The organism is Roseomonas rosulenta (genome assembly GCF_016106005.1).
Lineage (GTDB): Bacteria > Pseudomonadota > Alphaproteobacteria > Acetobacterales > Acetobacteraceae > Neoroseomonas > Neoroseomonas rosulenta.
On record NZ_JACADR010000005.1, the window covers coordinates 1 to 54,470 of the forward strand.

The 54,470-nt window shown below is 71.1% G+C and carries 60 protein-coding genes (1 of these 60 running past the window's edge); 26 read left to right on the forward strand and 34 right to left on the reverse strand.

What is annotated here, in order from left to right:
* Window positions 1–294, reverse strand: a 294-nt coding sequence (locus tag HW578_RS01785; RefSeq protein ID WP_304621625.1) for an NAD(P)H-hydrate epimerase, incomplete at its 3' end; no start/stop codon positions are given.
* A 51-nt stretch (window positions 295–345) separates the two neighbouring features.
* Here HW578_RS01785 and HW578_RS01790 point away from each other — a divergent pair.
* From HW578_RS01790 to HW578_RS01815, 6 genes are all read left to right on the forward strand, one after another.
* A complete protein-coding gene (locus HW578_RS01790) occupies window positions 346–1,647 on the forward strand; it encodes a sulfite oxidase (RefSeq protein ID WP_198368814.1) in 1,302 nt (433 codons plus the stop codon).
* Window positions 1,647–2,024 (forward strand): hypothetical protein, encoded by a 378-nt coding sequence (locus tag HW578_RS01795; protein WP_198368815.1) that lies wholly within the window; start codon window positions 1,647–1,649, stop codon window positions 2,022–2,024. The genes HW578_RS01790 and HW578_RS01795 overlap by 1 nt, the downstream gene beginning before the upstream one ends.
* A 94-nt stretch (window positions 2,025–2,118) precedes the next feature.
* Window positions 2,119–2,565 carry a hypothetical protein gene (locus HW578_RS01800; RefSeq protein ID WP_198368816.1) on the forward strand — a complete coding sequence of 149 codons (447 nt, stop codon included), beginning with the start codon at window positions 2,119–2,121 and terminating at the stop codon, window positions 2,563–2,565.
* A gap of 66 nt (window positions 2,566–2,631) precedes the next feature.
* Entirely contained in the window at window positions 2,632–3,264 is a 633-nt protein-coding gene (gene parA, locus HW578_RS01805; RefSeq protein WP_198368817.1) for a ParA family partition ATPase, read from the forward strand.
* 2 nt (window positions 3,265–3,266) lie between these two features.
* Window positions 3,267–3,728, forward strand: a complete 462-nt coding sequence (locus HW578_RS01810) for a CopD family protein (protein ID WP_198368818.1) — start codon at window positions 3,267–3,269, stop codon at window positions 3,726–3,728.
* A 2-nt stretch (window positions 3,729–3,730) separates the two neighbouring features.
* The gene (locus HW578_RS01815) at window positions 3,731–4,162 is read left to right on the forward strand and encodes a GNAT family N-acetyltransferase (RefSeq protein ID WP_198368819.1); all 432 of its coding nucleotides are present in this window, start codon (window positions 3,731–3,733) and stop codon (window positions 4,160–4,162) included.
* On the opposite strand, the gene HW578_RS01820 is transcribed toward HW578_RS01815, so the two are convergent.
* Window positions 4,157–5,233 carry an AraC family transcriptional regulator gene (locus tag HW578_RS01820; protein WP_198368820.1) on the reverse strand — a complete coding sequence of 359 codons (1,077 nt, stop codon included), beginning with the start codon at window positions 5,231–5,233 and terminating at the stop codon, window positions 4,157–4,159. The two genes, HW578_RS01815 and HW578_RS01820, sit on opposite strands and share 6 nt — an antisense overlap.
* A 118-nt stretch (window positions 5,234–5,351) precedes the next feature.
* On the reverse strand, window positions 5,352–6,269 hold the full coding sequence (locus HW578_RS01825; protein WP_198368821.1) for a DMT family transporter: 918 nt from the start codon (window positions 6,267–6,269) through the stop codon (window positions 5,352–5,354).
* Between the two features lie 37 nt (window positions 6,270–6,306).
* Between HW578_RS01825 and HW578_RS01830 the strand changes: the two genes are divergently transcribed.
* From HW578_RS01830 to metC, 4 genes are read left to right on the forward strand one after another with little or no spacing between them, the layout of a single operon-like run.
* Complete coding sequence (locus HW578_RS01830; RefSeq protein WP_198368822.1) at window positions 6,307–6,948, forward strand: NUDIX domain-containing protein; 642 nt, start codon at window positions 6,307–6,309, stop codon at window positions 6,946–6,948.
* A complete protein-coding gene (locus tag HW578_RS01835) occupies window positions 6,949–7,671 on the forward strand; it encodes an alanyl-tRNA editing protein (RefSeq protein ID WP_198368823.1) in 723 nt (240 codons plus the stop codon). It abuts the gene before it with no gap.
* A 5-nt stretch (window positions 7,672–7,676) separates the two neighbouring features.
* The gene (locus tag HW578_RS01840) at window positions 7,677–8,519 is read left to right on the forward strand and encodes a sulfurtransferase (protein WP_198368824.1); all 843 of its coding nucleotides are present in this window, start codon (window positions 7,677–7,679) and stop codon (window positions 8,517–8,519) included.
* A 2-nt stretch (window positions 8,520–8,521) separates the two neighbouring features.
* Window positions 8,522–9,724 carry a cystathionine beta-lyase gene (gene metC / locus HW578_RS01845; RefSeq protein ID WP_198368825.1) on the forward strand — a complete coding sequence of 401 codons (1,203 nt, stop codon included), beginning with the start codon at window positions 8,522–8,524 and terminating at the stop codon, window positions 9,722–9,724.
* A gap of 43 nt (window positions 9,725–9,767) precedes the next feature.
* On the opposite strand, the gene HW578_RS01850 is transcribed toward metC, so the two are convergent.
* The 5 genes from HW578_RS01850 to HW578_RS01870 form a co-directional block, all read right to left on the reverse strand.
* Window positions 9,768–10,100, reverse strand: a complete 333-nt coding sequence (locus HW578_RS01850; protein ID WP_232478441.1) for a glycine zipper domain-containing protein — start codon at window positions 10,098–10,100, stop codon at window positions 9,768–9,770.
* A gap of 14 nt (window positions 10,101–10,114) precedes the next feature.
* Complete coding sequence (locus tag HW578_RS01855) at window positions 10,115–10,522, reverse strand: Rap1a/Tai family immunity protein (protein WP_198368826.1); 408 nt, start codon at window positions 10,520–10,522, stop codon at window positions 10,115–10,117.
* Window positions 10,523–10,829: 307 nt separating this feature from the next.
* Window positions 10,830–11,060, reverse strand: coding sequence for a glycine zipper family protein (locus HW578_RS01860; RefSeq protein WP_198368827.1), 231 nt, complete (start codon window positions 11,058–11,060; stop codon window positions 10,830–10,832).
* Between the two features lie 16 nt (window positions 11,061–11,076).
* A complete protein-coding gene (locus HW578_RS01865; protein ID WP_198368828.1) occupies window positions 11,077–11,499 on the reverse strand; it encodes a Rap1a/Tai family immunity protein in 423 nt (140 codons plus the stop codon).
* 138 nt (window positions 11,500–11,637) lie between these two features.
* A complete protein-coding gene (locus HW578_RS01870) occupies window positions 11,638–12,105 on the reverse strand; it encodes a Fur family transcriptional regulator (RefSeq protein ID WP_232478443.1) in 468 nt (155 codons plus the stop codon).
* 45 nt (window positions 12,106–12,150) lie between these two features.
* Between HW578_RS01870 and hisI the strand changes: the two genes are divergently transcribed.
* The 6 genes from hisI (at window position 12,151) to lpxB (ending at window position 16,575) form a co-directional block, all read left to right on the forward strand.
* Window positions 12,151–12,552 carry a phosphoribosyl-AMP cyclohydrolase gene (hisI, locus tag HW578_RS01875; RefSeq protein WP_456308257.1) on the forward strand — a complete coding sequence of 134 codons (402 nt, stop codon included), beginning with the start codon at window positions 12,151–12,153 and terminating at the stop codon, window positions 12,550–12,552.
* A 59-nt stretch (window positions 12,553–12,611) separates the two neighbouring features.
* Window positions 12,612–12,863, forward strand: coding sequence for a hypothetical protein (locus tag HW578_RS01880; RefSeq protein WP_198368830.1), 252 nt, complete (start codon window positions 12,612–12,614; stop codon window positions 12,861–12,863).
* 65 nt (window positions 12,864–12,928) lie between these two features.
* Window positions 12,929–13,900, forward strand: a complete 972-nt coding sequence (locus HW578_RS01885) for a formylglycine-generating enzyme family protein (RefSeq protein WP_198368831.1) — start codon at window positions 12,929–12,931, stop codon at window positions 13,898–13,900.
* 43 nt (window positions 13,901–13,943) lie between these two features.
* On the forward strand, window positions 13,944–14,543 hold the full coding sequence (locus HW578_RS01890) for a GNAT family N-acetyltransferase (protein WP_198368832.1): 600 nt from the start codon (window positions 13,944–13,946) through the stop codon (window positions 14,541–14,543).
* Window positions 14,540–15,427, forward strand: a complete 888-nt coding sequence (locus HW578_RS01895) for a carbon-nitrogen hydrolase family protein (protein WP_198368833.1) — start codon at window positions 14,540–14,542, stop codon at window positions 15,425–15,427. The genes HW578_RS01890 and HW578_RS01895 overlap by 4 nt, the downstream gene beginning before the upstream one ends.
* Window positions 15,424–16,575 carry a lipid-A-disaccharide synthase gene (gene lpxB, locus HW578_RS01900; protein WP_198368834.1) on the forward strand — a complete coding sequence of 384 codons (1,152 nt, stop codon included), beginning with the start codon at window positions 15,424–15,426 and terminating at the stop codon, window positions 16,573–16,575. Before HW578_RS01895 ends, lpxB begins: the two co-directional genes overlap by 4 nt.
* Window positions 16,576–16,579: 4 nt before the next feature.
* Here lpxB and HW578_RS01905 read toward each other — a convergent pair whose 3' ends face one another.
* Genes HW578_RS01905 through HW578_RS01935 form a run of 7 tightly spaced genes read right to left on the reverse strand, consistent with a single transcriptional unit; the run spans window position 16,580 to window position 23,173 of the window.
* On the reverse strand, window positions 16,580–17,590 hold the full coding sequence (locus tag HW578_RS01905) for a dimethylarginine dimethylaminohydrolase family protein (protein WP_198368835.1): 1,011 nt from the start codon (window positions 17,588–17,590) through the stop codon (window positions 16,580–16,582).
* 4 nt (window positions 17,591–17,594) lie between these two features.
* Window positions 17,595–18,386 (reverse strand): ABC transporter permease, encoded by a 792-nt coding sequence (locus tag HW578_RS01910; protein ID WP_198368836.1) that lies wholly within the window; start codon window positions 18,384–18,386, stop codon window positions 17,595–17,597.
* Between the two features lie 4 nt (window positions 18,387–18,390).
* Window positions 18,391–19,236, reverse strand: coding sequence for an ABC transporter permease (locus HW578_RS01915; protein WP_198368837.1), 846 nt, complete (start codon window positions 19,234–19,236; stop codon window positions 18,391–18,393).
* Window positions 19,233–20,321, reverse strand: coding sequence for an ABC transporter ATP-binding protein (locus tag HW578_RS01920; RefSeq protein WP_232478444.1), 1,089 nt, complete (start codon window positions 20,319–20,321; stop codon window positions 19,233–19,235). Before HW578_RS01920 ends, HW578_RS01915 begins: the two co-directional genes overlap by 4 nt.
* Window positions 20,318–21,088, reverse strand: a complete 771-nt coding sequence (locus HW578_RS01925) for a class II aldolase/adducin family protein (RefSeq protein WP_198368838.1) — start codon at window positions 21,086–21,088, stop codon at window positions 20,318–20,320. The genes HW578_RS01920 and HW578_RS01925 overlap by 4 nt, the downstream gene beginning before the upstream one ends.
* Window positions 21,088–22,026: a 2-hydroxyacid dehydrogenase gene (locus tag HW578_RS01930; RefSeq protein ID WP_369407791.1), complete on the reverse strand. Its 939-nt coding sequence runs from the start codon at window positions 22,024–22,026 to the stop codon at window positions 21,088–21,090. The genes HW578_RS01925 and HW578_RS01930 overlap by 1 nt, the downstream gene beginning before the upstream one ends.
* 40 nt (window positions 22,027–22,066) lie before the next feature.
* Window positions 22,067–23,173: an extracellular solute-binding protein gene (locus HW578_RS01935; protein ID WP_198368839.1), complete on the reverse strand. Its 1,107-nt coding sequence runs from the start codon at window positions 23,171–23,173 to the stop codon at window positions 22,067–22,069.
* A 156-nt stretch (window positions 23,174–23,329) separates the two neighbouring features.
* Between HW578_RS01935 and HW578_RS01940 the strand changes: the two genes are divergently transcribed.
* The 3 genes from HW578_RS01940 (at window position 23,330) to HW578_RS01950 (ending at window position 26,830) form a co-directional block, all read left to right on the forward strand.
* Complete coding sequence (locus HW578_RS01940) at window positions 23,330–24,658, forward strand: NAD(P)/FAD-dependent oxidoreductase (protein WP_198368840.1); 1,329 nt, start codon at window positions 23,330–23,332, stop codon at window positions 24,656–24,658.
* Window positions 24,655–26,274, forward strand: coding sequence for an amidohydrolase (locus tag HW578_RS01945; protein WP_198368841.1), 1,620 nt, complete (start codon window positions 24,655–24,657; stop codon window positions 26,272–26,274). The genes HW578_RS01940 and HW578_RS01945 overlap by 4 nt, the downstream gene beginning before the upstream one ends.
* Window positions 26,275–26,344: 70 nt before the next feature.
* Window positions 26,345–26,830 (forward strand): GlcG/HbpS family heme-binding protein, encoded by a 486-nt coding sequence (locus HW578_RS01950; RefSeq protein WP_198368842.1) that lies wholly within the window; start codon window positions 26,345–26,347, stop codon window positions 26,828–26,830.
* Window positions 26,831–26,993: 163 nt separating this feature from the next.
* Here the strand turns inward: HW578_RS01950 and HW578_RS01955 are convergent, their stop codons facing one another.
* The 5 genes from HW578_RS01955 to HW578_RS01975 form a co-directional block, all read right to left on the reverse strand.
* Window positions 26,994–28,733 carry a thiamine pyrophosphate-dependent enzyme gene (locus HW578_RS01955; RefSeq protein WP_232478445.1) on the reverse strand — a complete coding sequence of 580 codons (1,740 nt, stop codon included), beginning with the start codon at window positions 28,731–28,733 and terminating at the stop codon, window positions 26,994–26,996.
* 76 nt (window positions 28,734–28,809) lie between these two features.
* Entirely contained in the window at window positions 28,810–31,935 is a 3,126-nt protein-coding gene (locus HW578_RS01960) for an efflux RND transporter permease subunit (RefSeq protein WP_198368844.1), read from the reverse strand.
* A gap of 6 nt (window positions 31,936–31,941) precedes the next feature.
* Entirely contained in the window at window positions 31,942–33,060 is a 1,119-nt protein-coding gene (locus HW578_RS01965) for an efflux RND transporter periplasmic adaptor subunit (protein WP_198368845.1), read from the reverse strand.
* Window positions 33,061–33,131: 71 nt separating this feature from the next.
* Complete coding sequence (locus HW578_RS01970) at window positions 33,132–34,124, reverse strand: ABC transporter ATP-binding protein (RefSeq protein ID WP_198368846.1); 993 nt, start codon at window positions 34,122–34,124, stop codon at window positions 33,132–33,134.
* A complete protein-coding gene (locus HW578_RS01975) occupies window positions 34,121–35,197 on the reverse strand; it encodes an ABC transporter ATP-binding protein (RefSeq protein WP_255528932.1) in 1,077 nt (358 codons plus the stop codon). The genes HW578_RS01970 and HW578_RS01975 overlap by 4 nt, the downstream gene beginning before the upstream one ends.
* Before the next feature lie 269 nt (window positions 35,198–35,466).
* Between HW578_RS01975 and HW578_RS01980 the strand changes: the two genes are divergently transcribed.
* Window positions 35,467–35,721 (forward strand): Lrp/AsnC ligand binding domain-containing protein, encoded by a 255-nt coding sequence (locus HW578_RS01980; protein WP_198368847.1) that lies wholly within the window; start codon window positions 35,467–35,469, stop codon window positions 35,719–35,721.
* Window positions 35,722–35,815: 94 nt separating this feature from the next.
* Window positions 35,816–36,070, forward strand: coding sequence for a hypothetical protein (locus tag HW578_RS01985; protein WP_198368848.1), 255 nt, complete (start codon window positions 35,816–35,818; stop codon window positions 36,068–36,070).
* Window positions 36,071–36,122: 52 nt separating this feature from the next.
* On the opposite strand, the gene HW578_RS01990 is transcribed toward HW578_RS01985, so the two are convergent.
* The 5 genes from HW578_RS01990 to HW578_RS02010 all read right to left on the reverse strand — a co-directional run bounded on the left by HW578_RS01990 (window position 36,123) and on the right by HW578_RS02010 (window position 40,653).
* Complete coding sequence (locus HW578_RS01990) at window positions 36,123–37,619, reverse strand: amidase (protein ID WP_198368849.1); 1,497 nt, start codon at window positions 37,617–37,619, stop codon at window positions 36,123–36,125.
* Entirely contained in the window at window positions 37,616–38,119 is a 504-nt protein-coding gene (locus HW578_RS01995) for a macro domain-containing protein (protein ID WP_232478467.1), read from the reverse strand. The genes HW578_RS01990 and HW578_RS01995 overlap by 4 nt, the downstream gene beginning before the upstream one ends.
* A 16-nt stretch (window positions 38,120–38,135) precedes the next feature.
* Entirely contained in the window at window positions 38,136–39,740 is a 1,605-nt protein-coding gene (gene ggt / locus HW578_RS02000; RefSeq protein ID WP_198368850.1) for a gamma-glutamyltransferase, read from the reverse strand.
* Window positions 39,741–39,913: 173 nt separating this feature from the next.
* Window positions 39,914–40,363, reverse strand: a complete 450-nt coding sequence (locus HW578_RS02005; RefSeq protein WP_198368851.1) for a hypothetical protein — start codon at window positions 40,361–40,363, stop codon at window positions 39,914–39,916.
* 104 nt (window positions 40,364–40,467) lie between these two features.
* Complete coding sequence (locus HW578_RS02010) at window positions 40,468–40,653, reverse strand: hypothetical protein (protein WP_198368852.1); 186 nt, start codon at window positions 40,651–40,653, stop codon at window positions 40,468–40,470.
* A gap of 296 nt (window positions 40,654–40,949) precedes the next feature.
* On the opposite strand from HW578_RS02010, the gene HW578_RS02015 reads away from it, so the two are divergent.
* Together HW578_RS02015 and gpt are read left to right on the forward strand one after the other, a co-directional pair.
* The gene (locus HW578_RS02015; protein ID WP_198368853.1) at window positions 40,950–41,291 is read left to right on the forward strand and encodes a tRNA-binding protein; all 342 of its coding nucleotides are present in this window, start codon (window positions 40,950–40,952) and stop codon (window positions 41,289–41,291) included.
* Window positions 41,291–41,770 carry a xanthine phosphoribosyltransferase gene (gpt, locus tag HW578_RS02020; protein ID WP_198368854.1) on the forward strand — a complete coding sequence of 160 codons (480 nt, stop codon included), beginning with the start codon at window positions 41,291–41,293 and terminating at the stop codon, window positions 41,768–41,770. Before HW578_RS02015 ends, gpt begins: the two co-directional genes overlap by 1 nt.
* Here gpt and HW578_RS02025 read toward each other — a convergent pair whose 3' ends face one another.
* Entirely contained in the window at window positions 41,771–43,069 is a 1,299-nt protein-coding gene (locus tag HW578_RS02025; protein ID WP_198368855.1) for a hemolysin family protein, read from the reverse strand.
* 357 nt (window positions 43,070–43,426) lie between these two features.
* Here HW578_RS02025 and HW578_RS02030 point away from each other — a divergent pair, with 357 nt between their 5' ends.
* From HW578_RS02030 to HW578_RS02040, 3 genes are all read left to right on the forward strand, one after another.
* Window positions 43,427–43,756, forward strand: a complete 330-nt coding sequence (locus tag HW578_RS02030) for a hypothetical protein (protein ID WP_198368856.1) — start codon at window positions 43,427–43,429, stop codon at window positions 43,754–43,756.
* A 67-nt stretch (window positions 43,757–43,823) separates the two neighbouring features.
* Window positions 43,824–44,450, forward strand: a complete 627-nt coding sequence (locus HW578_RS02035; RefSeq protein ID WP_198368857.1) for a bifunctional 4-hydroxy-2-oxoglutarate aldolase/2-dehydro-3-deoxy-phosphogluconate aldolase — start codon at window positions 43,824–43,826, stop codon at window positions 44,448–44,450.
* Between the two features lie 2 nt (window positions 44,451–44,452).
* Window positions 44,453–45,373: a sugar kinase gene (locus tag HW578_RS02040; RefSeq protein ID WP_198368858.1), complete on the forward strand. Its 921-nt coding sequence runs from the start codon at window positions 44,453–44,455 to the stop codon at window positions 45,371–45,373.
* A gap of 9 nt (window positions 45,374–45,382) precedes the next feature.
* On the opposite strand, the gene HW578_RS02045 is transcribed toward HW578_RS02040, so the two are convergent.
* The 8 genes in view from HW578_RS02045 to HW578_RS02080 are tightly spaced (at most 30 nt apart) and all read right to left on the reverse strand, a layout consistent with a single transcriptional unit that may run on beyond the window.
* Window positions 45,383–46,879, reverse strand: a complete 1,497-nt coding sequence (locus HW578_RS02045) for a M81 family metallopeptidase (protein WP_198368859.1) — start codon at window positions 46,877–46,879, stop codon at window positions 45,383–45,385.
* Window positions 46,880–46,883: 4 nt separating this feature from the next.
* Window positions 46,884–48,140: a Zn-dependent hydrolase gene (locus tag HW578_RS02050; protein ID WP_198368860.1), complete on the reverse strand. Its 1,257-nt coding sequence runs from the start codon at window positions 48,138–48,140 to the stop codon at window positions 46,884–46,886.
* Entirely contained in the window at window positions 48,137–49,372 is a 1,236-nt protein-coding gene (locus HW578_RS02055; protein WP_198368861.1) for a Zn-dependent hydrolase, read from the reverse strand. Before HW578_RS02055 ends, HW578_RS02050 begins: the two co-directional genes overlap by 4 nt.
* Window positions 49,369–50,664 (reverse strand): ArgE/DapE family deacylase, encoded by a 1,296-nt coding sequence (locus HW578_RS02060; protein ID WP_198368862.1) that lies wholly within the window; start codon window positions 50,662–50,664, stop codon window positions 49,369–49,371. The genes HW578_RS02055 and HW578_RS02060 overlap by 4 nt, the downstream gene beginning before the upstream one ends.
* 10 nt (window positions 50,665–50,674) lie before the next feature.
* A complete protein-coding gene (locus HW578_RS02065) occupies window positions 50,675–52,285 on the reverse strand; it encodes an ABC transporter ATP-binding protein (RefSeq protein ID WP_198368863.1) in 1,611 nt (536 codons plus the stop codon).
* Window positions 52,282–53,127, reverse strand: coding sequence for an ABC transporter permease (locus HW578_RS02070; RefSeq protein WP_198368864.1), 846 nt, complete (start codon window positions 53,125–53,127; stop codon window positions 52,282–52,284). Before HW578_RS02070 ends, HW578_RS02065 begins: the two co-directional genes overlap by 4 nt.
* A 30-nt stretch (window positions 53,128–53,157) precedes the next feature.
* A complete protein-coding gene (locus tag HW578_RS02075) occupies window positions 53,158–54,144 on the reverse strand; it encodes an ABC transporter permease (protein ID WP_198368865.1) in 987 nt (328 codons plus the stop codon).
* Window positions 54,144–54,470, reverse strand: the 3' end of a protein-coding gene (locus HW578_RS02080; RefSeq protein ID WP_232478470.1) for an ABC transporter substrate-binding protein. It continues 1,263 nt past the right edge of the window; the window shows 327 of its 1,590 coding nt (coding positions 1,264–1,590); its start codon lies off the right edge, out of view — the gene reads right to left on this strand; its stop codon occupies window positions 54,144–54,146. Before HW578_RS02080 ends, HW578_RS02075 begins: the two co-directional genes overlap by 1 nt.

Genomic DNA, 54,470 nt, shown 5'->3' on the forward strand with positions numbered 1-54,470 from the left:
GGCCTGCGCGGCGGCGCTGCCCGCGCCCGGCGGCGCCAGGGCGGCCACCACCACCGGCCATCCGGCCTGCTCCAGCAGCCGGGCCGCCACGTAGCCATCGCCGCCATTGTTGCCGGGCCCCGCGAGAACCAGCGTGCGGGTGGGACGGAAGCGGCGGATGGCCGACCGTGCCACGGCGCGCCCGGCGGCCTCCATCAGGCGTTCGACCGGAATGCCCGCGGCGATGGCCAGCGCATCGGCCCGCGCCATCTCGGCCGGCGTCAGGATCTCGACCGGGCTTGCCGGGTGGGCCATGGATGGGTCATCCTTACATGCACAAGAGCGCAAACAAAGCGGGAGGAACACATGCCGGGACACAAGATGACCGAACGCTCGGTCGCGGAACTCTACCGCGACGACCCCGAGCGCGCCGATGCGCTGGTCTGGGGGCGGCGCGGGACGCTGAAGGGCGCGGCGCTCGCAGCCATGGGCATGGCGCTGGGCGGCGCCATCCCCTTCGCGCGCAACCTGCCCGGCGGCCTGCTCCCGGCTGCCCTCGCGCAGGGCAATGCGCCGCAATTCCTGCAGATGGAGGGCAAGGCGCGCCTCATCCTGCAGGGCGAGCGCCCGCTCAATGCCGAGACGCCCGAGCACCTGCTGGATGACGACATCACCCCGGCGGACAAGTTCTTCATCCGCAACAACGGGAGCGTCCCCGAGCCTGCGGCCGATCCGCGCGCCTGGAAGATCGCCGTCGATGGCGAGGTGAACACGCCGCTCGAACTGACCGTGGGCGAGCTCGAATCCCGCTTCCCACTGGTGACCCTGCGGCTGCAGATGGAATGCGGCGGCAACGGGCGCTCGGGCTTCGCGCCGCAGGCGGCGGGCAACCAATGGGGCAATGGCGCGGTCTCCTGCGCGGAATGGACCGGGGTGCGGCTGCGCGACGTGCTGCGCGCGGCCGGGCTGAAGGACGGCGCGCGCTTCACCGGGCATCACGGCGCGGACAGCCATCTCTCGGCGCAGGGCCCGGCGATCAGCCGCGGCATGCGCATCGACAAGGCGATGGACGAGGACACGATCATCGCCATCCGCATGAACGGCGCCCCCATCCCGCAGATGCACGGCGCCCCGGCGCGGCTGCTGGTGCCGGGCTGGCCGGGCTCGCTGAGCCAGAAGTGGTTCACGCGGATCGAGCTGCGCACCACGCCGCACAACGGCCGCGGCATGGGCGGCACCTCCTACCGCGTGCCGGCGCAGCCCATCGTGCCCGGCAGCCGCAACAACGGCGCGGATTTCGTGGACATGGAAAGCATGCCGGTGCGCTCGGTGCTGACCAGCCACGCGCATGGCACGCGCCTGCCCGCGGGCACGCGCGCGCTCGACATCCGAGGCCAGGCCTGGGCCGGCGACCTCAGCGTGCGCGCGGTCGATGTCTCGGTGGATTTTGGCCAGTCCTGGCAGGCGATGAGCGTCGCGGCCCCCGCCAACCGCCACGCCTGGCAGCGCTGGACTGGTCGGATCGCCTTCCCCTCCGACGGGTATTTCGAGATCTGGTACCGCGCGACCGACAGCAACGGCCGGATGCAGCCGCATGTCGCGGCGAACTGGAACCCGCAGGGCTATGGCGCCAACCCGATCAGCCGCGCCGCGGTGCTGGTGGGCTGATGCGGGCCTGGATGCTGCCGGCGGTGGGCGCGCTGCTCATCGCCAGCCTTGCCCTGGCGCAGGATGCCGACCTGGCGCGCCGCCAGGCCGAGGCGGCGGCCGAGATCTCCGCCCGCGCCGAGGAGGAGACGGTCCTCGCCGAGGGCGAGGGTCGCGCCGAGGTGTTCGGCTACTGCACCGCCTGCCACAATACCGCGCTGATCCGTCGCTCGGCCTTCACCCGCGACCGCTGGGACGAGCTGATGGACTGGATGGCGGAGAAGCACGGCATGAACCCGATCGAGGGCGAGTTCCGCGCCACAATCGTGGACTACCTGGCGCAGCACTACGGGCCGCGCGCGCGCGGGCCGCGCGGGGGCAATCCGTTTCTCAATTAATTGATGTGATTTCAGGTTCGCTTTTCGCCGCTTGGTGGAAGCGCGGGCTCCGGACAGCTTAGTCTGCGCGCATCCTCGGGAGGGACATCGCGCGATGAGCGAAACGCGTCTTGGTGCCATGGTGCAGAGGGCCTCGATCGCGACCAAATGGACGGCGGTCGGGTCGTCGATCATCGCCGCGACGCAGAACATCGCGGGCAAGAGCAAGCACGACAATGCCACCGTGGAGGACGTGCTGGACTTCGTCAGCAACTTGCGTGGCGTCTCCCTGATCCGTGTCTACAGCGGGGTCCATGGCACCCCCAGCGGACTGATCCAGGTCGACGATCCCGACTTCACCGTCGATGATGCGGCCGACTTCGAACAGGACGAAGACGACCTGACGATCGAGGTCCGCGGCATGCGCGCCCCTGCCGAAATGGGGGGCCGCATCCCGGACGACCTGCTGGCTGACCTGAACGATCCGGACGTCTTCGTCATCCTCGGCTGGTGCTACAGCGCGGAATATCTCAAGTTTCACAACTTCAAGCCATCCAGCTGACGCGCCCACCCGCTCCGTCGCGGCGCGGCGTTCTGCTATGCTGCGCCGCCACACACGGAGTCGCGCATGGCCTTCGTCATCGCCGTCGCGCAGCGCAAGGGCGGCGCGGGGAAATCCACCATCGCCGCCAACCTCGCCGCAGCCTATGCCGAGGAAGGCGCGCGCGTCGCGCTGCTCGACATCGACCCGCAGCGCACCCTCGCGCGCTGGGACGAGCTGCGCGGGCGCTCGGCCAAGGCCCGCCCGCTGCATTTCGAGGCGCCGACGGGCTGGCGCCTGCCCTCGGTCCTCGACCGGCTGCGGCGCGAGAGCGACGTGGTGCTGCTCGACACCGCCCCGCATGACGACAGCGACGCCCGCACCGCCGTGCGCGCCGCAGACCTGGTGCTCGTGCCGCTGCAGCCCTCCCCGGCCGATCTGTGGTCGATGGATGCCACGCTCGACCTCGCGAAGAAGGAAGGGCGGACGCTCGCGCTGGTGCTGAACCGCGCCCCCGCCTCGGGCCGGCTGCTCGACCAGGTGACGGCACAGATCGCGCAGCGCGGACTGCCCCTGGCCGGGGCGGCGCTCGGCAACCGCACCGCTTTCGCGCAGGCCTTCATGTCGGGGCTCGGCGCCGTGGAGGCCGCGCCCAAGGGGGTCGCGGCGGCCGAGGCGCGCGCTCTCGCCGCCGCGCTGCGCGCGTTGCAGGGGCGCTGAGCATGGCGACGCTCCTGTTCATCCTGCACGTCCTGGGCGCGGTGGTCTGGGTGGGCGGCATGGCCTTCGCCATCCTCGCGCTCCGCCCGGCGGCGCATGAGGTACTCGACCCGCCGCAGCGCCTCGCGCTGATGGGCGGCGTGTTCCGCCGCTTCTTCCGCATCCTGTGGCATGTCGTGCCGATCGTGATCCTGACCGGCTGGGCGATGTGGCTCGGCTGGTACTGGGGCTTCGGACGCAGCGTCTGGCATGTGCACCTGATGCACCTGACCGGGCTCGTGATGGCGGGCATCTTCGCCGCGGTGGCGCTGGGGCCGGGGCGGGCGATGCGGGCCGCGCTGGCGGCGGGCGATGCGCCGGGGGCAGCCGCGGCGCTGGACAGGATCCGCAAAGGCGTCAGTGTCAATCTCGCGCTTGGACTGGTCACGGTGGCGGTCGCGGCATGGGGACGGTTCGGCGGATGAGCATGGCTGAGACGCGCGGCTTCGAGATCGTCGAGGACGCGGCGCCAGAGTTCGAGGCGGTGGGCGCCATCCAGCGCGGGCTGCATGCGTTCAACCAGGAGATGGGCGGCGACTACGACCGGGAGCCCGTGACGCTCCTGGTGCATGATGCCGAGGGCAAGACGCTGGGCGGGTTGCTCGGCCTCACCTTCTGGGGCTGGCTGTTTGTCGACTGGCTCTGGCTGAGCCCCGAGATGCGCGGCAAGGGCGTAGGCGGGGAGTTGCTGGCGCGCGCCGAAGCCATCGCCCGCGAACGTGGCTGCACCAATGCCTATACCGACACCTTCAGTTTCCAGGCGCCAGGCTTCTGGCAGCGCAACGGCTATGCCGAGTTCGGGCGCCTTGAGGGCATGCCGGCGGGGCATGCGCGGGTGTGGTTCCGCAAGGCGCTATAGCGCGCGCAGCAGCGCGGGCAGGCCGACGCCGCATGGCGGCTCCTGCCCGCCGGGCGCGCCCGACAATGCCGCCAGCCGGTGTTCGCGCGGGGTGCAGCCGAATTCGCGGCGGAAGGCGCGGCTGAACGAGGACGGGTCGAAGAACCCCGCCGCCTCGGCCAGGGTGGCGATGTCGCGTCGCTCCTCCGGGTCGCCCAGCAGGCGCCGCGCCTGGCGCAGCCGCTCGCGCTGGATGAACTGCGCGACGCCGCCATGCGGTTCGAACAGACGGTAGAGCTGCGAGCGCGACATGCCGACCATGCCCGCGAGGCGCCCGGGGCGCAGCGTCGCCTGGCCGATATTGTCGCGGATCAGGCGCTTCACCCGCGCGAGTTGCAGTCGCTCGATCCCCGGCGCGAAGGCGATGCTCGCGCCAGCGCGCAGCGAGGCCGCCAGCAGCGCCTCGGCGGCGGTGGCGAGATACGGCAGGTCGGCAGGGACCAGCGTATCGAGCCGGTCGGCGATGCCGCCGAGGAAATCGGTCAGCAGGCCGCCCGGCGCGCCCGCGAGCGGCTGGTTGAGCATCGCTTCAAATCCGGGCTCGAGCGTGGGCAGGGCATCGCGCGGGAGGTGGAGCGCGATCCACTCGACCTGCTCGCCGGCGCGGCGGGCCTCGAAGGGCTGCGCCATGCTGAGCACATGCGGCACGCCCGGGCGGAAGTCGAGGACGGTGTCGCCGCTGCGCTGGCGCTGCGTGCCGCGCCGGCAGAAGCCGATCATCCAGTGGTCGAGGCTGTCGCGGCGGATGCGCTGGGCGCTGCGGGCGTAGTCATAGGCCGGCAGGCGCGCGGCATAGAGCAGGAAGGGGCCGAAGCGCAGCGTCGTGGCCTCGGCGTCGAAGCCTGCCGTGTGCTGCGGCGCCTCGATGTCGAGGAAGGGCACCACCTGCTCGCGCCAGGCATCGAATTGCTGTCCCTCGGGCAGGCCGGCGGTGGTGGCCAGGCTTCGCGGGGATGGTGTGCTCTGCGTCGCCGCGGCAGAAGCAAGGACCGGCGCGGCGGCGACACGGCCGGGTGGAACCGCAGTGTTCATGCAGGATTGGTGTCCGGTCGGCCCAAAATATGAGCAGTTTGTAACTTTATGCCGCAACAGCTACGCGGCCCGGGGGCTGTAAAGCTACTGTAAATCTCTGTAAAGTTCGTGTCCGATGCTATCGCCGTACGCCAAGCGTCACCTCGCGATGCCAGATGTAAAGCCCGGCCCCCACCAGCACCGCGATGCCGGCGAAGTCCCATCCGTCGGGCAGTTCCGCCCAGATGAAGGCGCCGAGCGCCGTGGTCCAGACGATGCCGGCATATTCGAAGGGGGCGAGCAGCGTCGTCTCGCCTGAGCGGTAGGCGTCGGTCATGAGCACCTGGGCCAGGGCGGAGATCAGCCCGATGCCGGCCAGCAGCGCCCAGTGCCAGGCGCTTGGCCAGACCCAGACCGGGATGGCGGCGATGCCCGCCAGCACCGCCGAGCCCACGGCAAACCAGAAGACGATCGCGACCGCGCTCTCGCCCGCCTCGCCCATGCGGCGGATTGTGATCATCGCCAGCGCCCAGCCGACCGAGCCCAGCAGGCAGAGCGTGACAGCAAGCCCCTCCCCGCGCATGCCCTCCCCGCCCGGGCGGACCATCATCAGCACGCCCATGAAGCCGACCAGCACCGCGAGGCCGCGCCGCCAGCCGACCCGCTCATTCAGCAGCGGCACCGACAGCACGGTGAGGAACAGCGGCATGGTGAAGCCGAGCGCGGTCACCGTGGTCAGCGGCAGGTGCACGTAGCCGTAGAAGGCGCCGATCATGCCCATCATGCCGAACAGCGTGCGCGCGGCATGGCTCATGGGGTTGCGGGTGGCGAGCGCGGCCCAGCCGCCGGCCGCCAGCACCACCGGCAGCAGGGCCGGGATGGCAAAGAGGTTGCGGAACAGGATCACCTCCGCGACCGGGATGGCCGGGCCGATCGCCTTGGCGCAGGCGGCCGAGAGCGCGAAGGTGAAGGTCGCGATCACCACGAGGATGATGCCCCGCCGCCGGGCGCGCGCGGTCGCGGCCGGGTCAGGGGTCGCAGGGGTATCGGGGGTCATGGACGGTTCCTGGCACGGAGGGTAGTTTCCGCGCCGCATGAACGCCAGACCGCCCAAGGCGAAGCCCATTCCCGCGCATCCCGGCCTGACGGTGCTCTCGGACGAGGTGGTCTGGGACGGGCGCTTTCCCTTGCAGCGCATCCGCTTCCGCCGCACGCGCTTCGACGGCGCCGAGGGCGGCTTGCAGACCTGGGAATTGTGGCGTCGCGGCCCGGCGGTAGCGGTGCTGCCCTGGGACCCCTGGTCGGACCGCGTCGCGCTGATCGAGCAGTTCCGCCTGCCCGCGCTGGCCGCGGGCTTCGCCCCCGTGATGGTGGAATGCCCCGCGGGCCTGATGGAGGAGCACGAGGACCCGGCCGAGGCGGCACGGCGCGAGCTGGCCGAGGAGACAGGCCTGGTCGCCGACCGCCTGCTGCCGATGGGTCGCTACATCCTGAACCAGGGTGGGTCCGACGAGAACATCACCCTGTTCCTCGCGCGCACGCGCCTGCCCGAACCGGGCCATGCGGGCACGCACGGCCTCGACCACGAGCACGAGGACATCCGACTGATGGTGCTGGACGCCGCGGAGGCCATCGCCATGCTGGACGACAACCGGATGGCCAACGCCACCGGCGCGCTGTGCCTGGCGGGCTTCGCGCGCCGGCGCGCTGGCCTTCTCAACGACTGGACCACCTGAATGCCGACCGAACTGCTCTATCGCGAGGATGCCTATGCGCGCGAGGTCAGCGCGCGCGTGGTGGCAGCAACGCCCGAAGGCGTGGTGCTGGAGCGCACGAATTTCTACGCACGCGCCGGCGGCCAGCCTGGCGATGCCGGCGTGCTGCGCTGGGCCGGCAGTGACTGCGCCATCACCGAGGCGGTGAAGGGCCCGGACGACACCGTGCTGCACCTGCCCGCCCCCGGTGCCGCGCTGCCGGATGTGGGCACGGAGGTGACCGCGCTGCTCGACTGGGACCGCCGGCACCGCTTCATGCGCCTGCACACCAGCATGCACCTGCTGTGCAGCCTGATCCCCGGCGCCGGCGTGACCGGCGGGCAGATCGCGGTGGAGAAGGCGCGGCTCGACTTCGACCTGCCGGAACCGCCGACCAAGGAAGCGCTGACCGCCGCACTGAACGCGCTGGTCGCGGCCGACCATGCCATCAGCGAGACCTGGATCACCGAGGCGGAGCTCGACGCCAATCCCGGCCTGGTGCGCACGCTCTCGGTGCAGCCGCCGCGCGGGTCGGGGCGCATCCGCCTGGTGCGCATCGGCGATCCCGCGGCACCGGTCGACCTGCAGCCCTGCGGCGGCACGCATGTGCGCAGCACGGGCGAGATCGGCCGCGTCGAGGTCACGAAGATCGAGAACAAGGGCAAGGCCAACCGGCGCGTGACGCTGGTGCTGGCGGGGGAGTGACGCCGATGGAGATGCTGGTCTCGACCGACTGGCTGGCGGGGGAACTGGGCAAGCCGGACCTGGTGGTCTTCGACTGCTCGACCTTCCTGCCGAATGAGCCTGGCAACAAGTACGACGCCTTCCGCGCGGCGCGCATTCCGGGAGCGCGGCTGTTCGACATCGACAGGATCGCGGATGACGAGACCGACCTGCCGCACATGGTGCCCACGCCGGCGAAGTTCGCGCGGATGGTCGGCGCGCTCGGGGTCTCGAACGACACGCGCGTGGTGTTCTACGACCAGCACGGGCTGCGCGGTTCCCCGCGCGGCTGGTGGATGATGCGGCTGTTCGGGCACGACAAGGTGGCGGTGCTGGATGGCGGGCTGCCCGCCTGGGTGAAGGAAGGCCGGCCTGTCGAGAGCGGCGAGGCCCCTGCCCCCCTACCCGCGACCTTCGTGGCGGACTTCCGCGCGTCCATGCTGGCCGGCATCGGCGACGTGAAGCGGATCGTGCAGGATGGCTCGGCGCTGATCCTCGATGCCCGCGCCAAGGGGCGCTTCGACGGCACCGCGCCGGAACCGCGCGCCGGCCTGCCCTCGGGCCACATGCCGGGCGCGGCCAACGTCCCGGTCAGCGAGATGGCCGGCCCCGACGGCAAGGCCCGCGACCCCGCCACGCTGCGCGCCATCTTCGCCGCGGCGGGGGCCACCGGCGGCAGGCCCGTCGTCACCTCCTGCGGATCGGGTGTGACCGCCTGCGTGCTGGCCTTCGGCATGGTGCGCGCGGGGCTTCCCGAACCCGCCGTCTACGACGGATCCTGGACCGAATGGGCGTCCCGCCCCGAAACCATCAAGCAGACGAGCGCCTGACCATGCCCGACGACCTCTCCCCGCCGCACAAGGCCCAAGGCTTCGCCACGCGCATGTCCCATGCCGGGCGCGCCGGCACGCGCGCGCATGGCTTCGTGAACCCGCCGGTGCATCGCGGGTCGACCGTGCTGATGCCCTCCGCCCAGGCGCGGCGCGACTTCGCCAAGGACCGCTTCAACCGCGTGATGACCTACGGCACCGCAGGCGGGCCCACGCACTACGCGCTCGAGGACGTGATCTGCGAGATCGAGGGCGGCACCCGCTGCGTGCTGGTCGGCACCGGCCTCGCCGCCGTGACGGTGCCGCTGATGGCCTACCTCAAGACCGGCGACCATTGCCTGATGCCGGACAGCGTCTATGGCCCGGCGCGCAACATCGCCAACGGGCTGCTCGCGAACTACGGCATCGCGACGACCTTCTACGACCCCACCATCGGCGAGGCCGAGATCGCCGCGCTGATCCAGCCCAACACCAAGGTGGTCTATACCGAGAGCCCGGGCAGCCACACCTTCGAACTGCAGGACATCCCGGCCATCGCGCGCGCGGCGCATGCGCGCGGCTGCACGGTGATGATGGACAACACCTGGGGCATCCACAACTTCATGCCCTTCCAGCACGGCGTCGATGTCTCGATCCAGGCGCTGACCAAGTATGTCGGCGGGCATTCCGACGTGCTGCTCGGTTCGATCACGACGAACACCGAGGAAGACTACCTCAAGGTCCGCACCGCAGCCTCGCAGATGGGGCATTTCGCCGCGCCCGACGATTGCTGGCTGGCGCTGCGCGGCGCGCGCACCATGCCGGTGCGCCTGAAGCACCAGGAGCAGAGCGGCCTCGCCGTCGCGCGCTGGTTCGAATCCCGGCCGGAAGTGCAGCGCGTGCTGCATCCGGGCCTGCCCTCGCACCCCCAGCACGCGCTGTTCCAGCGGGATTTCCGCGGGTCCTGCAGCCTGTTCGGCGTGGTGCTGCAGCCGCGCTACTCGGAGGCCGATTTGTTCCGACTAATCGACAGCCTGAAGCTGTTCGGCATCGGCGCCTCCTGGGGCGGCTACGAGAGCCTCGCGCTGCCGACCACCGGCTTCATCACGCGCACCGCGACCAGCGACGACCTGGGCGGGCAGACCATGCGCATCCATATCGGGCTCGAGGACGTGGCCGACCTGATCGCCGACCTCGAGCAGGGGCTGGCCACGCTGCCGCGCTGAGGCAGGAGCGGGCGGCCCTGCTGGGCCGCCCGCCCTCAGCGCGTCACTGCGTGGTCGAACTGCGGCGCTGCCGCTCGCCCTGCTGCACGCCGCGCTGATAGGCCTGATTGAGCTGCGCCTGTCGGCGTTCGGCCGCCTGGCGTTCGGCGATCTCGTGCTGGTGCCAGAGGTAGCCGCCGACCACCCCGACACCGGCGCCGATCAGGGCACCGACCCCGGCCTGCGCGGTGAAGGAACCGATCGCCGCGCCAGCCAGCGCACCACCCGCGCCACCCAGCAGCACGTCGCGCCCGCCGGCGGTCATCTGGTCGTTGCCGGCGCAGCCGCCGAGGCCGAGCGCCAGCGCCGCGGCTGGGAGAATCATGAACCTGCGCATCTGCGCCCTCCGTCTCAGCGCGCCGCCGGCCGGCGCGCGGGCGCCGCCGGGCAGGGATAGGTGGCGATGAACCAGCGCGCGAGGCCGTCCACGGCCAACTCGTTCGCCGTCTGCGGATTGCCGCGCGCCCAGGCGGCGAAGGCCGCGGCAGCCTGTTCGCTGCTGGGCGCGGGGTCCGGCACGCAGAACAGCGGGCGGTGGCGCGTGCCGGGCTGCGTCATGGCCGCGTGGTACTGCGCAAAGCCGGCGATGAAGCCGCGGCACAGGCCATTGGCATGGGCGAAGGACGGGTCGCCCGCCGGCACGGCGCAGAGCGTGGCGAGTTCCCCCACCGTTGCGGTATGCGAGCCCCCCGTGGGCGCCTGGGCCGCTGCGGGCCCGGCGGCAACCGCCACGAGGGCGAGCATCAAGGGCAACCTCATGCGGGCGTGTCTCCTTCCGCGCCGGAACCGTGCCGACGCCGTTGTGGCGGCGGGCAGCGCGACTCGCCTGCCATAGAATGAGGATCGGCGAGGGCGGGATGCGCCGCAAGCAAAGCGAAGGCGCGCTGGCGGTTGCTCCGCCCGCGCGCCCCGGTTGGCTCGCGCCTGATGCGGGCGGGGACAAGGCCCCGCGCGCCGAGAGCCGTTTCCGCTCGCCTCGGCTCGCTGCAACGCCTCTCGCCTGTTGTTTCGGCGGGCATCCTCACCCGATCAGGTGAGTCCACCTGATCGGGATCTGCTCGACGGCTCAGCGGCGGCCGCGGTCGATCGCGTAGCCGCTGACGCCGCCGACGCCGGCGCCGATCAGCGCACCCCAGCCGGCATTGCCGGAGAGCGAGCCGATCGCGGCACCGCCCAGCGCGCCGATGCCCGCCCCGGTGGCGGTGGCGCGCTGGCTGTCGGACATGCCCTCGCAGCCGGCGAGGCCGATCCCCGCGACGAGCAGGGCGGCGAGGCGAAGGGACTTGATGGTGGTCATGGCGTTCTCCTTCGGCTCAGCGGCGGCGGGCGGGGGCGGCGGGGGCGGCGCAGGGATAGCTGGCGGCGGCGAAGCGCAGCACGCCTTCGGCCGCGCGCACCCCGGCATATTGCTGGTTCGCCGCGACCCACGCGACATAGGCCGCCGAGACGGTCTCGAGCGAGGGCGACGGATCGGGCAGGCAGAAGACCGGCCGCGCCGCCTGGCGGCCCGAGGTATAGATCGCATGCACCTGCCCGATCGACACCAGCGTGGCGTAGCAGGCGGCGCGCGAGGCGGGCGCATTGGCGTCGTTGGCCGAAGGACCGCAGGCGCGCGCGAGGTCGGCGGCGGTGAAGCCGCCCGGCACGGCCGGGACGGTCGCGGTCTGCGCGAAGGCCGGCGCTGCGGCGAGCGCGGCGGCGAGCGCCAGCGCAGCTGTGATGGAGCGGGAGAACATGTCGGGCCTTTCCCTCCTGGGCCTTGCCGTCATGGCGGGCCTTGTCGGAAGGCTAGACCATGCCCCCGCGCGATCAAGCGAAAGAGCATCGCGCGGCGCGATGCGACGCGCGCCATGCCGGTGGGACGGGGCGCCAAGTCAGGCGGCGGCGCAGCGCGCGCAGGTGCCCTCGATCTCGACCGTCGCCTCGGCGAGCGTGAAGCCGGCGCGCCGCGCCGCGGAGTCGATGGCGTGGGCGACCGCGTGGTCGGCGATCTCGGCGGTGGCGCCGCAGGTCCGGCAGATCAGGAACTGGTGCGGGTGGCCGTGGTCATGCCCGTGGCCATGCCCGGCATCGGTGCAGCCGATGAAGGCGTTGAGGCGCTCGACCTTATGGATCAGCCCGTGCTCGAGCAGGAAATCCAGCGCGCGATAGACGGTGGGCGGCGCCGCGCCGGGCCGGCTCGCCTTCAGCCGGTCGAGCAGCGCATAGGCGCCGACCGGGGCCTCGGCCTGCAGCACGAGGTCGAGCACCTGGCGGCGCAGCGGCGTGAGCTGCGCGCCGCGGCGCAGGCAGGCCTGCTCGGCCTCCTGCAGGGCCCTTTCGCGTGCCGACACATCCGGCATGGGTGATCCTCGCCTCCGCTGCGGGTGATACTGTATCATCTGGCGATGACCAGTGCCGATGCCACCACCCGCTTCCTCGCCGCGCTGCGCTTCGACGCCGCTGGCCTCGTGCCCTGCATCGCACAGCAGCACGATACCGGCGAGGTGCTGATGATGGCCTGGATGAATGCCGCGGCGGTGGCCGAGACGCTCGCCACGGGCCGGGTCTGCTACTGGTCGCGCTCGCGCAACGCGCTGTGGCGCAAGGGCGAGAGTTCGGGCCAGGTGCAGCGCCTGGTGGACCTGCGCATCGACTGCGACGGGGATACGCTGCTGGCGCTGGTGGACCAGACCGGCGTCGCCTGCCACACCGGGCGGCGCAACTGCTTCTTCCAGGCGCTGCGCGACGATGCGCTGGTCGAGATAAGCCAGCCGCTGGTGGACCCCAAGGCGCTCTACGGGGCCTGAGAGACCGTTTGAGAATGTGCCGCAAGGCGCATCCTCAAGTGCGGCACGGGCCTTCTCAAATGCTCTCTGAGGACGCCGCAGGGGAAGTGCTGCGCCATGGCCGCGGTGCGGCGGCCCGGGCATGGGTCATCGTGCGCGGCGTGCAGCGCCCGGCCTGCCCACCCGCAATGATGGCAGCCCCTTCCCCGCACCACGACCACAAGTCACGCCTGGTCGTCGTGCCGCGCAACCTGACGCGAAAGGCCTTTGTCCAGAGCCGCGCGGCATGCGTCGCGGAAGCACAGAAAAAAGCGACGATTGCCGCGTGCTGAACATTGCGCCGCTACCATTCCCTCGTCCGCTTGCGTTACGCTCCGGGCACTTTCGGGAGGTCGTAATGCTCGCAGCCAAGGTCGTCCGCATCCTGTCTGTGCTGGCGGGCGTCTTGCTGGCGGGGCTGGTGGCGGCGGCGCCGGCCTTCGCGCAGCCAGCCTCGCGCACGCCCTTCCGCGACTGCCCCGAATGCCCCGAGATGGTCATGCTGCCCGGCGGGTCCTTCACCATGGGCGTGCCCGCCCTCGAGGAGGAACGCGAAGGGGTGCCGGCGGATGTACGCGGCCGCTCCACGCCGCAGGTGCGCGTGGTGATCGCGCCCGGGCTCGCGATGGGTCAGCGCGCCGTCTCCCGCGGCGAGTTCGCCGCCTATGTCGCCGAGACCGGCTTCGAGCCCGCCACCGGATGCTGGACCTTCGTGAACAATGGCGCGAGCTACGAGTACCTCGAGCGGCCCGGCATCTCCTGGCGCGACCCGGGCTTCCCGCAGACCGACGACCACCCCGTGGTCTGCGTCAACTGGGAGGATGCCAACAACTACGCCGCCTGGCTGACGCGCAAGACCGGCCGGCGCTACCGCCTGCCGAGCGAGGCCGAGTGGGAATACGCCGCGCGCGCGGGCACCACCACCGCGCGCTTCTGGGGCGAGAGCGTCACCCTTGCGTGCCAGTACGCCAATGTCGCGGATCTGACCTTGGCCGATGCGCTGAACCTCGACCGGCGGCCGGCCTTCACCTTCCGCTGCACCGACAACCACATCTACACCGCGCCGGGCGGCAGCTTCCGCCCGAACGCCTTCGGGCTCTACGACATGCTGGGCAATGTGTGGCAATGGGCGCAGGACTGCCTGAACCCCACGCTCGAAGGCCAGCCGCCAAACGGCAATGCGCGCCAGTCGGGGGACTGCGCCACGCGCGCCATGCGCGGCGGCTCCTGGAGCCACCTGCCCTGGTATGTGCGCGCCGGCAACCGGGTGCGCGGGGGGACCACGGACCGCTTCGCCTTCGGCGGCTTCCGGGTGGTGCGCGAACGCTGAAGGCCCCTTCCCCGCCGCGGCGCGCGCCCCTATGGATCGCGCCATGACGACGGACGGACTTCGCTTCGAGACGCTCCAGGGCGACGCGCTGCGCGCCTGGCTGCCGCGGCTTGCCGGGCTGCGCATCGCGGTGTTCCGCGACTGGCCCTATCTCTATGACGGGGAGGCCGGCTACGAGGAACGCTACCTCGCCGCCTATGCCGCGAGCCCCGGTGCCGCGGTGATCGCCGCCATCGACGGCGAGCGCGCGGTGGGCTGCGCCACCTGCCAGCCCATGGCCGAGGCGGGCGCGCGCGTGCAGGCGGCCTTCCGCGGGCGCGGCCTGGACCCGGCCCGCTTCTGCTACTTCGGCGAGAGCGTGCTGCTGCCCGAATTCCGCGGGCGCGGCGCGGGCGTGCGCTTCTTCGCCGAGCGCGAGGCGCATGTACGCCGCCTCGGCCTCACCGCCGCGGCCTTCTGCGCCGTGGTGCGCAACGACAACGACCCGCGCCGGCCGAAGGACTACGTGCCGCTCGACGCCTTCTGGACGAAGCGCGGCTATGTGCGGCGGCCCGACATCTCGGTCGTGTTCGACTGGAAGGAAGTGGGCGACGACCGCGAGACGCCGCATGCGCTCGGCTTCTGGGTGAAGGACCCGCTGTGAGCGCGCCGCTGCGCCTCGGCCTGCTGCAATACGGCGTGGGGCGGCCGGCCTCGGTCGCCGACTTCGCCCGCGCGCTCGAGGCGCGGCTCGAGGCCGGGCGCGCGGCGGCCGAGCTGCTGGTGCTGCCGGAATACGCCTGCGTCGAACTCGGCGCCGCGATGGCCGGCGGCGAGGCGACGGACGAGGCGCGCGAACTCGCGGCGATGGTGGATGCCGCGCCGGACATACTGGAGGCGATGCGCGACGCAGCGCGGCGGCTCGGGGTCTGGCTGCTGCCCGGCACGCTGCCGATGCGCCGAGGCGATGGCGCGGTGGTCAACCGCGCGCCGCTGATCGCACCAGATGGCCGCCTGGCCTTCCAGGAGAAGCGCGCCATGACGCGCTTCGAGACGGAACGCTGGGGTGTGTCGCAGGGCGCCGACCCGAAGGTCTTCGACACGCCCTGGGGGCGCATCGGCATCTCGGTCTGCTACGACGTGGAATTCCCGAAGCATGTCCGCACCCAGGTCGAGGCCGGGGCGTGGCTGGTGCTCGCACCCTCCTGCACGGACACGCTGCATGGCTTCAACCGTGTCGCGATCGGCGCGGCGGCGCGGGCCATGGAGAACCAGTGCTACGTCGCCATCACGCCGACGGTCGGCGAGGCACCCTGGTCGGCGGCACTCGATGTGAACCGTGGCCAAGCGGCGGTGTTCGGGCCGGTCGATCGCGGCTTCCCGGAGGATGGCGTGCTGGCGCGTGGCGAACCCGATGTCGAGCATTGGGTGTTCTGCACGCTCGATCCCGCACGGATCGAGCGCGTGCGGGAGGACGGCCAGGTGCGCAACCATCGCGACTGGCCGCGCGCGCCCTTCGCACGCCCGACCGCGGCGGTCTTCGCATGACGCTGGTCTATGTGGTGGCGGGCGAGGCCTCCGGCGACGTGCTCGGCGCGCGGCTGGTGGCGGCGCTGCGTGCGAGGCGCCCGGATCTCGACTTCGCCGGCATCGGCGGGCCGCGCATGGCGGAACAGGGCGTGGCGAGCCTGTTCGACTATCGCGACCTGGCGCTGATGGGTCTGCTCGAAGTGCTGCCCAAGATCTTCCGGCTGAAGCGGTTGCTGGCCGATGCCGCGGCGGATGTGGCGACGCGCCGCCCGGCGGTGATCGTCACCATCGACAGCCCGGGCTTCACGCTGCGCCTCGCCGAGATGGTGCGCCCGATCGGCCAGCCCATCGTGCACTACGTGGCGCCGCAGGTCTGGGCATGGCGGCCTGGGCGCGTGGCGAAGCTACGACGCAAGGTGGACCGCATCCTCTGCCTGCTGCCCTTCGAGCCGATCTTCTTCGAGGCGGCGGGCATCCCCGTGACCTTCGTGGGGCATCCGGTACTCGAGAGCGGCGCGGATGGCGGCGATGCGGCGCGCTTCCGCGCCCGGCACGCGCTGGCGGAGGGCGATCGCCCCATCATCGTCATGCCCGGCAGCCGGCGGATGGAGGTGCAGCGCCTGCTGCCGGTGTTCGGCGCGGCGCTGCGACTGGCGGATCAACGCCTGCCCGGCCTGCGCCCGGTCGTGGCGGTGGGCCCCATCGTGGCCGAGGCGGTGCGCGCCGGCGTGGCCGACTGGCCGGGCCGCCCGATCCTGGTCGAGACGCTGGAGGACAAGCACGACGCCTTCGCCGCCGTGGCGCAGTCGGGCGGCGCGGGGCTCATCAAGTCCGGCACCTCGTCGCTCGAGATGGCGGTGGCGGGCATCCCGCATGTGGTGGCGTACCGGCTCAACGCGATCACGGTGGCGATCGTGCGCCGCCTGGTAAAGGTGCCGCATGCCTCCCTGGTGAACTTGCTGGCGGAGCGCGAGGTGGTGCCTGAGCGCCTGCAGGAATTCTGCACGCCGGAGTCCCTGGCGGAGGCGCTGCTGCGCCCGATGATCGATCCGGCCGTCGCCGCGGCGCAGCGCGCCGGCTTCGCGGAATCGCTGGCGAAGCTGCGCGCGCCGGAGGGACTGCCATCGGTGGCGGCGGCCGAGGCGGTACTGGCGGCGCTGCCCTGAGCGGTCAGACCGGGTCGCGCACCAGCGGCGCGGTGGAGCAATGGATGCCCCCGCCGCCCAGGTACACCTTGTCGTAGGCGACGAGCCGCACGCTGATGCCGGCGCGGTCCAGCGCCTCCTGCGTGCGGGGGCCGACCTGGTCGCTCATCAGCACGCGGCCCGGCGCCACGGCCAGGCAGTTGATCGCCCAGGACGGGTCCTGGTGGTTCAGCGGGATCATCTTCACGCCCAGGCGCTTCAGTTCCTCCATGAAGACGAAGGGCAACGTGGAGGGATTCACCAGCGCGACGTCGTGATGGATCATCACGAAGGCGCCGTCGATGTGCAGGCGGTAGCCGGGGATCTGCACGCGGATCAGGCGCGTGCCCTGCACGGCCAGCACCTCCTCCATCTGCCTGGCACCTTCCTCGTTGACGCGGGAGGAGACGCCGATCACCGCGACATCGGGGCGGATATAGGCGAAGGAGCCGCCCTCCATCAGGCCGGTGCCGTGGATGGTGCGCAGGATCGGCATGCCGAGGGCGGCCAGCGTCTGCGTGACGGGCCGTTCCTCGCCGCGGCGGATGCGCGGGCCCATGCGGGTGACGATCGCGCCACCATCGACGGCGATGCAGGAATCGCGCGTGTAGATGGATTTGTGGCGCCCGGGGGCGGCGGCGTCGAGCATCACCACCTCCACGCCTTCCTCGCGCAGCGCCGCGGCCAGCGCATCGTGCTGGGCCTGCTGTTCGGCCAGCGTCGGGATCACTTCACCGCGCCAATAAGCGCCGGTCGCGGGGTCGCCATGGGCGCCGAGCTCGGGGATCAGCGGCAGGGTGTCGAGGATGGCCATCTCGGGTCCCGGGCGGTGCATCAGCACCATGCGCAGGCGGCCGACATCGGAATTGCAGCCCCAGCGGCGGCCCCAGCCGGCGGTTTGCTCGGCCGCGCTGTTGAAGGGCGGCTCGGGCTCGGAGGCGAAGCGCTCGATCAGCATGTTGTAGCGGTGGTCGAATTCGCTCATGGCGCTCGACATGGCGTCAGCCTCCTTCGCTGCGGCGCCGCAGCGCGCGGTCGGCCATGAGCAGCCCCGTGGTGAACAGGATCAGCAGCACGGCGACCGCCGCCATGGCGGGGTCGAGATTCTCGTTGATGCCATCCCAGATGCGGCGCGGCAGGGTGAAGACGTTGCGCGAGGCGATGAACAGCACCATCACCAGCTCATCCCAGGAATGGATGAAGGCGAAGATCGCGCCCGAGACGATGCCGGGTGCGATGCGCGGCAGGATGACCCAGCGCAGCGTCTGCGACAGCGATGCCCCCATGCCGCGCGCCGCCTGTTCGAGCCGCGGGTCGAAGGCCGCGAGCGCGGTCGAGACGGTGATCACCACATAGGGAATGCCGGTCACGCCATGCGCGATCACCACGCCGGCGAAGCGGTCGAGCAGCCCGAGCGGCCCGAAGTAGCGATACAGCCCGATCGCATAGACGATGGAGGGAATGATCAGCGGCAGCAGCATCAGCACGCGCACGAGTTCCGTCGCGCGACGCGAGATGCGCCAGCAGCCGATGGCGCACAGCGTCCCCGCGACCACCGACAGCACCGTCGCCGCCACCGCGATTGTGAAGGACTGCCAGATCGACCCCAGCCATTCCGGCGAGGTCAGGACCGTCTCGAAGTGGCGGAACGAAACGCCGTCCTGCGGCAGGGACAGGAACCGCTGGTCAGTCAGCGCCACCGGCAGCACGATCAGGATCGGCAGGACCAGGTACAGCGCCGTCGCCCAGGCGAGCCCCCGGGCGGCCGGTCCGGGCGGGTGGATGCCGTCCATCGCCTCAGGCCCCCGAGCCGAAGATGCGCCGCAGGTCAACCAGGCGCGAGAAGACCGCAAGCGTGACCAGGATCGCGACGATCAGCATCGTCGCCATCATGGTGCCCAGCCCCCAGCGGATCAGGTCGAGGATCTGCAGGCTGATCCACTCCGCCACCATCAGCGTCTTGCCGCCGCCCAGGATGGCGGGCGTGATGTAGAAGCCGAGCGAGAAGATGAAGACCAGCACCGCGGCGGCGATCACGCCGGGCATGGACAGCGGCAGGAAGACCTGGCGGAACACCTGCCCGCGCGATGCGCCGAGGCCACGCGCGGCGGCGAGCAGGCGCGGGTCGATCTCCCGCATCGAGGCCAGCATCGGCAGCACGGCGAAGGGCACCATGTAGTGCACCATGCCGACGACGATGCCGAACTCGTTCCAGACCAGCGGCAGGGGTTCGCTGATCATCCCGGCATTGATCAGCGTGTTGTTCACGAGCCCCTGGCGGCGTAGCAGCGTCACCCAGGCGAAGGCGCGCACCAGCACGCTGATCCACAGCGGCACGAGCACCGCCAGGATCCACCACCCCCGCGCGCGCGGCGTGGCGAGCGTGATGGCATAGGCGATGGCATAGCCCAGCAGCAGCGCCAGCACGGTCGTGATCAGGCAGATGCGCAGCGTGGTGAGGATGACGCGCTGCACGGATTCGGATGTGAAGATGCGTTCGTAGTTGCCCAGGCCCGGCTCGGGCTCCGTCACGCTGATCGCGAGCACCTGCAGGATGGGCGCGACGTAGAAGACCAGCAGCAGCACGAGCGCGGGCAGGATCAGCAGCCACCAGCCGATCCCGGGACGCCCTGCGGCGGTCATGGGGCATCCTCCTCGACCGGCACGGCGGCCTCCGCCGACCAGCCGAGGCGCACCGGCAGGCCCTCGGCGGGCGCGAAGGCGGCCTGCCAGGCGGGCAGCGTGGCGCGCAATTCGCCGAGCGAGGCGGTCTCGACGCGCAGCGCGAAGCCGGACCCGAGGTAGGACCACGCGAGAATGCGGCCCTCCACCACGTTGTCGGCGGCCTCTTCCCCGGCCAGCAGCGCGATCTTTTCCGGCCGCAGCGAGAGCAGGCGGCGCGTGCCCTCGGGCGCGGCAGGGGCGCGCACCGCGATGCGCGCGGTGCCTGCGGCCAGCACGAAGCCGGCGGCATCGGCGGTTGCCACCGCTCCCTCGATGAAGTTCGACTTGCCGAGGAAATCCGCGACGAAGCGCGTGCGCGGGCGTTCGTACAACTCCCCCGGCGCGCCGGCCTGGATCAGCCGCCCGTGGTTGAGGATGGCGATACGGTCGGACAGGGACAGCGCCTCCTCCTGGTCGTGCGTGACGTTGACGAAGGTACGCCCGACGCGGCGGTGTAGCGCCTTCAGTTCTTCCTGCAACTCGGCGCGCAGCTTCTTGTCGAGCGCGGAGAGCGGTTCGTCCAGCAGAAGCAGGTTCGGCTCGAAGACCAGCGCACGCGCCAGCGCGACGCGCTGCTGCTGCCCGCCTGAGAGCTGCTTCGGCAGGCGCTCCGCGAAGGCGCCGAGCTGCACGAGGTCCAGTGCTGCGCGCACCTTGGCCTCGCGATCCGCGCGCGACAGGCCGCGCACGCGCAGCGGGAAGGCGACGTTCTCGGCCACGCTCATGTGCGGGAACAGCGCATAGCCCTGGAAGACCATGCCGAAGTTGCGCTTCTCCGGCGGCAGGGGCGTGATCTCGCGCCCATCGAGCAGGATCGACCCGGCCGTCGGCGCGACGAAGCCCGCCACCGCCATCAGGATGGTGGTCTTGCCCGAACCCGAGGGGCCGAGCAGCGTCAGGAACTCCCCCTGCCCCACATCGAGCGAGACATCGTCCACCGCGGTGAAGCTGCCATAGCGCTTGGTCAGCCCGAGGATGCCGAGCGCGTGGCCGGCGGCGCTCAAGAAACGTAGTCCGGCTGCTCGCGATCCAGCTTGCGGCGCAGCGCCTGCCAGGGCAGCCAGCCCTTGGTGGGCCCGGTGCCGAACTGCTCGCGCGCGCGGCGCACCACCGGGGCGGGCGGCACGCTGAGCGGCACGCCGGAGGATTGCGCGGCGAGCTGGATGCGGCAGGCCTGCTCCAGATAGTACATCCAGTAGAAGGCCTCGGACACGCTGCGCCCGACCGTGAGCAACCCGTGGTGGCGCAGGATCATGCAGGGCCTGTCGCCCAGGTCCTGCACCAGGCGGTCGCGCTCGCTCAGGTTGTCGTCCGCCGCGATGCCCTCGTAGTCGTGCAGCGCGACGCGGCCGTCGAACTCCATGCTCATCTGGTTGAGCGGCAGCAGCGCGCCGGTCTGCGCGGCCACGGCCATGCCGGCCAGGGTGTGGGTGTGCATGACGCACATCGCGTCATCGCGCGCACGGTGCACGGCGGAATGGATGACGAAGCCGGCGGGATTGACCGGCCATTCGGTGGGCTGGGCCGGTTCGCCATCGGCATCCACCACCACCAGGCTGCTCGCCGTGATCTCCTCGAACAGTAGGCCATAGGGGTTGACCAGGAAGCGGTGCCCCTCGCCCGGCAGCCGCGCCGAGAGATGGGTGAAGACCAGGTCGGTCATGCCGAACAGCGCGACCAGGCGATAGGCGGCGGCGAGATCCTCCCGGACTTCGCGCTCGGTCGGAACGCGGTCGGGGTCGGGCTTCACGGGCGGGGGCGGCAGGGGCATCAGTAGCCTCGCTCGGGGTCGTAGACATGGGCCAGCGCCTCGCCGCGCTCGAGCCGCGCGATGCAGTCCGCGACGTAGCGCGCGCGTTCGAGGCGGCTCGGCAGGCTCGCCACATGCGGCGTGACGGTGATGCGCGGATGCGACCAGGCCGGGCTGTCGGGCGGCAGCGGCTCGGGGTCGAAGACGTCGAGCACGGCGCCCGACAATTGTCCGCTGTCCAGCGCCGCGACGATGTCGGGCAGCACCTGCTGCACGCCGCGCCCGACCTGCACCAGGCCGGCACCGCACGGCAATTGCGCCAGCAGCGGGGCGGCGATCAGCCCGCGCGTCTCCTCCGTCGCGGGCAGCAGGCAGACCAGCACCTCGCTGCGCGCAAGGAAGGCCGGCAGCCCCGCACCGCCGGCGAAGGTCTCGACGCCGGGCAGGTCCTTGCGCGTGCGCGACCAGCCCACGACCGGAATCCCCAGCGCGCGCAGCATCGTCGCACCGCGCAGGCCCATCGCCCCCAGCCCCATGATGCCGACGGTGCGCGCCGCGGCAGCGAAGGGCGGTTCGAAGTAATCCCAGGTGCTGCGCGCCTGCGCGATCGCCATGCGCCGCGCATCCTTGTTGAGCGAGAGCACCGCCCAGGCGACGTACTCTCCCATCCGCTGCGTGGCTTCCGGCGGCACGCAGCGCACCAGCGGCACGCCGCGCGGCAGATGCGGGTCGGCGATGATGGCATCGACCCCCGCGCCGGACCCGAAGATCGCGCGCAGCCGCGGCAGGCGCGCGAGCCGCCCGGGTTCGGGGTCCCAGACCAGCGCATAGTCCACGTTGGCGGGGTCGAGAGAGGGGTCGTCCCACCAGTGCAGCGTCAGGTGCGGCGCGACTTCGGCGAAGCACGCCTGCCAGTCCGGCAGGGCGCGCTCGCCGCCCGACTTCACCACCAGGATCACGCCGCCTCCTGCCGCTTGTTGCGCCGCAACAAGCCTGCGCTCAGCCGGTCACCATGTCGATATAGTCGGCGTTCACGCGGGCGTAGTTCTCGCCCCACCAGCGCCCGTTCTGCGCCACCTGCACCGCGGCATTGGCCGGTTCGGTCGGGTTGAAGCGCTTGAACTCCTCGGGCACCAGGGCGGCCGCGCGCGGGTTGGTCGGGCCGTTGCCGAGGAACTTCAGCAGCTCCACCTGCGGCTCCGGGTTCGCCAGCATGGAGGCCAGCAGCCGCTGCGCCATCTCCCCGCCCGGATTGCCGCGCGGGATGACGAAGATGCCCGGCTGCAGGATCGCCTGGTTCCAGATGAACTTGAAGCGTCCGTTGCTCTCCTGCTCCAGCACCTTCGCGCGCGTGTGCCAGATCTGGCCCATCACCGCCTCGCCGGTGCGGATGAACTGCTCGGATTCCGCCCCACCCGTCCAGAAGACCAGGTTGCGGAGGATCTCCCGCACCCGCGCGAGGGACGCGCGCACATCGAGCGGATAGAGGTTCGCCATGTCGCGGCCGAGCGACATCTGCGCGGCATCGAGGGTGCCGGCCGCGTCGCGGCGCAGCAGGCGCGTGCCCGGGAATTTCTGCAGGTCCCAGAAATCCGCCCAGCCGGTCGGCGCGGTGGGGAACTTGCTGCTGTCATAGACCAGCACGTTGGAGAAGGAATACGGCGCGGCGCCGTGCTCGAGCGCGAAGGTCGGGCCGATCACGTTCTCGCGGTTGACGATGTTGTAGTCGATCCGGCTGAGCAGGTTCAGCCCGCCGAGCAGGTAGGACGACGTCGCCGAGGAATCGCACAGGTCCCAGGTGACCCGCCCGCTTTCCACCATGGAACGGATGCGCCCAGCCGAGGGCCCCGTGCTGTCCTGCGCCACCGTCCAACCGGGATTGGCCGCGACGAAGGGCGCGCCGTAGAAATTGCCGAAGCCCTGGTTGGCGATGCCGCCCCAGTTCACCATGACCAGCTGCCGCGCCGCCTGCGCCTGCGCCGCGTCGCCGGTGAAGACCCCGGCGCCGAGCGCGGCGAGGCCCGCAAGGAGCGTGCGGCGATCGACCTCCCCGCGCCGGAACTTGCGAATGGCCAGGTCCACGCAATCCTGCTGGAAGCTTTGCATCACCGTCTCTCCTCGCTCCGTGGCGGGTCGTATCGCTTGCGCATGAATCGAACGACACTCGGGTGCAGAGGTGCCACGCGGCACCACTTGCGGTTGCCGCCGTGCCGGCGTGAACTCTCCCGGACGAAATCTCACCATGGGCAGGCTGATCCGGCAATGACCTCTGCGCAGGCCCTTTTCGCGCCAGGCTTCAAGACGACACCCTGGTGGTGGGAGGCCGCCGAGCCGCCCAAGCGCGACAGCGTACTGCCCGCCGAGGTCAGCGTGGCGGTGGTGGGCGGCGGCTATGCCGGGCTCTCGGCCGCGCTCACGCTGCGCCGGCTGGGCCATGACGTGGCGGTGCTCGATGCGGAGCGCATCGGCTGGGGGGCCTCCTCGCGCAACGGGGGCATGGTCTCGGGCGGGCTGAAGGTGGCTTCCGGCGCGCTCGAGAAGGCGCATGGCGCCACGGGCGCGAAGGCGATCGCGCAGGCCGCGGCCGCGTCCTTCCCCTTCATCGAGGAGACCATCGCGCGCGAGGGGATCGACTGCGACTACGTGCGCTGCGGCCGCTTCGTCCCAGCCTGGACGCGCAGGCACTACAATGCGCTCGCCGCGCGCGCCGACTTCATCGCCGAGGTCACCGGCCTGCCGACGGCCATGGTGCCGAAGGAACGCCAGCACGAGGCGCTGGGCAGCGACCACTACCATGGCGGGATGATCGCCGAGGCCTCGGGCAGCCTGCACCCGGGCAAGTATGCGCGCGGCCTTGCGCGGGCGGCGGACCACGCCGGCGCGCGGCTGGTCGATGGCGTGCGCGTCAATGCGATCCGCCGCGAAGGGTCGGGCTTCCGCCTCGCGACGGATCGGGGCTCGCTGCGCGCCGGCGCGGTGCTGGTCGCGACCAACGGCTATTCGCGCGACGGGAAGGGGCGATCCGCCATGCCCTGGCTCGCGCGGCGGATGATCCCGGTGGGCTCCTACATCATCGCCACCGAGGAACTGCCGCACTACGCCATCGACAAGTTCTTCCCCGGCCGGCGCATGATCAGCGACACGAAGCGGGTGCTGAACTACTTCCGCCCCTCGCCCTATGGCAACCGCATCCTGTGGGGCGGGCGCGCGAGCTTCGGCCCGACCGACCCGGCCACCGCCGCACCGGTGCTGCACCGCTACATGTGCGCGGTGTTCCCCGACCTGAAGGAGGTGCAGATCACCCATGTCTGGACCGGCAACGTGGCCTTCACCTTCGACTTCCTGCCGCATATCGGTGTGCAGGGCGGCATCCACTACGCGGCCGGCTGCCAGGGATCGGGTGTCGCGATGGCGACCTGGCTCGGCCATCGCGCCGCGCTGAAGATCGCGGGGGCGGAGAACGAGCCCTTCGCGCTGGACGGGCTGCGCTTCCCGACGCTGCCGCTCTACAACGGCAATCCGAACTGGTTCCTGCCCCTCATCGGTGGCTGGTACCGGCTGCGCGACCATATCGACAGGGTGGCGGCATGAACGCGGATTTCGTCCTGCTCGATGGCCGCATCGCGACGATGGATGCGGCGGGCAGCGAGGTGGAGGCGCTGGCGGCCTTCGGCGGGCGCATCGTGGCACTCGGCCGCAGCGATGCCATGCGCGATCACATCGGCCCCGGCACGCGCGTGCTGAACGCCGAAGGCCGGCGCGTCATCCCCGGCATCGTGGACAGCCATGCGCACCCCGATGCCTATGCGGTGCGGCTGCGCGCCTGGACGCTGCTCTCGCCGGACCGGGTGCGTTCGCGCGCAGAGGTGCTCGCCACCATTCATCGCATATGTGCCGCGCTGCCGCCGGGGCGCTGGGGCGCCTTCTACCGGCTGAACGAGCGCGCCTGCGGCGGCTATCCGACGCTGGATGAGCTGGATGCCGCGAGTGCGGGGCATCCCGTGTTCATCCTGCGCACCGACGGGCATTTGGGCCTGGCGAACCGCGCCGCCTTCGCCGCCTGCGGCGTCGCGCCCGACGCGCCCGACCCGCCCTTCGGCGCCTTCGACCGCGACCCCGCGACCGGCGCCTTCACCGGCCTGGTGCGCGAGACGGCGGCGCATGTCTTCCTCAACGCCGTGCACGGCGCCGACAGCGAGGCGGACATCGCCGAGGGCATGGAGATGGTGCAGGACGAATGCCTGCGCCACGGCATCACCTCGGTGGCGAATTCGCTGACGCCGTCCAAGGCCATCCGCGCCTACCAGCAGATGCGCCGTGACGGGCGCTGGCGGATGCGCATGGGGATCATCGCCTCGGGCCGCGACGAGCCGCTGATCCCGCATCTGATCGGCGCGGGCATCCGCTCGGGCTTCGGCGACGAATGGCTGCGCCTGATCGGCGTGGAATGGTGCCCGGACTGCTCAACCTCCGGGCGCACCGCGGCCTATTGGGAGCCCTATCGCGGCACGCCGGTGCCGGGCGAGCCCACCCCCAACACCGGCATGCTGCTCTACGACAAGGACGACCTGACCGCGCGCGCCACCGACGCGCACAAGGCCGGGCTGCAGGTGATGATCGAGGGCGTCGGCGACCGCGGCATCGACTTCGCGCTCGATGTCATGGAGGCGGCGCTCGCCGCGCATCCCGTGGCCGATCACCGCATGCGGGTGGAGCACTGCTGCTACGTCACGCCGCCCATCCTCGCGCGGCTGAAGCGCGGCGGCTTCGTCGATTCCTCCGCGACCGGCTTCATGGACGAGCTGGGCGAGGCCTATGTCGCCAATCGCGGGCAGGAGGCGATGCGCCACATGTGGCCGCATCGCAGCCTGATCGCCGCCGGCATTCCGGCGCCGGGCCATTCCGACTTCGCGGTGTGCCGCGTGAATCCCTTCACCGCCATCGGCGCCATGGTCACGCGCCGCAGCCAGACCGGCGCCGACCTCGATGCCGCCGAGGCCGTCACGCCGCGCCAGGCGCTCGCGGCCTACACCACGCTCGGCGCCTGGGCGCAGCGCGAGGAGCATGAGAAGGGCAGCCTCGAGCTCGGCAAGCTGGCGGACCTGGCGGTGCTCGACACCGACATCTTCGGCTGTGATCCGGCGGCGATACGGCAGGCGCAGGTAACCGCCACCGTGGTCGGCGGCGAGTTGCGCCACGGCGGCTGATGCCCCCTTCCCCGCCACGCAGGCGGGATGCAACATCCCGCCCATCACCGCGCGCCGAAAGGGTGCCCCGATGCGTCATCTCCTGTTGCTTGCCGGCCTGGTCCTCGCCCCTCTGCCGGGCATCGCGCAGGGGGTCGTCACCGAGCGCAACATCGGCGCGACGCTGGCCGCCGAGGCGGTTGCCGCGGCGGTGGAATCCTGCGCCGGGCGCGGCTTCCGCGTGAGCGCGGCTGTGGTGGACCGGGCCGGCGTTCTGCGCGCGCTGCTGCGCGCCGACGGCGCCGGGCCGCACACCGTCCCCTCCGCGCGCGCCAAGGCCTACACGGCGGCCAGCATGCGCACGAACACCACGCAGATCCTGGAGACGGTGCGCACCAACCCCGCCGCCGCGCGCCTGCCGGACATCGAGGGCTTCCTGGTGGTGGGCGGGGGCATTCCCATCCGCGCCGGCGAGGAGGTGGTGGGCGCGATCGGCGTGGCCGGCGCACCCGGCGGGCACCTCGACGACCAATGCGCCGAGGCGGGCATCGCGCGGATCCGCGACCGTCTGGGCTAGCTGCAACTCCTGTCCGGCCGGCGGAACCGCGCGGCGGTTCCACGCGACCCGGCACTGATCCAGAGCAGATCCCGATCAGGTGGAATCACCTGATCGGCTGGAGATGCTCGTCAACGCAAAGTGCGAGAGGCTTAGCCGCGAGCCGAGGCGCGCGGAGATTCCTCTAGCGCGGCCGCGGCCCGGTCCGCCGCGGGGCTGGCGTGCGCGCCGCCTGCGCGGGCACCGGCGCCGCAACCCCCGCTGCCTTCTGCGCCTGCGCGCGCAGGTCCGCGATGGTCGCGCGGTTGGTCACCTGCTCGGGGTTGGTGCGCACCTCCACCACCGCGGGCTTGCCCGAGGCCAGCGCGCGCTTCACTGCCGGCACCAGCTGTTCGGTCGTCTCCACGATCTCGCCATGGCCGCCGAAGGCCTCGATGAACTTGGCGAAGTCCGGGTTGGTCAGCGCGGTGCCCGAGACGCGCGCCGGATAGGTGCGCTCCTGGTACATGCGGATGGTGCCGTACATCTGGTTGTTGAAGACCAGGATCACCGGGTTCACCGCATGGTGGAAGGCGGTCGCGATCTCCTGCCCCGTCATCAGGAAGCCGCCATCGCCCACGAAGCCGATCACAGCACGGTCTGGATAGGTGATCTTGGCGCCGATCGCGGCCGGCACCGCGTAGCCCATCGCGCCATTGGTCGGCCCGAGGAAATCCTGCTTCTCGCCGAAATGCATGAAGCGGTTGGGCCAGGTCGCGAAGTTGCCGGCATCGGTGGTGAAGATGGTGTCGGCCGGCAGCTCCTTCTCGAGCGCCTGCAGCGCCACCGCGAGGTTGAGCGGGCCTTCGTAGTCCGGCGGTGTCGCCTGCGCCACGCGCAGCGCGCGCAGTTCCTTCGTCCAGGCGCTCCAGGCCGGCTTCTTCACCGCGCCCGCCGCCTTGGCCGCTGCGGCGAAGGCATTGAGCTCGCTCACGATGCCAAGCGCGGGGCGATAGACGCGCCCGATCTCCGCCTGGTCCGGATAGACATGCACGATCGGTGTCGCACCGGCCATGTCGAGCAGCGTGTAGCCCTGGCTCACCGGCTCGCCGATGCGCGTGCCGATCGCGAGGATCAGGTCGCTCTCCTTCGCCTTCGCCACCAGCCCGCCATCGGCGCCGACGCCAAGGTCGCCCACGTAGTTAGGCGAGGTGCCGTCGAACAGCCCCATGCGGCGGAACGCCACGCTCACCGGCAGGTCGTTCGCCAGCAGCCAGTCGCGAATGTCGGCCTTGCCCTGCGCGCTCCAGCGCGACCCGCCCAGCACCACGAGCGGACGCTCGGCCTCCGCCAGCATCTTCATCACGCGCGGCAGCGCATCGGGCGCGGGGTGCGGCGGCAGCACCTCGGCTGGGCCGATATCGGGCACCGAGGCCAGGCGCTTCTGCATCTCCTCGCTGATCGCCACCACCACCGGGCCAGGCCGGCCGGAGGTCGCGACATCGAAGGCATGCGCCATGAGCTCCGGGATGCGCTTCTCGTCGTCGATCTGCGTGACCCACTTGGCGAGCGGGCCGAACATCTTGCGGTAGTCGACCTCCTGGAAGGATTCGCGGTCGGTCTCCTCGACCGGGATCTGGCCGACCAGCAGCACCAGCGGCGTCGAATCCTGGAAGGCCACATGCACGCCGATCGCGGCATGGCAGGCGCCCGGCCCGCGCGTGACGATGGCAACGCCGGGCTTGCCGGTCAGCTTGCCATAGGCTTCCGCCATATGGACCGCACCGGCCTCGAAGCGGCAGGTCACCAGCTGAAGCCGGTTGCGCACCGCATAGAGCCCATCGAGCAGGTCAAGATAGGATTCGCCCGGCACGCAGAAGGCGTGCGTCACACCCTGCGCCACCAGCGCATCGGCCAGCAGCTTGCCCCCCGTGCGCCCGGGCATGGCGCGACGTCCTTCAGTCATCCGGCGATTCCCCTGTCGGCATGGCGCGGGAGGCTAACCCGTCCCGCGCGGCGCGTCACTCCGCAGGCTGCGGCCCGTGCCCCTTGCCGCGGGTCGATTCCAGCGCGGCGAGCTTCGCCGCGATCGCGCCGATCGGCTTGGTGTAGGGTGCCAGCAGCAGGTAGAGCGCCGGCACCGCATAGAGCGTGACGAAGGTGGACAGGGTGATGCCGCCCACGATCACCACGCCCAGGGCCTCTCGGCTTTCCGCCCCCGCGCCGGTCGCCATCGCCAGCGGCACCGCGCCGAGCACCGTCGCGATCGAGGTCATCAGGATCGGCCGCAGCCGCACGACCGAGGCCTCGAGCACCGCCTCGCGCACGCTCATGCCGCGGTCACGCAGCTGGTTGGCGAATTCCACCACCAGGATGCCGTTCTTCGCCATCAGCCCGATCAGCAGGATCATGCCGATCTGGCTGAACACATTGAGCGACTGCCCGGTCCACCACAGCGCCAGCAGCCCGCCGGTGATCGCGAGCGGCGTCGAGAGCAGGATCACGAAGGGGTGGATGAAGCTCTCGAACTGCGCGGCCAGCACCAGGAACACCACCAGCAGCGCCATCGCGAAGGTGATGTACAGCGCACCGGAGGATTCGCGGAACTCGAGCGACTGCCCACGATAGGAGATGCGCGCATCGCCGGGCAGCACCTCCCGCGCCACGCCATCGAGGTAGGCGAGCGCGTCGCCCAGCGAATAGCCTGGCGCGAGCGAGGCCGTGATGGTGATGGCGCGCACCCGGTCCTCGCGCGACAGCGTCTGGGCGCGGGCGCGCTCCGACATGGTCACGATGTTCGACAGCGGCACCAGCCCGCCCGAGGCGGTGCGCACGAAGACGTTCTGCAGATCGTAGGGCGAGATGCGCTGGTCTTCCGGCGCCTGCAGCAGCACCTTGTACTCCTGCCCGCCCACCACGTAGGTGGTGACCTCGCGCGAGCCCATCATCGTCTCGATGGTGCGCCCCACCGCGGCGATGGACACGCCGAGGTCGGCGGCCTTGCGGCGGTCGATCTCGACCCGCACCTCGGGCTTCGTCTCCTTGAAGTTGTGGTCGAGGTTGAGCAGCCGAGGGTTCTCGCGTGCGCGGGCCAGGAAGCGGTCGCGCCAGTTGATCAGCGTGTCGTAGTCCGGCCCGCCGATCACGAATTGCACCGGCGGCTGGAAGCCGCGTGCGCCCAGCGAAGGCGGGTTCAGCGCGAAGCCGCGCACGCCGGGGATCTGCGCGATCTGCGGGAAGACCTCGGCGGCGATCTGCTGCTGTTTGCGGCTGCGCTCCGCCCAGGGCGCGAGGCGGATGAAGATGTTCGCCACATTCCCCACGGCCGGGCGCTGGAACCCGCCGACCGTCGCGAAGACCGCCGCCGCCTCGCCATTGTCGACATAGCGCTGCAGCAGGCGCTCGATCTGCGTCACGTGTTCCATGGTGTAGCCGAAAGATGCCCCTTCCGGCCCCGTGGTCGGGATGATGACCACGCCACGGTCCTCGGTCGGCGCGAATTCCTTGGGCAGCGCGGCATAGAGCACCACCGCGAAGGCCGAGAGCAGCGCCGATCCGCCCAGCACCAGCAGCGGCGCGCGCAGCGCGCGGTCGAGCGTCCAGCGCAGCCCGCCGTTGAGCGCCAGGAAGAAGGGCTCGGTCAGCCGTATCAGCAGCGTCTCGCCCTGGTGCGGCTTCAGCAGCTTCGAGCACATCATGGGCGTGAGCGTCAGCGCGATCAGCCCCGAGAACAGCACCGAGGCCGCCAGCGCCAGGCCAAACTCGGTGAAGAGCCGCCCGGTATTGCCCCCCATGAAGGACAGCGGCACGAAGACTGCGACCAGCACCAGCGTGGTGGCGATGACCGCAAACGCGATCTCCCGCGCCCCGAGCAGCGAGGCCAGCAGCGGGTCCTCGCCTTCCTCGATGCGGCGGTGGATGTTCTCCAGCACCACGATGGCGTCATCGACCACGAGGCCGATAGCCAGCACCAGCCCCAGCAGCGTCAGCACATTCACCGAGAAGCCGAGTGCCGCGGTCGCGATGAAGGACGCGATGATGGAGACCGGAATCGCCACCGCCGGGATGATCGTGGCCCGCACCGATCGCAGGAACAGGAAGATCACGCCGACCACCAGCGCGAGCGCGATCATCAGGGCGTGCTCGACCTCGTAGATCGACTGGCTGATGAACAGGCTCTCGTCGTAGCCGATAATGGTGTCGATGCCCTCGGGCAGGGAGGGGCGGATGCGCTCCATCTCCGCCTTCACACCATTCGCGACCGACAGCGTATTGGCGGTGGATTGCCGCAGGATGCCGAGGCCGATCGCCGGGCGGCCGTTGATGCGGTAGGCGCCGCGCGTGTCCTCGGCGGCCACCTCGACGCGCGCCACCTCGCCCAGCAGCACCTGCGCGCCGGTCGCCGCGCGCGTCACCACGATCTCGCGGAACTGCTCGGGCCGGCTCATGCGGCTGTCGGTGCGCACGGTGAGTTCGCGCTGCGTGCTCTCGATCCGCCCGCCGGGCAGCTCGACATTCTCGCGCCGGATCGCGTCCTCGATGTCCTGCACCGTCAGGTTCCGCGCCGCCAACGCCTGGCGGTCGATCCACACGCGCATGGCGAAGCGCCGCTCGCCCTGGATGATCACCTGCGCGACACCCTCGACGATCGCGAGACGATCCACGATCCGCCGCCGCGCGATATCCGTGAGGTCGAGCGGCGTCAGCCGGTCCGAGGCAAGCGCGATCCAAAGGATCGGCCGACTGTCGCCATCCACCTTCGCCACCACCGGCGTGTCCGCCTGCTCCGGCAGCCGCGCCAGGGCGCGGGCCACGCGGTCGCGCACGTCGTTCGCCGCGCTGTCCACGTTGCGCGTCAGCAGGAACTCCATGGTGATCTGGCTGCGTTCGTCGCGCGACTGCGACGACATGACCTTGATCCCCTCGATCCCCGCGACCGCACCTTCCAGAATCTCAGTGATCTGGCTGTCCACCACGGGGGCCGAGGCGCCACGATAGGTCGTGGTGATCTGGATGATCGGCGGGTCGATCGCCGGGTATTCGCGGATCGGCATGCGCATCAGCGCGAAGATGCCGAGCACGGTCAGCAGCAGCGAGATGACCGTCGCGAAGACCGGCCGCTTGATCGAGACGTCGGAAAGGACCATCGCCTGTCAGCTCGTCGGTCGTGTCAGGGTTTCGACCACGCGCACGGGCAGGTCGTTGCGCAGCCGCTGGATGCCCCGCACCACCACGGGTTCGCCGGCGTTCAGCCCCTCGCGGATCTCGACCTCGCCGGGCAGGCGCAGGCCGAGCTTCACTTCCTGGCGCCGTGCACGACCGTCGCGCACCACGAAGACGAAGGCGCGGTCGCCCACCGGGTCGATCGCCTCCTCGGCCACCAGCAGCGCGCGGTCGCGTTCCTCCAACACCAGTTCCACCGTCAGGAACAGGCCGGGGCGCAGCGCCTCGTCGCTGTTGTCGAATTCGCTGATGACGCGCACCGATCGCGTTGCGGGGTCGATGCGCGTGTCGATCACCGCGACCACGCCGCGGAAGCGACGCTCGCCATACGCGATGGAGCGCGCCGTCACCGCACTGCCCACGCGGATGCGCGCGAGATGCACCTCGGGCACCGAGAATTCCACCCGCACCTGCGCGGTGTCGTCCAGCGTGGTGATCACCGTGCCCGGCTGGATCAGCGCGCCGGGGCTCACCTGGCGCAGGCCGACGCGCCCGGCGAAGGGCGCGTTGACGCGCAGTTCCTCGAGCCGCGCATCGGCCTGGCGCACGCGCCCCTCGGCCTGGCGGGCCAGCGCCTCCAGCGTCTCGAGCCGCTGCGCCGCGATGGTTTGCCCCGCCTGCAGCTGCCGTGCGCGCACCAGCTGGTTGCGCGCATCGTCCATCAGCGCACGCGCCTGGTCGAGCTCGGCGCGCAGCGCCGCGGCATCGAGCTGCACCAGCGTCGCCCCCGCCTCGACGCGCTGGCCTTCCGTGAAGCCGATCGTCTCGACGATGCCGGCGACTTTCGAGGTGATTGTGACCGCCTCCCGCGCGCGGACCGTGCCGACGCTCTCGACCTTGTCCACCACCTGCGCCACGCGCACCGGCTGCACGATCACGCCGACCGGCCCGCCTGGACCGCTGCCGCGCCCGCCGCCCTGCACCGGCGGTGCCTGCAGTCCGAGCATCTCCAGCGGCGGCTTCAGCCCGACCGTCTCACCGTAGAACTGCCATCCCGCCCCGGCAGCGCCGACCAGGGCCAGGACAGCCAACTGCGTCATCGTCCGCATGGGGTATCCGCTTCGGCGTCACACCTATGTGACCACGCCTGCCGTAAACGGCAAGGCCGAAGGGGCTTACCTCACGCGGCGGTCACCTTGATGCAGCGGGTCATGCGGCCCGGCCCGGCCGGCACCGCGGGCGGCACGCCAGCGAGGCAGGCGGGCTCCGCCAGCGCGCAGCGCGGCGAGAAGGCGCAGGTGGTCGGCGCCGTCTCCAGCCCCGGCGGCGCGCCGGGAATCGTGGTCAGCCGCTTGCCGCGCATGCCCGGATGCACCGTCGCGCCCAGCAGCCCCTGCGCATAGGGGTGCAGCGGCCCGGCCATGAAGGGCCCCACGCCGCCTTCCTCGACCACGCGCCCGGCATACATGACGGCGACGCGGTCGGCGATCTCGCCCGCGACGCCGAGGTCGTGCGTCACGAAGATGACGCCCATGCCGAGCTTCTCCTGCAACTCGCGCAGCAGCAGCAGAACCTGGATCTGCACGGTGGCATCGAGCGCGGTGGTCGGTTCGTCCGCCAGCAGCAGCTTCGGCTTGCAGGCGAGTGCGACGGCAATCATGGCGCGCTGGCGCAGCCCGCCGGACAACTCATGCGGGTAGGCTGCCAAGCGCCGCTTGGCCGAGGGGATCTGCACCAGCTCGAGCAGTTCCAGCGCGCGCGCATCGGCCGTCGCGCGCGACACGCCCTCGTGCCGCTGCACCGCTTCGGCGATCTGCCGGCCGATGGTGAAGACCGGGTCGAGCGCGGTCATCGGCTCCTGGAAGATCATGGCCACGTCGCCGCCGCGGAAGTCCGACAGCTGGCTCTCGCTCATGGCCTGCACGTCGCGCCCGGCGACCTCGATCGACCCGCCGACCTTGGCCTGCTTCGGCAGCAGCTTCATCAGCGCGCGCAGCGTGACCGACTTGCCCGATCCGGATTCGCCGAGCAGGCAGAGCACCTCCCCCTGCGCGAGGTCGAGATCGACGCCGTTCACGGCATGCACGGTGCGGTCGCGGGTCTTGAACAGCACCGTGAGGTCGCGCGCACGCACCAGCGGCTGGGCGGCAGCCGGCTTCAGGACGGCGCTCATGCGGCCACCTTCGGCGCCGCGCTGTGGCCGCTGCCCGGGATCACGGCGTGGCAGGCCGCCTCGTGCCCGGCGGTGAGGCCGGAGACCGGCGGCTCGCGCTCGGCGCAGATGCCTTCGGCCATCACGCAGCGCGTGCGGAAGCGGCAGCCGGAGGGCGGGTTCACCGGGTTGGGCGGGTCGCCGGTGAGCGGCGGCTCGGTGCGCCGCCGCGCCGGGTCCATCGAGGGGCGCGAGGCCAGCAGCGCGCGGGTGTAGGGATGCGCGGGGCGGTCGTAGATCTCGTCCACCGGCCCCTGCTCCGCCACCTTGCCCAGGTACATCACCAGCACGCGGTCGGAGATGTACTGCACCACGTTGAGGTCGTGGCTGATGAAGGCGTAGGTCAGCCCGAACTTGTCCTTGAGGTCCACCAGCAGATTCAGCACCTGCGCCTCGACCGACTTGTCGAGCGCGCTGACGGGTTCGTCCAGGATCACCAGGCGCGGCTGGAGTGCCAGCGCGCGCGCGATGTTGATGCGCTGGCGCTGCCCGCCCGAGAGCTCATGCGGGTAGCGCCGCGCGAACTGCCCCGGCGCGAGGCCGACCGCGGCCAGCAGGTCATGCGCGCGCTCACGCGCCTCATGGCCCGGCACGCCATGCACCTTCGGCGCAAAGGCGATGGTCTCCTCGATGGTCAGGCGCGGGTTCAGCGAGGCATAGGAATCCTGGAACACCATCTGCACCTGGCGGCGGTAGTCGCGGATCGGCAGGCCGCCCGTCTGGTCGTTGGCGCCGACCTTCTCGCCATCGAACACCATCTCCCCCGCATCGGGGTCGAGCAGGCGCATCAGCAGCCGCGCGGTGGTGGATTTCCCGCAGCCGGATTCACCCACGATGCCGAGCGTCTCGCCCTTCTTGATGGCGAGGCTGACGCCGTCCACCGCCCGCACCACCGCCACCTGGCGGCCGAGCAGCCCGCCGCGGATGGGAAAATGCTTCACGAGGCCCGAGACCTCGAGCAGCGGCTGGGCGGGTCCGCCGCGATCGGGCGCCTGGATGAATTCGGTCATGCCATTGGGGCTAGCAACTGTCATGCCGGTCCTCCCGGGGTTGCGACTCCGGGCGCCGCCACAACGCTGCCCAAGGCTTGTGCAATAGCCCGGTATCGAGGCCGCGCCGAGGCATGAAATGTTTCATCAAGCAACCCGGCAAGGGCGCGCCAGATGGGCGATCGCCGGGGGACGGGCTGCGCAGCGGCCCCCCGCGCTGCGGACGGATGCGGCGGCATGCTGTACAACACGCCTACCTGATCCGCGCCCGGCCGCGCTGCCCCGTGGCGCGGGCGTCCAACCGGAGGGCCGCGATGCGCGCCATATTCGTGATGATCAAATGCGAGATGGGCCAGGCCTACCGCGTGGCCCGCGAGATGGCCGACGGCATCGAGGAATTGTCAGAGATGCATTCCGTCTCCGGCCAGTACGACCTGCTGGGCAAGTTCTACCTCGAGGCCGATCGCGACATCGGGCTGTTCGTGGTGGAGAAGATCCAGACGGTGCCCGGCGTGAAGGACACCTACACGATCCAGACCTTCAACGCCTTCTCCGGCGCCCAGGGGTGATCGAAGCGCGCTGATTGTGGCGTGGCGCCGCAATGGCGCCGCAACCCCAACATGGACGGCGTGCAATCTCCTGGATGTCAGGAGGACCTGCCCCATGCGCCTGTTCCCCGCCATCGCCCTCTCCGCCAGCCTCGCGCTCGGCGCCTGCACCTATCCGGACGGCTCGCCGGACTACGGGAGCACCGCGGCGCTGGGCATCGGCGCGGCGGCGCTGGTCGGCATCGCCGCCCTCGCCGCCAGCAGCAACAACAACCACAATGACGGCTATTATCAGCGCGACTACCGGCGCTACGGCGGCTACCGGCAGGACCGCTACGCCTATCGCGACCGCGGCTACCGCCGCTGGTAGCGCCGGCGCGGCCGGGGGCATCGACGCCCCCGGCGCGATCCCACCGCGGCGTTCAGTCCCAACCCACCGCGCCGGGCACCTCGCGGATCGGCGGCGCGGCGCGCAGCGCCGCAAGGTCAGGCACCGGGCGGCGCAACGCGGCGTCGTGGGCGAAGGCCTCCTCGATCGCCGCCGCCACGCGCAGCACCAGCGCATCGCCCCCGCGCGGCCCCACGATCTGCAATCCGAAGGGCATGCCGAGCGCGTCCACGCCCATCGGCAGCGATATCGCCGGATGCCCGCACAGCGTCACGTAGTAGGCGCAGGCAAGCCAATGGAAGTAGGTGCGCGTGGGCGTGCCGTCGATCTCAGCCGGGTACAGTTCCTTCCACGGGCGGGGGCTCAGCGTGATGGCCGGCGTGATCAGCACGTCGTGCCGCGCGAAGAAATGCTGCCAGGCACGATAGATGCGCGTCTGCGCCTGTGCGGCACCGGCGGCGTCCGCGAGGGTGTAGCGCAGCCCTTCCTCGACATTGGCGCGCACGTTCGGGCCGACATCCTGCGGGCGCTCGCGCACCTTCTGCGCATGGGCACTCAGGAAGCCCATGGCGCGCAGCACCTCGAAGGCCTCGTCGCCGCCGCGGCAATCGGGGTCGGCTTCCTCCGCCGCGCCGAACAGCGGCGCGATGGCGCGGGCGCGCACCGCAAACGCCTCGCGGATCAGCTTCTCGACCGGCGCCTGGCCGAAATCGACGCTGATGGCGAGCCGCAGCGAGGACAGGTCCACCGGCGCCAGCGGGTGGTAGCGCGAAGCCACCCCGCGCACCGGCTCGCCCGGCAGGGTATAGGCCAGCGGGTCCATCGCATCGTCGGAGGCCATCGCACTCAGCAGCAGCGCCGTGTCCGGCACCGTCCGCGCCATCGGCCCCAGCACCGGCAGCCCCGACCAGCCATGCCCGCGCTTCTCGGACGGCACCAGCCCCGGCGAGGGCCGATACCCCACGATCCCGTTGAACGCCGCCGGGTTGCGCAGCGAGCCCCCGGTGTCGGACCCCGAGCAGATCGGCGCCATCCCGCAGGCCAGCGCGACACCCGACCCGCCGGACGACCCCGCCGCCGACTTCATCGGATCGAAGGGATTGCCCGTGACGCCATAGACGGCGTTGCGCGTGTTCGCCCCCGCGCCGAATTCCGGCGTGTTGGTCTTGCCCATCACGACGGCGCCGGCGCGGCGCAGGTTGGCGACCATCCCGCAATCCGCCTCGGGCACGAAGTCGGCGAAGATCGGGCTGCCATAGGTGGTGCGCAGGCCCTTCGTCTCCTCGAGGTCCTTGATGCCGACCGGCAGGCCGTGCAGCGGACCGAGGGGCTCGCCCTTCATCACCGCCTGCTCGGCGACCTTGGCGGCGGCACGCGCGGCGGGCTCGTCGATCGCGACCATGGCGTTGACCGCGTGGTTCACCTCCGCCACGCGCTTCAGGCAGGACTCCAGCAGTTCCACCGGGGAGAGCGCCCGGCGCCCGATCAGGGCGCGCGCTTCGAGCGCGGAGAGATCGCAGGGTTCGGTCATGAGGCGAGTTCCTTCTCGTACAGCGCCAGGATGGCGCGCCCGAAGCAGGCGAAGACGACCTCGAGGTCGCCGTGCCGCGCCAGGTCGTCGCGCACCGTCGCCACGGCGACCCGCGTCGCCGCATCGGCGGGGTAGCCGTAGATTCCGGTGGAAATGGCAGGGAATGCGATCGACCGGCCGCCGGCCTCGCGCAGCAGCGCGAGGCTGGCGCGGTAGCACCCGGCGAGCAACGCGGCCTCGCCCGCCGCCCCGCCGCGCCAGACCGGCCCGACGGCATGGATGACGTGGCGTGCCTTCAGGCCGAAGCCCGGGGTGATGCGGGCCTCGCCCGTCGGGCAGGGCGCGAGCGGGCGGCAGGCCTCGGCCAGCGCCGCGTCGCCCGCCGCGCGGAAGATGGCGCCGCAGACGCCGCCCCCCTCCACGAGGTCCTCATTCGCCGCATTCACCACCGCGTCGACATCAAGGCCGGTGATGTCCAGCGGCACCGCGCGCATCGGCATGGCGGGCCTCCGCCGTTCAGTATCCCAGTGCACACCCATCCTTGCGCGGGTCGGACCCGCCCACCAGGCAGCCCTTCTCGCGGTCGATGAAGATCGCCTGACCGCCGCCATGCGGCTTGTCCACCAGCACGCACTCGTGCCCGAGGCGGTTCAGCCGGTCCACCACCTGGCCGGAGATGCCGGTCTCGACCTGGACCTTCCCGTCCTGCGGCATCAGCCGCGGATGGTCGATCGCCTCCTGCACGTCGAGACCGAACTCGAAATGGTTGGTCAGGAACAGCGACTGGCCCATCGGCTGGAAGCGCCCGCCCATCACGCCGTAGGGCATGATGGCCTGCCCGTCCTTCATCACCATGCCGGGGATGATGGTGTGCAGCGGCCGCTTGTTGGGCGCGATGCAGTTCGGGTGGCCTTCCTGCAGCCGGAAGCCGAAGCCGCGGTTCTGCAGCATGACGCCCGACTTCTCGGCCAGGATGCCTGTGCCGAAGCCCTCGAACAGCGAGTTGATGAAGGAACAGGCGTTGCCGTCCTTGTCGACCACGCAGAGGTAGACGGTGTCCTTGTGCTTCGCGAGGTCGCTCTCGCCGGCGGGCGGGAGTTCCGGCATCGCCGCCTCGTCGCGGATGATGCCCGCGAGGCGCTTCAGGTAGTCGGCCGAGAGCAGCCGCTCGACCGGCACATCGACCTGCGAGGGGTCGGCCAGGAAGGCGTCGCGGTCACGGTAGACCAGGCGCGCGGCCTCGATGTGGCGGTGGAAGCGCTCGGCGCTGAAGGGCCCCTGCTCCGGCGTGTCGAGGTTGCCGAGGATGCCCAGGATCTGCAGCACATGCATGCCAACGCCGTTCGGCGGGCACTGGAAGACCTGCATGCCGCGCCAGTCGATCGAGATCGGCTCGACGAATTCCGCGACATCGGCGCCGCGCGCGAAGTCTTCCTCCGTGTGCAGCCCGCCGGCGGCGCGCAGGGTCGCGACGATGTCGGCCGCGACCTCGCCCTCGTAGAAGGCCTTCTTGCCGCGCGCGGCGATGGCGCGCAGCGTGCGCGCCAGCTCCGGCTGCACGAAGCGTGTGCCCAGCTTCGGCGCCTCGCCATCGCGCAGGAAGCGCCGGGCCGAGGCCTCGTGCTTCATCAGCTTGCCCACGCTGCCGACCCAGTCCCAGGCCACGCGCGGCGAGATCGCGAAGCCTTCCTCCGCATAGCGGATCGCCGGCTGCAGGATGGCATCGAGGCCGAGCCGCCCATGCGTCCGGTTCAGCAGTTCCCAGGCGCTGATGGCGCCCGGCACGGTCACCGAATGGGCCGAAGTATTGACCATGGCGGTCATGCCCGCCGTGCGCAGCGCCTCGGGCGTGGCGGCCGCCGGCGCGCGGCCCGAGCCGTTGAGCGTCACGACCTTCGAGGTCCCGGCCGGCACGTACAGGCAGAAGCAGTCGCCGCCGATCCCGGTGGAGGCCGGCTCGATCACGCACTGCACCGCGCAGGCGGCGATGGCGGCATCGAGGGCATTGCCCCCCGCCCGCAGGATATCCAGTGCGGCAAGGGTCGCCTGCGGCATGGAGGTGGCGGCCATGCCGTTCACGCCATAGGCGGGGCTGCGGCCGGGCAGGTGGAAATCGCGCATCGGGGGTCCGTTTCCGTGAGGTCTTGGCCCCTCCATGCAACGTCACGCGCGTTGGGGAAAGCCCCCCGCCCCGCCCGGCAGCGATGCGCGCGCGCCATGGCGGGCGCCCCCGGACGCGGCCACGGGGGCGCTCGGCAGGGCTTCTGCCGGCGCCGGGTTGCGCGCCCGCCGGGTCAGCCCGTGGTCAGCGCCAGGTCGATCTGGCGGATCGCCTCGGCGCCGTCGCGCCGCTGCACCGCCTCGCGCGCCAGGGTGATGTGGCGCAGGCGCAGGTCGTACATCGGCACCGTGGCGCGGGTTGCCTCCACGCTGCGGTTCATCATCCGCGTCGCGGCACGCTCGAGGAATTCGTTCGCCGACCCCAGATTGCCCTGGGCCGCCGACTCGCGCGCCTGGGTAAGCCATTGCCGGGTATCGACCCAGTCGGCGTCCCTGGCATCGGCACGGGCGCCTTCGCGGTTCTGGCTCGGCACCGCGGGCGTGGCGGGATTGGCCCGCTGCTGCTGCTGCATCTCCGTGATGGCGGCGTCGCCGGAGGGCTTCGGGGCCTGCGCCAGGGCCAGGGCCGGGATCGCGACCACCATCGCGCCAAGGGCGGCATGCCGCCAACACGTCGTTTGCACGTGAGATCTCCTTCAAAGGGGTTCAGTGCGCGGCCACGCGCGTCGCCACGCAGCGTCCTGTCCCGGGGGGGGCCGGGGCGCGCGCGGCGGGCTGGCGTCGCGGTCTAGTAGGCCGGCTGCACCAGCACCGTGGACGGCGCGCCGGAGCTCGGGCGCGTGACGATGGTTGTCGTCGGCGCTGGCTGGTCACGGATCACGACCTGCTCCGGCGGCCGGTTGTTGACGGTGCAGCCGCCCAGCAGAAGGGTGCCGAGCGCCGCGGCCTGCGCCGCGCGGATGGAGATTCGCATGTGAGGTACTCCGTCGTGGCCGGCTGGCGCCTCGCGGCGCCCGGCCGGGCCAATGTGCCGCCTTGCGCTCAGGTCCGAGCGTACATGACGTGAACGCGACAGGGCCGGCGGGGTTGCATCCTGCCTGCCCGATATGCGCACCGCGGGCGACAGTCCTGCCCAGGATTCACGCGCGCGATGGCGATGCAGGCCTCCGGCGCGACGCCCGCCCCGACCGGCCCCGCCGACAGCCGGCAGGACAGGCAAGGCCGTGCGGGGAGTTTCCACGTCCCACCATTCTGATCTAGACGCAGCGCATGGACAGCCCCGCCACGACCGAGGATTTCGATCGCCTGGACATCCGCGTCGGCACCGTCGTGGACGCCCAGCCCTTCCCTGAGGCGCGCAAGCCCTCCATCCGGCTCTGGGTGGATTTCGGCGGCACGCTCGGGGTGAAGCGGTCCTCCGCGCAGATCACCGTGCACTACGCGCCCGACCGGCTGATCGGCCGCCAGGTGATGGCGGTGATGAACTTCGCCCCGCGTCGCATCGCGGGCTTCGAGAGCGAGGTGCTGGTGCTCGGCGTGCCGGACGAGAACGGCGCAGTGGTGCTGCTGAAGCCGGACCTGCGGGTGCCCGACGGGGGAAAGATGTTCTGATGGCGCAGAAATACTACACGGTCACCTGGGACCAGCTGCACCGCGACAGCAAGGCGCTGGCCTGGCGGCTGCTCGAACGCGGCCCCTACAAGGGCATCGTCGCCATCACCCGCGGCGGGCTGATCCCGGCCGCGATCATCGCGCGCGAACTGGATTGCCGGCTGATCGAGAGCGTCTCGATCATCACCTATGACGAGCAGACGCGCGGCGAACCGAGCGTGGCGAAGCCCCCGGCGGCGGCCGGCGACGGCGAGGGCTGGCTGATCCTGGACGACCTGGTGGATACCGGCACCACTGCGCGCGTGGTCCGCGCCCTGCTGCCCAAGGCCCATTTCGCGACGGTCTACGCGAAGCCCGCCGGCAAGCCGACGGTGGATACCTTCATCACCGAGGTGTCGCAGGACACCTGGATCCTGTTCCCCTGGGACACGGAGCCGCAATTCATCGCACCGATCGCGAAGACGGCGGCGGCGCAGTAGTCAGGCCACGACCTCCTCCCGGCTCGCCAGCACCTTGTCCACGCGGCGGCCGTCCATGTCCACGATCTCGAAGCGCCAGCCGGCCCAGACGATGCGGTCGCCCTCCTTCGGCACGCGATTGAGCAGCGCCAGCATCAGCCCCGCCACCGTGTGGTAGGTGCCCGCCCCGGGCAGTTCCGGCAGATCAAGCCGCGCGCGCAGCTCGTCCGAGGGCATGGACCCGTCGAGCAGCAGTGACCCGTCATGGCGCTCCACCGCATCGCCGCCGGTCAGCACCTCGGCCGCGCCGAGTTCGCCCACGATCGCCTCGAGCAGGTCGGAGGCCGTCACCACCCCCTCGAAGGAGCCGTATTCGTCGAGCACCAGCGCCATCCCCAGCGCATCCCCGCGCAGCCGCTCCAGCGCATCGAGCGCGGAGAGCGTGTCGGGCAGCGCGAGCGGCTGGCGCAGCACGGCATCGAGGGCCAGCGGCGCGCCCTCCAGCATCTGGTCCAGCAGGTCCTTCGCCACCACCACGCCGACCACGTTGTCCACGCGCCCGTCCGCCACCACGAAGCGCATCACGTCGCGCGCGCGCAGCGTGGCGGCGATCTCCGCCGGCGTGTCGGAACGGTCGAGCCAGGCGAGGTCGTTGCGCGGCGTCATCAGCGCGCGGACCGGCTTGTCGGCCAGGCGCAGCACGCGCTCGATCATGTGGCGTTCCTCGGATTCCAGGGCGCCGGCCTGCACGCCCTCGGCGACCACCGCCTTCACCTCCTCCTCCGTCACCGACTGCTCGCCCGGCCGGGCGGGGCCGAAGAAGCGCAACACGAAGGCCGAGGACTTCCCCAGCACCCAAACGATCGGCAGCGACACGCGCGACAGCAGCGCGAGCGGCCGCGCGACGATCACCGCCACCCGCTCCGGGTTGCGCAGGGCGACCTGCTTCGGGACCAGCTCGCCGAGAATGAGGCTGAGATAGGTGATCGCGATGACCACCAGGGCGAAGGCGATCTCGACGCCATAGGGTGCGACGCCCGGGATGGCGTTGAGCGCGCCGCCCAGCGTGCTGGCCAGCCGCGCGCCGCCGAAGGCACCGGCGAAGATGCCCACCAGCGTGATTCCGACCTGCACGGTCGGCAGGAAGCGCTGCGGATCGTCGGCCAGGGCCAGCGCCGCCTCGGCGCCCAGGCTGCCCTGGCGCTGCATGGCCATGAGCCGCGACCTGCGGGAGGAGACGATGGCCAGCTCACTCATTGCGAAGGCGCCATTGACCAGCACGAGCAGCAGGATCACGCCGATCTCGAGAAGTGTACCCATTGCGGTAAGTGCGACCTCCGGCACGACGCATAGAGCATCGAGCGGCGAGCCGTAACCGGGGAATGCCGCGCCGGGCTGAGCGCGCAACAGGTACTACACGAGAGCGTGATACACTCTAAGATTGTGTGACCGCTCCCGGCCCTGCCACCAGATGCGGGGCAACCCAGCTCGCACACGACTCGCAGAATTTACCGTAACTCTTTGCTTTTTGGTGTTTTTGATGCGTTCTCACACCATGGATCACACTCACTCCGATTCGCGCCTTTTCGCGACGAATACGCGAAAGCGAGACAGTTTCCTCTCGCCTCAGCCGCGGAGATTCACTAAAAGAATATTAACAAGCCGTGCCGAGGCCCCATGTCTGCAACCCTCCCGCCGACACCTTCGTCCGCAACCGCCAAGGCCATCGCCGCGCGGGGAGCGCCGGCGGACATCGCCGCCTTCCCCCTGCGCCCGGAAGATCGCCTCCGCCTGGCGCTCCGCCGCCTCGACGAGGCCATTGCCGACCAGTCCGACGCCACCGCCGGCCTCCGGGCCGCCATCGGCGACCTCTCCACCACCATGGCGCGGCTCGGCCAGAGCGTGAACGGCTACCGCTCCGCCCTCGATTCCACCGCCGCCGAGATCGAGCGCGCGCTGGCCGCCTCCCGCACGCTGCAGGCCACCGCCGACCGCATGGCGGTCTGACGCGGCGCGGGGCCTTGCCCCCGCCCCGTCATCGGCCAAGCATGGCGGCCCCGGAGGCCCGACCGCCATGCACCCCCTGATCCCACGCCTGCGCCAGGCCCGCATCATCCCGGTGGTGCGCGCCAGCACCGCCGCGCGCGCCGCCACCGCCGTCGCCTGGCTGCAGGAGGCCGGCATGACCGTCTTCGAGATCACCATGACGGTGCCCGAGGCCCCCGCCCTGATCCGGGCCCTCTCGGCCGACCCGGCCCTGTTGGTGGGTGCGGGCACCGTGCCCGATGCCCGCGCCGCCGAGGCCTGCCTCGAGGCCGGGGCGCGCTTCATCGTCGCCCCCTGGGTCGATGCCACCCTCGCCGCGCCCGTCCAGGACGCCGGCGCATGCCTGATGCTGGGCGCCCTCACGCCCACCGAGGTCCGCGCCGCGCTCGCCGCCGGCGCCGACGTGGTGAAGATCTTCCCGGCCGCCTCCGCCGGCGGTCCCGCCCACATCAAGGCGCTGCGCGCGGTCTTCCCCGATGTCGCGTTCTGCCCGACCGGCGGCGTGGATGCGCGCAACGCACCCGACTACCTCGCCGCCGGCGCCGCCTTCGTGGGCATCGGCGGCAGGCTGGTGGACGAGGCGCTGGTCGCCGCCGGCGACCGCAAGGCCGTGATGCAGGCGGCCGAGGACGCGCTCGGCATCATGCGCACCTGACGATGCCGGACCTGCTCTGCCTCGGCGAACCGATGCTGGAGTTCAACCGCCAGCCGGCCGGCCCCGATGGCCGCGTGCTCTATCTCGAGGGCCATGGTGGCGACACCTCGAACGCCGCCATCGCCGCGGCGCGGTCCGGCGCCTCGGTCGGGTATGTCACCGCGATCGGCACCGACGTGCCGGGTGACAGCTTCCTCACCCTCTGGGCGGCCGAAGGCGTGGACACCGCCACCGTGATCCGCAATCCCGAGGCGCCGACAGGGATCTACGTGGTCACGCACGATGCGCAGGGCCACCACTTCACCTTCTACCGCGCCGGTTCCGCCGCCGCGCGCTACCGCCCGGCCGACCTGCCGGAGGCGGCGATCCGCAGCGCGCGCATCCTGCACCTGTCCGGCATCAGCCAGGCCATCTCCGAGAGCGCCTGCGACGCCGGCTTCCGCGCCATCGAGATCGCCCGCGCCGCGGGCGTGCGCGTCTCCTACGACACCAACCTGCGGCTTCGCCTGTGGCCTGCCGCGCGCGCCGCAGCGGTGATCCACGCCGCCATCGCCATGGCCGACATCGCCCTGCCCTCGCTCGACGACGCCACCGCGCTGACCGGGCTCGCAGACCCCGATGCAGTGGCCGACTTCTACCTGCGCCTCTGCCCCAGCGTCGTGGTGAAATGCGGCGCAGCGGGCTGCCTGGTCGCAACGCGGCAGGCCCGCACGCGCATCGCCGCGCATCGCGTGGATGCCGTCGATGCGACCGGCGCGGGGGATACCTTCGCCGGCGCGCTCCTGGCCCGGCTGCTGGCCGGCGACGCGCTCACGGATGCGGCGCGCTACGCCAATGCCGCCGCAGCGCTCGCCACCACCGGTTACGGCGCGGTGGCGCCGATCCCGCGTGCGGAGGCGGTTCTCGCGCTGCTGCGCGGCTGAGAGACCGCGTCACTTCCGCCGATTATCCCCCGGCCGCAGCCGCAGACCCGCGCGCAGATTGGTGAAGGGCAGCACCGCCGGATCGGCCACCACCGGGCCGGGGGCCGCCACCACGATCACCTCGGAGGCGATCGGCTGGAAGTCGGCGCGGAAATGCACGCTCGACTTCACCGCGACGATCCGCTGCTCGGCCGGCTCGATGCCGACATGGCGGAATAGCGCCTGGTCATGCGCCTGCATCTTGCGCGTGACGATGATGACGCGCACGCCGGGTGCAACGCGCACCAGCGCGGAAGGGCCGAGATCCGCCGGGTTCCCAGCACCCATCGGGCCGGTGAGCGTGAAGCGGCCATCGCTCAGCCGCTCGACCACCGCGGTGACCTGCAGCGGCGCGCCGTCGCTCTTGCCACCGAGTTCGAGCGTGAGCGTCGCCCCCTCCCCCGCCGCATGGCAGGCGGAAGCGGCCTCGGCATCGTTCATCGGCGCCAGCACCGCGCCCTGAGCGTCCTGGCGGATCAGTTCCGCGAGCAGCCCGGTGGTGTCGCCATGCCCGCCGCCGCCAGGGTTGTCCTGCGTATCCGCCAGGATCACCGGCCCCTTGCCCGCGGCGGCCACGGCGCGCGCAACCCCCTCGGCCGCGGGCAGCACGCCGAGCGCGAATTCCGGCTCCTTCGCCGCGATGAAGCGCGCCAGCGCATCGGCCGCAGCCGCCGCCTGCTCCGGCGTGTCGCCGTAGGATGCGATGGCCATGCCGCAGCCGGGAAAATCCGCATAGGGAAAGCCAAAGCAGAAGCCGAGTTCCCACATGCCCGGCGCTTCGCCAAGCCGCGCACGTTCCGCCATCACGTCCGCCATCGGCGCGACCATGGTGCATTGGCCCGGCAGCGGGGTCCAATAGTCGATCTCGCGGAACACCTTCGCCGGGCGGCGCCCCTCGCGGATCATGCGCAGCAGCAGCCGCGTCGCCTGCGCCCCGGCTGGCTTCATGTCGATGTGCGGGTAGGTGCGGAAGGGCACCAGCACGTCGGAATGCAGCACCATCGCCGCGGTCTTGTTGGCGTGCGGGTCGAGGCTGACGGCGATCGGCACGTCCGGCCCGACCACGGCGCGCACGCGGCGCAGCACCTCGCCCTCCGCATCGTCGAAGCCGACCGCCACCATAGCGCCATGCAGGTCGAGATAGACGCCATCGAGCGGGCCTTCCTCCAGCGCATCCGACAGGGCCGCGACCAGCAGGGCGGCGATGCGCTCGAAGGCCTCGGCGGTGACGGGGCCGGCGGGGTTGGCGAAGCCCCAGGCGAGCGGGGCGATGCCGACACCCTCCTCCTCCGCAACCATGATGGCGCCGGCGGCGGGGCAGGAGGTCGGGCGCAGCGCGTCCAGCAGCGTGTCGCGTTTCTGCAGCGGCGGGAAGCCGCCGGGCCTGACGAACTCGCCCCAGCCGGTGGGGAGCGGCGCGAAGGAATGGCTTTCGTGCAGGAAGCCACCGATGGCGATGCGGGTCATGGTGTCACTCCTTCGCGATGCCGGCGGTGGCCAGCACGGCATCCGCCAGCACGCGCAGCCCCGCCTCCGCCCATTCCGGCGTGATGCTCTCGGCCTCGTTGTGGCTGATGCCGCCATGGCAGGGGCAGAAGATCATCGTGGCCGGCACTTTGCGGGCGACATAGACGGCGTCGTGGCCGATGCCCGTGGGCATGTCCATGTGCCGGTAGCCGAGGCGCTGCGCCGCGTCGCGCACGCGCCCGACCAGCGCGGGGTCGAAGGGTGTGAGCGGCGAGTACCAGAAATCCGCGACGGTGATGCGCACGCCGCGCGCCGCGGCGATGGCCGTGGCGCGCGCGCGGATCGCATCCGCCATCTGCGCCAGCAGCGCGGGGTCGTGGTGCCGCGTGTCGATGCTGAACCACACGCGCGAGGGCGCGATGTTGCGGCTGTCGGGATAGACCGTGAGCCGGCCCACCGTCGCGCGCCCCGGCTCGCCCGTGGCGGTGACGGAGGCGAGCGCGATCTCCTCGATCGCGGCGATCAGCGGGGCGGCCGCCATCAGCGCATCGCGCCGCGCGGCCATGGGGGACCCGCCATGCGCCTCCTCGCCCTCGATCGTCACCTCCAGCCAGTTCTGCGCCAGCGCGTGGGTGACGACGCCGACATCGCGCCCGGCATCCTCGAGCAGCTTGCCCTGCTCGATATGCAGCTCGAAATAGGCGCCGATGTCGCGCAGCGCCGCCGGGTCGGCCTCGCCCCGCCAGCCGATGCGCGCGAGCTCGGCGCCGAAGACCGCGCCCTCGCTGTCCTGCTTCGCCAGCACCTCGGCCTCGGTGAAGATGCCCATCGCCGCGCCGCTGCCCATCATGGGGGGCGAGAAGCGGGCACCTTCTTCGTTGGTCCAGTTGATCAGCATCAGCGGGGCCTCGGTCTCGATCCCGGCCTCGTGCACCGCGCGCATGATCTCGAGCCCCGCCAGCACGCCCAGTACGCCGTCGAACTTGCCGCCCGTGGGCTGCGTGTCGAGGTGGCTGCCGAAGGCCACCGGTTTGCGCGACGGATCGCGCCCGGGCCGCGTCAGCGCCATGTTGCCCAGCCGATCGGTGCTGAGCGTGCAGCCGGCCGCCTCCGCCCAGCGGCGCAGCAGGTGCCGCCCTTCGGAATCGAGGTCGGTCAACGTCTGGCGGTTGCACCCGCCCTTTGCCGTGCCGCCGATGCGCGCCATCTCCATCAGGCTGTCCCACAGCCGCGCGCCGGAGAGAGGGATGTTGGTGGTCATGCGAGGCCTCCGGCCGCTTCGATCACCGCCGGGCCCATGGCGGCCAGGCCGGCGGCGCACCAGTCGCGCGAGATGCTCTCGGACGGGTGGTGGCTGACGCCGCCATGGCAGGGAATGAACATCAGCGCCGAGGGCACGACGATGCCCACATGCAGCGCATCCTGCGGGATCGGCCCGGGCATGTCGCGATGCTTCAGCTGCGCGCCCTGCGCGCCGCGGCGCAGCGCATCGAGCAGCGGCGGCGCGAAGGGCACGCGGGGATAGCCGCCGACGCGAATGATCTCGACCGCCACGCCGCGCCGCGCGACCAGGTCTACCACGGTGGCGCGGAAGGCGGCCTCCATGCGCGCATTCCCGTCCGCATCCGGATGCCGGATATTGGCCGCGAACCGCACCATGGAGGGGATGTTGCCGCGCGCATCCGGCGCGAGCGTGATGCGCGTCGCGGTCGCCATGCCGCCGGTCTCGGTGGCGATGCGCTCCAACGCCAGCACCAGTTCCGAGGCCGCCGCCAGCGCATCGCGCCGCCCGGCCATGGGGTAGCCGACATGGCCGTCCGTGCCGGTCACCACCACATCCCACTGCTCGACGCCGATGCAGTGGGTGACGATGCCGATGGGGATGCCCTCGCGCTCCAGGATCGGGCCCTGTTCGATATGCGCCTCGAAATAGGCGGCGAAGTCGCGTGCCCGTGCCGGGTCCGCGGTGCCGGCCCAGCCGCTGGCGCGTAGCGCATCGCCATAGGTGATCGCGGGGTCGAAATTGTCCGGCGCGGCGAGCACCTTCGCTTCCTCGATCACACCCATCGCGCCGCCGCTCGCCGACATGGCCGGGCTGAAGCGCGAGCCTTCCTCGTTGGTCCAGTTCACCACGGTGATGGGCGCTCGGGTGCGCCGGCCGGCCTGGTGCAGCGCGCGGACGATCTCGAGCCCGAGCAGCACGCCATAGGGACCGTCGTACTTCCCGCCCGTCGGAACGCTGTCGAGGTGGCTGCCCACCGCGACCGGCTTCGCATCGGCATCGGCGCCGGGATGGGTGCAGTACATGCTGCCGAGGCGATCCACCGTGACGGTGCAGCCCGCCGCCTCGGCCCAGTCGCGCAGCAGCGCGCGCGCCTGCGCATCCTCGGGCGAGAGCGCGAGGCGCCTCACGCCGCCCTCCGGCGTGGCGCCGATGCGCGCCATCTCCTGCAGGCTGTTCCAAAGGCGCTCGGGGTTCAGCGCGATGCTCATGCCGCGGCCTCCAGCCCGCACCACTGCGCCATGGTCAGCGCGATGGTGCGGGTGATGTCGTGCATGGAGTCCAGGCCGACGCTTTCGTCGATGCCGTGGATCTCCTGCGCATCCGGTCCGAAGCAGGCCACCGGCGTGTCCTGGTACAGCGTGAAGAAGCGCCCGTCCGTCAGGCCAGTGGCGGGATAATCGCGCAGGAAGCCGCCCGAGACATCGGCGAAGTTGCGCTTCGCCAAGGTCACGATCGGCGCGCTCATGTCGAAGACGCAGGGATCGGCCATGAAGCCCTTGAACTCCAGTTTCACCGTCGCGCCCTTCAGCGCAGGGTCGGCCGCCGCCTCAGCCACGATGCGCTCGATGTCCGCCTTGGTCTGCGCCGCGGTGTATCCCATCATCACGCCAACGCGCATGCCGATCCGCGCGCGCGTGGGTACGGAGGAATTCCATTCCCCACCCTCGATCGTGCCGAAGTTCACGTTCACCGGATGGTTCACGCCGCGGAAGGCGGGGTGGATGCGCTCGGCCCTGTTCATCTCGGCCTGATAGTCCTCGAAGCGCGCGGCAATGGCATTGGCGGCCTTGATGGCATTCAAGCCCGCCTGCATGTCGCGCACATGCGCCGGCCGGCCCGACACCGTCACCCAAGCCCAGACCACGCCGACCTCGGCCGCATACATCGCGGGCAGTCCGGGGCCGGGCTCAGGGATGATCACCGCATCGGTGCGGGGCAGCGCCAGCATGGCGGCGAGCGCGCCATTGCCTGTGCATTCCTCCTCGATCACCGACTGCATCTGCACCTCGGCGGCGGGTTGCAGCCCGGCGAGGCGCAGCGCCTTGAAGGCCGCGACGTAGGAGACGATCCCCGCCTTCATGTCCCCCGCGCCGCGGCCATACATGCGGCCGTCGCGAATGGCAGGCTCGTAGGGCGGGGTCAGCCACATGTCGGCCGCCCCTTCCGGCACCACGTCCACATGGCCCTGCAGCGCGAGGCTGCGCCCCTTGCGGTCGCGCGGGGTATGCACCGCCACGACATTGTCGCGCCCGGCGTAATCCAGCAGCGGCGGCGAGAAGCCCGGATGCGACTCCAAGGCCACGGGGTCGGTCGGCACGCGGCGCGGCGCGAGGCCGATCGCTTCATAGATGCGCGCCATCTCGTTCAGCGCGGACGCCTCGTTGCCCAGCGTCGAGGGGCAGCGCACCAGGCGTTCCAGCATGCGCACGGCATCGTCGCGCAGCGCGTCCACCGCCTCCAGGATCGCGCGGCGCGCGCCGGGGTCGATCGTATCGGACATGGCGTGCTCCTCAGGCGGCGATCACCGGCGGCGTCCAGTTGCGCCCCGGGATGCTGTCCAGCAATTGCCGGGTATAGGCGTGCTGCGGATTGCCGAAAACCTCTGCCGTCGGCCCCTGCTCGACGATCGCGCCGCGCTGCATGACCGCAATGCGATCGCAGACCTGTGCGGCGACACGCAGGTCGTGCGTGATGAAGAGCATGGTCAGGCCGAGCCGGTCGCGGATATCCGCAAGCAACGCCAGCACCTGCGCCTGCACGGACACATCCAGCGCGCTGACCGGTTCGTCCGCGATCAGCAGTTCCGGTTCCATCGCCAGCGCGCGGGCGATGCCGATGCGCTGGCGCTGCCCGCCGCTGAATTCGTGCGGGTAGCGCTCCATCGCCCCGGCATCGAGCTGCACCAGCGCCAGCAAGTCCCGCGCGCGCGCCTCCGCCACGCTGCGCGGCGTGCCATGCGTGATGGGTCCCTCGGCGATGATCTCCCCCACCCGCCGACGCGGGTTCAGCGAGGCAAAAGGGTCCTGGAAGATCATCTGGATTTTCTTGCGATAGGGCTTCCAGGCGCCGCGCGAGAGCGGGCGCAGGTCGGCCCCTTCGAAGATGATCTCGCCGCGCTCGGGTTCGACCAGCTTCACCACGCAGCGCGCGAGCGTGGACTTGCCCGAGCCGGACTCGCCCACCAGCCCCAGCGTCTCGCCGCGCGCCAGCGTGAAGTCGGCATCGTGCACCGCGCGCACCACCGGCTTCGGGCCGAACCAGCCGCCGGAGCGGCGATAGGTCTTCTCGACCCCCTTCGTCACCAGCACCGGCGGGCCGCTGTCGGGCACGCGCGCCGCGCCCGGCGCGCCGTGCGGCACCGCCGCGATCAGCGCGCGGGTATAGGGGTGCTGCGGGCGGTTCAGCACCTCGGCCGCGGCACCCTGCTCCACGATCCGCCCGTGCTGCATCACCGCCACGCGGTCGGCGATCTCCGCCACCACGCCGAAGTCGTGCGTGATGAACAGCACGCCGGTGCCGCGGCGCGACTGGATCTCCCGGATCAGCCGCAGGATCTGCATCTGCGTGGTGACATCGAGCGCCGTGGTCGGCTCATCCGCGATCAGCAGGGATGGTTCAAGCGCCAGCGCCATCGCGATCATCACGCGCTGCCGCTGCCCGCCCGAGAGCCGGAACGGATAGGCGCGCGCCGTCGCCGTCGGGTCCGGCAGGTTCACCGCCGCCAGCAGTTCCGGCACGCGCCGCGCCGCATCGCCGCCCGCACCGTGCACGCGCATGGCTTCCGCGATCTGCTCGCCCACGCGCATCACCGGGTTCAGCGCGGTCATGGGTTCCTGGAAGATCATCGACACCCGCGCGCCGCGCAGCCGGCGCATCGGTTCCGCCCCCAGCGCCAGAAGGTCCTGCCCTTCGAACAGGATGCGCCCCGCGCGCACTGGCAACTGCTTCGGCAGCAGGCCCATCACCGCGTTTGCCGTGATCGACTTGCCCGATCCCGATTCGCCGACGACGCAGACGATCTCGCCCGGATCGACGCTGAGCGCGATCTCCTCCACCGCATGCGGCCGGTCCCCGCCCGCGGGGAGCGCGACGGTCAGCCCCTCGACCGACAGCAGCGTCATGCCGGCCCGCCCCGCTGGCGCGCGAGGCGCGGGTTCAGCGCATCCGACAGCCCCTCGCCCACCAGATTCAGCGCCAGCACGGTCAGGAAGATCGCAAGCCCCGGGAACACGCTCATCCACCAGGCCAGGCGGATCACGCTGCGTCCCGATCCGATCAGGAACCCCCAGGTCATCAGGTTGGGATCGCCGAGGCCGAGGAAGGACAGCGCGCTCTCCAGCAGGATGGCGGACGCCACCATCAGCGAGGCCAGGACCACGATGGGCGAGAGCGCATTGGGCAGGATGTCCGTCAACACGATCGACAGCCGCGACTTGCCCAGCACCTCTGCCGCCTGCACGAATTCGCGCGATCGCAGCGACAGGAACTCGGCTCGCACCACGCGCGCCACCGGCGGCCAGGACACCACCGCGATGGCGAAGACCACGGAGGAGATGGTCGGCGTGAAGATCGCCACCAGCAGGATGGCGAAGACGAAGGACGGGATGGTCTGGAAGAATTCCGTGAAGCGCATCACCGCATCATCGGCAATGCCGCCGAGATAGCCTGCGATGGCGCCCAGCGTGACGCCGATCAGCAGCGCCGCCACGGTCGAGACCGCGCCGACCATCAGCGAGATCCGCGCCCCATGCGCGATTCCCGCCGCGACATCGCGCCCCAGGCTGTCCGAGCCGAGCAGCATCCCTTCCTCGCCCGGCGGCACGAAGGGGGCGGTCGCCATGTCCCAGGGCGATCCCGGATAGATCACCGGCGCCAGCGCGGCTAACAGGAAGACCAGCAGCAGGATCACCAGCCCCACCACGGCGCCGCGGTTGCGCCGGAAGCGCCGCCAGAAGTCAGCCATGCGCGCCCCCTGCGCCGCGACCGCGCGCGGTCACCCCTCGACCTCCACGCGCGGATCCACCACGGCGTAGAGAAGGTCCGTCACCAGGTTGAACAGAACCACCATGACCGAGGTGCAGAAGAACACGCCCAGCAGCACCGCGTAGTCGCGCGCCAGCAGCGCATCGAAGGCGAGCCGCCCGATCCCCGGCCAGGCGAAGACCGTCTCGACCAGGATCGACCCGCCCACCAGCTGCCCTGCCTGGATGCCGGCGAAGGTGATCACCGGCAGCAGCGCGTTGCGCAGCACGTGGCGGCGGATCACCTGGCCCTCCGGCACGCCCTTGGCGCGCGCAGTCTTCACGAAGTCCTGGTCGGCCACCTCGAGCATCGTCGCGCGCGTGAGGCGCGCATAAACCGCGAGGTAGAACAGCCCGAGCGTCGCCGCCGGCAGGATCAGGTGCTTGCCCACGTCCAACACCGCCGCGATGCCGGCGAGGTCCGCCCCCACGCTCGCCATGCCGAAGGATGGCAGCCATTCCAGCCAGACCGAGAAGAACAGCACCAGCATCAGCCCCACCCAGAACAGCGGCGTGGCGTAGAAGGTCAGCGCGATCACGGTGATGATGGAATCCGCCCATGTGCCGACGCGCCGCGCCGCCAGCGTGCCGAGCGCGACCCCCGCCGCCACGGCGAAGGCAAAGGCCGCGCCCGTGAGCAGCAAGGTCGCGGGCAGGCGTTCGCGGATCAGCCCCCAGACCGGCTGCTGCTGCCGGTGGCTGAACCCCAGGTCCAGCGTCAGCACGCCCTTGAGGTAGATCCACAGCTGCACATGGAAGGGCTTGTCGAGCCCGAACTGCTCGCGCAGCTGCGCGAGGAAGCGTTCATCCGCCGCCCCCGACTGCCCGGCGATGACACTCGCCGGGTCGCCGGGGGCGGCATGGATCAGCAGGAAGTTGCACACCACGATCGCGAGGATGACGACGAACGCCTTCACCCCGCGCCGCAGCAGGAAACCCGGGAGCTTCGAGAGCTCCATCAGCCGGCGATGAACACGTCGTCGAAGGAGGTATGCACGCCGAGCCCCGAGGTGATGACGTTGTTCACCCGCTTGTCGTGGATGGTCGGGAAGGACAGCTCCATCAGCCAGATCTGCGGCACTTCCTCGACCAGCAGCTTCTGCACCTCGCTGAAGGCAGCCTGGCGGTCGGTCGCGGCGGCCGAGGCGCGGGCGCGCTGGAACAGCGCGTCCACCTGCGGGTTGGCGTAGCCGCCGGTGTTGGTGAAGGTCACGCGCTGGATGTTGGTCGAGACATAGGTGCGCTCGACACCGAGCGTCGGGTCGCCGAACTGGTAGACGAAGTT

Coding starts and splice junctions, on each gene's coding strand:
- HW578_RS01790 (WP_198368814.1), top strand. CDS start 346: ATGCCGGGACACAAGATGACCGAACGCTCGGTCGCGGAACTCTACCGC.
- HW578_RS01795 (WP_198368815.1), top strand. CDS start 1,647: ATGCGGGCCTGGATGCTGCCGGCGGTGGGCGCGCTGCTCATCGCCAGC.
- HW578_RS01800 (WP_198368816.1), top strand. CDS start 2,119: ATGAGCGAAACGCGTCTTGGTGCCATGGTGCAGAGGGCCTCGATCGCG.
- parA (WP_198368817.1), top strand. CDS start 2,632: ATGGCCTTCGTCATCGCCGTCGCGCAGCGCAAGGGCGGCGCGGGGAAA.
- HW578_RS01810 (WP_198368818.1), top strand. CDS start 3,267: ATGGCGACGCTCCTGTTCATCCTGCACGTCCTGGGCGCGGTGGTCTGG.
- HW578_RS01815 (WP_198368819.1), top strand. CDS start 3,731: ATGGCTGAGACGCGCGGCTTCGAGATCGTCGAGGACGCGGCGCCAGAG.
- HW578_RS01820 (WP_198368820.1), bottom strand. CDS start 5,233: ATGAACACTGCGGTTCCACCCGGCCGTGTCGCCGCCGCGCCGGTCCTT.
- HW578_RS01825 (WP_198368821.1), bottom strand. CDS start 6,269: ATGACCCCCGATACCCCTGCGACCCCTGACCCGGCCGCGACCGCGCGC.
- HW578_RS01830 (WP_198368822.1), top strand. CDS start 6,307: ATGAACGCCAGACCGCCCAAGGCGAAGCCCATTCCCGCGCATCCCGGC.
- HW578_RS01835 (WP_198368823.1), top strand. CDS start 6,949: ATGCCGACCGAACTGCTCTATCGCGAGGATGCCTATGCGCGCGAGGTC.
- HW578_RS01840 (WP_198368824.1), top strand. CDS start 7,677: ATGGAGATGCTGGTCTCGACCGACTGGCTGGCGGGGGAACTGGGCAAG.
- metC (WP_198368825.1), top strand. CDS start 8,522: ATGCCCGACGACCTCTCCCCGCCGCACAAGGCCCAAGGCTTCGCCACG.
- HW578_RS01850 (WP_232478441.1), bottom strand. CDS start 10,100: ATGCGCAGGTTCATGATTCTCCCAGCCGCGGCGCTGGCGCTCGGCCTC.
- HW578_RS01855 (WP_198368826.1), bottom strand. CDS start 10,522: ATGAGGTTGCCCTTGATGCTCGCCCTCGTGGCGGTTGCCGCCGGGCCC.
- HW578_RS01860 (WP_198368827.1), bottom strand. CDS start 11,060: ATGACCACCATCAAGTCCCTTCGCCTCGCCGCCCTGCTCGTCGCGGGG.
- HW578_RS01865 (WP_198368828.1), bottom strand. CDS start 11,499: ATGTTCTCCCGCTCCATCACAGCTGCGCTGGCGCTCGCCGCCGCGCTC.
- HW578_RS01870 (WP_232478443.1), bottom strand. CDS start 12,105: ATGCCGGATGTGTCGGCACGCGAAAGGGCCCTGCAGGAGGCCGAGCAG.
- hisI (WP_456308257.1), top strand. CDS start 12,151: ATGACCAGTGCCGATGCCACCACCCGCTTCCTCGCCGCGCTGCGCTTC.
- HW578_RS01880 (WP_198368830.1), top strand. CDS start 12,612: ATGCTCTCTGAGGACGCCGCAGGGGAAGTGCTGCGCCATGGCCGCGGT.
- HW578_RS01885 (WP_198368831.1), top strand. CDS start 12,929: ATGCTCGCAGCCAAGGTCGTCCGCATCCTGTCTGTGCTGGCGGGCGTC.
- HW578_RS01890 (WP_198368832.1), top strand. CDS start 13,944: ATGACGACGGACGGACTTCGCTTCGAGACGCTCCAGGGCGACGCGCTG.
- lpxB (WP_198368834.1), top strand. CDS start 15,424: ATGACGCTGGTCTATGTGGTGGCGGGCGAGGCCTCCGGCGACGTGCTC.
- HW578_RS01905 (WP_198368835.1), bottom strand. CDS start 17,590: ATGTCGAGCGCCATGAGCGAATTCGACCACCGCTACAACATGCTGATC.
- HW578_RS01910 (WP_198368836.1), bottom strand. CDS start 18,386: ATGGACGGCATCCACCCGCCCGGACCGGCCGCCCGGGGGCTCGCCTGG.
- HW578_RS01915 (WP_198368837.1), bottom strand. CDS start 19,236: ATGACCGCCGCAGGGCGTCCCGGGATCGGCTGGTGGCTGCTGATCCTG.
- HW578_RS01925 (WP_198368838.1), bottom strand. CDS start 21,088: ATGCCCCTGCCGCCCCCGCCCGTGAAGCCCGACCCCGACCGCGTTCCG.
- HW578_RS01935 (WP_198368839.1), bottom strand. CDS start 23,173: ATGCAAAGCTTCCAGCAGGATTGCGTGGACCTGGCCATTCGCAAGTTC.
- HW578_RS01940 (WP_198368840.1), top strand. CDS start 23,330: ATGACCTCTGCGCAGGCCCTTTTCGCGCCAGGCTTCAAGACGACACCC.
- HW578_RS01945 (WP_198368841.1), top strand. CDS start 24,655: ATGAACGCGGATTTCGTCCTGCTCGATGGCCGCATCGCGACGATGGAT.
- HW578_RS01950 (WP_198368842.1), top strand. CDS start 26,345: ATGCGTCATCTCCTGTTGCTTGCCGGCCTGGTCCTCGCCCCTCTGCCG.
- HW578_RS01955 (WP_232478445.1), bottom strand. CDS start 28,733: ATGCCCGGGCGCACGGGGGGCAAGCTGCTGGCCGATGCGCTGGTGGCG.
- HW578_RS01960 (WP_198368844.1), bottom strand. CDS start 31,935: ATGGTCCTTTCCGACGTCTCGATCAAGCGGCCGGTCTTCGCGACGGTC.
- HW578_RS01965 (WP_198368845.1), bottom strand. CDS start 33,060: ATGCGGACGATGACGCAGTTGGCTGTCCTGGCCCTGGTCGGCGCTGCC.
- HW578_RS01970 (WP_198368846.1), bottom strand. CDS start 34,124: ATGAGCGCCGTCCTGAAGCCGGCTGCCGCCCAGCCGCTGGTGCGTGCG.
- HW578_RS01975 (WP_255528932.1), bottom strand. CDS start 35,197: ATGACAGTTGCTAGCCCCAATGGCATGACCGAATTCATCCAGGCGCCC.
- HW578_RS01980 (WP_198368847.1), top strand. CDS start 35,467: ATGCGCGCCATATTCGTGATGATCAAATGCGAGATGGGCCAGGCCTAC.
- HW578_RS01985 (WP_198368848.1), top strand. CDS start 35,816: ATGCGCCTGTTCCCCGCCATCGCCCTCTCCGCCAGCCTCGCGCTCGGC.
- HW578_RS01990 (WP_198368849.1), bottom strand. CDS start 37,619: ATGACCGAACCCTGCGATCTCTCCGCGCTCGAAGCGCGCGCCCTGATC.
- HW578_RS01995 (WP_232478467.1), bottom strand. CDS start 38,119: ATGCCGATGCGCGCGGTGCCGCTGGACATCACCGGCCTTGATGTCGAC.
- ggt (WP_198368850.1), bottom strand. CDS start 39,740: ATGCGCGATTTCCACCTGCCCGGCCGCAGCCCCGCCTATGGCGTGAAC.
- HW578_RS02010 (WP_198368852.1), bottom strand. CDS start 40,653: ATGCGAATCTCCATCCGCGCGGCGCAGGCCGCGGCGCTCGGCACCCTT.
- HW578_RS02015 (WP_198368853.1), top strand. CDS start 40,950: ATGGACAGCCCCGCCACGACCGAGGATTTCGATCGCCTGGACATCCGC.
- gpt (WP_198368854.1), top strand. CDS start 41,291: ATGGCGCAGAAATACTACACGGTCACCTGGGACCAGCTGCACCGCGAC.
- HW578_RS02025 (WP_198368855.1), bottom strand. CDS start 43,069: ATGGGTACACTTCTCGAGATCGGCGTGATCCTGCTGCTCGTGCTGGTC.
- HW578_RS02030 (WP_198368856.1), top strand. CDS start 43,427: ATGTCTGCAACCCTCCCGCCGACACCTTCGTCCGCAACCGCCAAGGCC.
- HW578_RS02035 (WP_198368857.1), top strand. CDS start 43,824: ATGCACCCCCTGATCCCACGCCTGCGCCAGGCCCGCATCATCCCGGTG.
- HW578_RS02040 (WP_198368858.1), top strand. CDS start 44,453: ATGCCGGACCTGCTCTGCCTCGGCGAACCGATGCTGGAGTTCAACCGC.
- HW578_RS02045 (WP_198368859.1), bottom strand. CDS start 46,879: ATGACCCGCATCGCCATCGGTGGCTTCCTGCACGAAAGCCATTCCTTC.
- HW578_RS02050 (WP_198368860.1), bottom strand. CDS start 48,140: ATGACCACCAACATCCCTCTCTCCGGCGCGCGGCTGTGGGACAGCCTG.
- HW578_RS02055 (WP_198368861.1), bottom strand. CDS start 49,372: ATGAGCATCGCGCTGAACCCCGAGCGCCTTTGGAACAGCCTGCAGGAG.
- HW578_RS02060 (WP_198368862.1), bottom strand. CDS start 50,664: ATGTCCGATACGATCGACCCCGGCGCGCGCCGCGCGATCCTGGAGGCG.
- HW578_RS02065 (WP_198368863.1), bottom strand. CDS start 52,285: ATGACGCTGCTGTCGGTCGAGGGGCTGACCGTCGCGCTCCCCGCGGGC.
- HW578_RS02070 (WP_198368864.1), bottom strand. CDS start 53,127: ATGGCTGACTTCTGGCGGCGCTTCCGGCGCAACCGCGGCGCCGTGGTG.
- HW578_RS02075 (WP_198368865.1), bottom strand. CDS start 54,144: ATGGAGCTCTCGAAGCTCCCGGGTTTCCTGCTGCGGCGCGGGGTGAAG.